Source organism: Methanomicrobia archaeon (assembly GCA_016930255.1).
Classification (GTDB): domain Archaea; phylum Halobacteriota; class Syntropharchaeia; order Alkanophagales; family Methanospirareceae; genus JACGMN01.
The window spans coordinates 1-46,061 of the sequence record JAFGHB010000008.1 but is presented as its reverse complement, the minus strand read 5'-3'; the positions used below and the strand labels follow the sequence as shown (position 1 = coordinate 46,061).

At 47.7% G+C, this 46,061-nt stretch carries 52 protein-coding genes and 1 tRNA gene; 25 read left to right on the top strand and 28 right to left on the bottom strand.

Features of this window, described 5'->3' with window-relative positions; genetic code table 11:
- The first annotated feature begins 128 nt into the window (after positions 1–128).
- The 5 genes from JW878_01495 (at position 129) to JW878_01475 (ending at position 3,228) form a co-directional block, all read left to right on the top strand.
- Entirely contained in the window at positions 129–278 is a 150-nt protein-coding gene (locus JW878_01495) for a hypothetical protein (protein MBN1761739.1), read from the top strand.
- A gap of 313 nt (positions 279–591) precedes the next feature.
- Positions 592–1,062: a 50S ribosomal protein L11 gene (locus JW878_01490; protein MBN1761738.1), complete on the top strand. Its 471-nt coding sequence runs from the start codon at positions 592–594 to the stop codon at positions 1,060–1,062.
- Between the two features lies 1 nt (position 1,063).
- Complete coding sequence (locus JW878_01485) at positions 1,064–1,687, top strand: 50S ribosomal protein L1 (GenBank protein ID MBN1761737.1); 624 nt, start codon at positions 1,064–1,066, stop codon at positions 1,685–1,687.
- A 22-nt stretch (positions 1,688–1,709) separates the two neighbouring features.
- The gene (locus JW878_01480) at positions 1,710–2,645 is read left to right on the top strand and encodes a 50S ribosomal protein L10 (GenBank protein ID MBN1761736.1); all 936 of its coding nucleotides are present in this window, start codon (positions 1,710–1,712) and stop codon (positions 2,643–2,645) included.
- Between the two features lie 91 nt (positions 2,646–2,736).
- Positions 2,737–3,228 carry a GAF domain-containing protein gene (locus JW878_01475; GenBank protein MBN1761735.1) on the top strand — a complete coding sequence of 164 codons (492 nt, stop codon included), beginning with the start codon at positions 2,737–2,739 and terminating at the stop codon, positions 3,226–3,228.
- A 210-nt stretch (positions 3,229–3,438) separates the two neighbouring features.
- Here the strand turns inward: JW878_01475 and JW878_01470 are convergent, their stop codons facing one another.
- The 4 genes from JW878_01470 to JW878_01455 all read right to left on the bottom strand — a co-directional run bounded on the left by JW878_01470 (position 3,439) and on the right by JW878_01455 (position 9,992).
- Positions 3,439–5,658 (bottom strand): PGF-pre-PGF domain-containing protein, encoded by a 2,220-nt coding sequence (locus JW878_01470; protein ID MBN1761734.1) that lies wholly within the window; start codon positions 5,656–5,658, stop codon positions 3,439–3,441.
- A gap of 7 nt (positions 5,659–5,665) precedes the next feature.
- On the bottom strand, positions 5,666–8,713 hold the full coding sequence (locus JW878_01465) for a right-handed parallel beta-helix repeat-containing protein (protein ID MBN1761733.1): 3,048 nt from the start codon (positions 8,711–8,713) through the stop codon (positions 5,666–5,668).
- A gap of 14 nt (positions 8,714–8,727) precedes the next feature.
- Positions 8,728–9,345 (bottom strand): hypothetical protein, encoded by a 618-nt coding sequence (locus tag JW878_01460; protein MBN1761732.1) that lies wholly within the window; start codon positions 9,343–9,345, stop codon positions 8,728–8,730.
- Between the two features lie 149 nt (positions 9,346–9,494).
- A complete protein-coding gene (locus JW878_01455) occupies positions 9,495–9,992 on the bottom strand; it encodes a hypothetical protein (protein ID MBN1761731.1) in 498 nt (165 codons plus the stop codon).
- Between the two features lie 455 nt (positions 9,993–10,447).
- Here JW878_01455 and JW878_01450 point away from each other — a divergent pair.
- Positions 10,448–10,521 (top strand) — tRNA-Ile (locus tag JW878_01450).
- Here JW878_01450 and JW878_01445 read toward each other — a convergent pair.
- Both JW878_01445 and JW878_01440 read right to left on the bottom strand, forming a co-directional pair.
- Positions 10,495–11,328 carry a tRNA 5'-guanylyltransferase gene (locus JW878_01445; protein MBN1761730.1) on the bottom strand — a complete coding sequence of 278 codons (834 nt, stop codon included), beginning with the start codon at positions 11,326–11,328 and terminating at the stop codon, positions 10,495–10,497. The genes JW878_01450 and JW878_01445 overlap by 27 nt on opposite strands.
- Positions 11,329–11,391: 63 nt before the next feature.
- Positions 11,392–11,664 carry a PRC-barrel domain-containing protein gene (locus JW878_01440; GenBank protein MBN1761729.1) on the bottom strand — a complete coding sequence of 91 codons (273 nt, stop codon included), beginning with the start codon at positions 11,662–11,664 and terminating at the stop codon, positions 11,392–11,394.
- 63 nt (positions 11,665–11,727) lie between these two features.
- On the opposite strand from JW878_01440, the gene JW878_01435 reads away from it, so the two are divergent.
- The gene (locus JW878_01435; protein MBN1761728.1) at positions 11,728–12,888 is read left to right on the top strand and encodes a site-2 protease family protein; all 1,161 of its coding nucleotides are present in this window, start codon (positions 11,728–11,730) and stop codon (positions 12,886–12,888) included.
- 18 nt (positions 12,889–12,906) lie between these two features.
- Here JW878_01435 and JW878_01430 read toward each other — a convergent pair whose 3' ends face one another.
- Both JW878_01430 and JW878_01425 read right to left on the bottom strand, forming a co-directional pair.
- Entirely contained in the window at positions 12,907–13,296 is a 390-nt protein-coding gene (locus JW878_01430) for a ribonuclease P (protein MBN1761727.1), read from the bottom strand.
- Entirely contained in the window at positions 13,293–13,973 is a 681-nt protein-coding gene (locus JW878_01425; GenBank protein MBN1761726.1) for a ribonuclease P protein component 3, read from the bottom strand. The genes JW878_01430 and JW878_01425 overlap by 4 nt, the downstream gene beginning before the upstream one ends.
- A 119-nt stretch (positions 13,974–14,092) precedes the next feature.
- Between JW878_01425 and JW878_01420 the strand changes: the two genes are divergently transcribed.
- The 3 genes from JW878_01420 to JW878_01410 all read left to right on the top strand — a co-directional run bounded on the left by JW878_01420 (position 14,093) and on the right by JW878_01410 (position 16,287).
- Positions 14,093–14,722: an HAD family hydrolase gene (locus JW878_01420; GenBank protein MBN1761725.1), complete on the top strand. Its 630-nt coding sequence runs from the start codon at positions 14,093–14,095 to the stop codon at positions 14,720–14,722.
- A 44-nt stretch (positions 14,723–14,766) separates the two neighbouring features.
- Positions 14,767–15,855: a mevalonate kinase gene (gene mvk, locus JW878_01415; GenBank protein MBN1761724.1), complete on the top strand. Its 1,089-nt coding sequence runs from the start codon at positions 14,767–14,769 to the stop codon at positions 15,853–15,855.
- A gap of 216 nt (positions 15,856–16,071) precedes the next feature.
- On the top strand, positions 16,072–16,287 hold the full coding sequence (locus tag JW878_01410) for a hypothetical protein (protein MBN1761723.1): 216 nt from the start codon (positions 16,072–16,074) through the stop codon (positions 16,285–16,287).
- 273 nt (positions 16,288–16,560) lie between these two features.
- Here JW878_01410 and JW878_01405 read toward each other — a convergent pair whose 3' ends face one another.
- From JW878_01405 to JW878_01385, 5 genes are all read right to left on the bottom strand, one after another.
- Positions 16,561–16,734 (bottom strand): hypothetical protein, encoded by a 174-nt coding sequence (locus JW878_01405; GenBank protein MBN1761722.1) that lies wholly within the window; start codon positions 16,732–16,734, stop codon positions 16,561–16,563.
- 51 nt (positions 16,735–16,785) lie between these two features.
- Positions 16,786–17,361: a flavodoxin family protein gene (locus JW878_01400; GenBank protein ID MBN1761721.1), complete on the bottom strand. Its 576-nt coding sequence runs from the start codon at positions 17,359–17,361 to the stop codon at positions 16,786–16,788.
- 315 nt (positions 17,362–17,676) lie between these two features.
- Positions 17,677–18,633 (bottom strand): hypothetical protein, encoded by a 957-nt coding sequence (locus tag JW878_01395; protein MBN1761720.1) that lies wholly within the window; start codon positions 18,631–18,633, stop codon positions 17,677–17,679.
- A gap of 321 nt (positions 18,634–18,954) precedes the next feature.
- Positions 18,955–19,149: a type II toxin-antitoxin system HicB family antitoxin gene (locus JW878_01390; GenBank protein ID MBN1761719.1), complete on the bottom strand. Its 195-nt coding sequence runs from the start codon at positions 19,147–19,149 to the stop codon at positions 18,955–18,957.
- A gap of 104 nt (positions 19,150–19,253) precedes the next feature.
- Complete coding sequence (locus JW878_01385) at positions 19,254–19,646, bottom strand: S-adenosylmethionine decarboxylase (protein ID MBN1761718.1); 393 nt, start codon at positions 19,644–19,646, stop codon at positions 19,254–19,256.
- Positions 19,647–19,927: 281 nt separating this feature from the next.
- Between JW878_01385 and JW878_01380 the strand changes: the two genes are divergently transcribed.
- From JW878_01380 to JW878_01355, 6 genes are all read left to right on the top strand, one after another.
- Positions 19,928–20,131 carry a hypothetical protein gene (locus JW878_01380; GenBank protein MBN1761717.1) on the top strand — a complete coding sequence of 68 codons (204 nt, stop codon included), beginning with the start codon at positions 19,928–19,930 and terminating at the stop codon, positions 20,129–20,131.
- Positions 20,132–20,157: 26 nt separating this feature from the next.
- A complete protein-coding gene (locus JW878_01375) occupies positions 20,158–20,625 on the top strand; it encodes a CBS domain-containing protein (protein MBN1761716.1) in 468 nt (155 codons plus the stop codon).
- Positions 20,626–20,636: 11 nt separating this feature from the next.
- Positions 20,637–23,036, top strand: coding sequence for a formate dehydrogenase subunit alpha (fdhF, locus tag JW878_01370; GenBank protein MBN1761715.1), 2,400 nt, complete (start codon positions 20,637–20,639; stop codon positions 23,034–23,036).
- An 11-nt stretch (positions 23,037–23,047) separates the two neighbouring features.
- Positions 23,048–24,481, top strand: coding sequence for a DUF2254 domain-containing protein (locus JW878_01365; GenBank protein ID MBN1761714.1), 1,434 nt, complete (start codon positions 23,048–23,050; stop codon positions 24,479–24,481).
- Positions 24,482–24,589: 108 nt separating this feature from the next.
- On the top strand, positions 24,590–25,765 hold the full coding sequence (locus tag JW878_01360) for an AAA family ATPase (protein ID MBN1761713.1): 1,176 nt from the start codon (positions 24,590–24,592) through the stop codon (positions 25,763–25,765).
- Positions 25,749–26,282: a hypothetical protein gene (locus tag JW878_01355; protein MBN1761712.1), complete on the top strand. Its 534-nt coding sequence runs from the start codon at positions 25,749–25,751 to the stop codon at positions 26,280–26,282. The genes JW878_01360 and JW878_01355 overlap by 17 nt, the downstream gene beginning before the upstream one ends.
- A gap of 48 nt (positions 26,283–26,330) precedes the next feature.
- Here JW878_01355 and JW878_01350 read toward each other — a convergent pair whose 3' ends face one another.
- From JW878_01350 to JW878_01340, 3 genes are read right to left on the bottom strand one after another with little or no spacing between them, the layout of a single operon-like run.
- Positions 26,331–27,443 (bottom strand): hypothetical protein, encoded by a 1,113-nt coding sequence (locus JW878_01350; protein MBN1761711.1) that lies wholly within the window; start codon positions 27,441–27,443, stop codon positions 26,331–26,333.
- Positions 27,440–28,252 (bottom strand): hypothetical protein, encoded by an 813-nt coding sequence (locus JW878_01345; protein ID MBN1761710.1) that lies wholly within the window; start codon positions 28,250–28,252, stop codon positions 27,440–27,442. Before JW878_01345 ends, JW878_01350 begins: the two co-directional genes overlap by 4 nt.
- Before the next feature lie 60 nt (positions 28,253–28,312).
- Positions 28,313–30,145 carry a glycosyltransferase family 39 protein gene (locus JW878_01340; GenBank protein MBN1761709.1) on the bottom strand — a complete coding sequence of 611 codons (1,833 nt, stop codon included), beginning with the start codon at positions 30,143–30,145 and terminating at the stop codon, positions 28,313–28,315.
- An 88-nt stretch (positions 30,146–30,233) separates the two neighbouring features.
- On the opposite strand from JW878_01340, the gene JW878_01335 reads away from it, so the two are divergent.
- The 9 genes from JW878_01335 to JW878_01295 all read left to right on the top strand — a co-directional run bounded on the left by JW878_01335 (position 30,234) and on the right by JW878_01295 (position 35,479).
- The gene (locus tag JW878_01335) at positions 30,234–31,289 is read left to right on the top strand and encodes a glycosyltransferase family 4 protein (GenBank protein ID MBN1761708.1); all 1,056 of its coding nucleotides are present in this window, start codon (positions 30,234–30,236) and stop codon (positions 31,287–31,289) included.
- 333 nt (positions 31,290–31,622) lie between these two features.
- A complete protein-coding gene (locus JW878_01330; protein MBN1761707.1) occupies positions 31,623–32,894 on the top strand; it encodes an oligosaccharide flippase family protein in 1,272 nt (423 codons plus the stop codon).
- A 111-nt stretch (positions 32,895–33,005) separates the two neighbouring features.
- Positions 33,006–33,227: an AbrB family transcriptional regulator gene (locus JW878_01325; GenBank protein ID MBN1761706.1), complete on the top strand. Its 222-nt coding sequence runs from the start codon at positions 33,006–33,008 to the stop codon at positions 33,225–33,227.
- The gene (locus JW878_01320; protein ID MBN1761705.1) at positions 33,224–33,640 is read left to right on the top strand and encodes a type II toxin-antitoxin system VapC family toxin; all 417 of its coding nucleotides are present in this window, start codon (positions 33,224–33,226) and stop codon (positions 33,638–33,640) included. Before JW878_01325 ends, JW878_01320 begins: the two co-directional genes overlap by 4 nt.
- A 95-nt stretch (positions 33,641–33,735) precedes the next feature.
- Positions 33,736–34,002 (top strand): hypothetical protein, encoded by a 267-nt coding sequence (locus JW878_01315; GenBank protein ID MBN1761704.1) that lies wholly within the window; start codon positions 33,736–33,738, stop codon positions 34,000–34,002.
- Between the two features lie 137 nt (positions 34,003–34,139).
- Positions 34,140–34,361 carry a type II toxin-antitoxin system HicA family toxin gene (locus tag JW878_01310; protein MBN1761703.1) on the top strand — a complete coding sequence of 74 codons (222 nt, stop codon included), beginning with the start codon at positions 34,140–34,142 and terminating at the stop codon, positions 34,359–34,361.
- A 19-nt stretch (positions 34,362–34,380) separates the two neighbouring features.
- Complete coding sequence (locus JW878_01305; GenBank protein MBN1761702.1) at positions 34,381–34,611, top strand: type II toxin-antitoxin system HicB family antitoxin; 231 nt, start codon at positions 34,381–34,383, stop codon at positions 34,609–34,611.
- A 401-nt stretch (positions 34,612–35,012) separates the two neighbouring features.
- Positions 35,013–35,237 carry a hypothetical protein gene (locus JW878_01300; GenBank protein ID MBN1761701.1) on the top strand — a complete coding sequence of 75 codons (225 nt, stop codon included), beginning with the start codon at positions 35,013–35,015 and terminating at the stop codon, positions 35,235–35,237.
- Positions 35,234–35,479, top strand: coding sequence for a type II toxin-antitoxin system RelE/ParE family toxin (locus JW878_01295; GenBank protein ID MBN1761700.1), 246 nt, complete (start codon positions 35,234–35,236; stop codon positions 35,477–35,479). Before JW878_01300 ends, JW878_01295 begins: the two co-directional genes overlap by 4 nt.
- A 464-nt stretch (positions 35,480–35,943) precedes the next feature.
- On the opposite strand, the gene JW878_01290 is transcribed toward JW878_01295, so the two are convergent.
- The 12 genes from JW878_01290 to JW878_01235 form a co-directional block, all read right to left on the bottom strand.
- Positions 35,944–36,474 carry an FkbM family methyltransferase gene (locus JW878_01290; GenBank protein MBN1761699.1) on the bottom strand — a complete coding sequence of 177 codons (531 nt, stop codon included), beginning with the start codon at positions 36,472–36,474 and terminating at the stop codon, positions 35,944–35,946.
- Positions 36,475–36,712: 238 nt separating this feature from the next.
- Positions 36,713–37,738: a glycosyltransferase gene (locus JW878_01285; GenBank protein MBN1761698.1), complete on the bottom strand. Its 1,026-nt coding sequence runs from the start codon at positions 37,736–37,738 to the stop codon at positions 36,713–36,715.
- Positions 37,728–39,872, bottom strand: coding sequence for a DUF2206 domain-containing protein (locus JW878_01280; GenBank protein ID MBN1761697.1), 2,145 nt, complete (start codon positions 39,870–39,872; stop codon positions 37,728–37,730). Before JW878_01280 ends, JW878_01285 begins: the two co-directional genes overlap by 11 nt.
- The gene (locus JW878_01275) at positions 39,869–41,050 is read right to left on the bottom strand and encodes a glycosyltransferase family 4 protein (protein MBN1761696.1); all 1,182 of its coding nucleotides are present in this window, start codon (positions 41,048–41,050) and stop codon (positions 39,869–39,871) included. Before JW878_01275 ends, JW878_01280 begins: the two co-directional genes overlap by 4 nt.
- The gene (locus tag JW878_01270; protein ID MBN1761695.1) at positions 41,047–41,823 is read right to left on the bottom strand and encodes a methyltransferase domain-containing protein; all 777 of its coding nucleotides are present in this window, start codon (positions 41,821–41,823) and stop codon (positions 41,047–41,049) included. The genes JW878_01275 and JW878_01270 overlap by 4 nt, the downstream gene beginning before the upstream one ends.
- Complete coding sequence (locus tag JW878_01265; GenBank protein MBN1761694.1) at positions 41,820–42,875, bottom strand: Gfo/Idh/MocA family oxidoreductase; 1,056 nt, start codon at positions 42,873–42,875, stop codon at positions 41,820–41,822. The genes JW878_01270 and JW878_01265 overlap by 4 nt, the downstream gene beginning before the upstream one ends.
- Complete coding sequence (locus tag JW878_01260; GenBank protein MBN1761693.1) at positions 42,876–43,991, bottom strand: glycosyltransferase family 4 protein; 1,116 nt, start codon at positions 43,989–43,991, stop codon at positions 42,876–42,878. It lies immediately after the preceding gene.
- Positions 43,992–44,092: 101 nt separating this feature from the next.
- Entirely contained in the window at positions 44,093–44,839 is a 747-nt protein-coding gene (locus JW878_01255) for a methyltransferase domain-containing protein (protein ID MBN1761692.1), read from the bottom strand.
- 214 nt (positions 44,840–45,053) lie between these two features.
- The gene (locus JW878_01250) at positions 45,054–45,308 is read right to left on the bottom strand and encodes a type II toxin-antitoxin system mRNA interferase toxin, RelE/StbE family (protein ID MBN1761691.1); all 255 of its coding nucleotides are present in this window, start codon (positions 45,306–45,308) and stop codon (positions 45,054–45,056) included.
- Between the two features lie 23 nt (positions 45,309–45,331).
- Entirely contained in the window at positions 45,332–45,565 is a 234-nt protein-coding gene (locus tag JW878_01245; GenBank protein ID MBN1761690.1) for a hypothetical protein, read from the bottom strand.
- A 38-nt stretch (positions 45,566–45,603) separates the two neighbouring features.
- Complete coding sequence (locus JW878_01240; protein ID MBN1761689.1) at positions 45,604–45,891, bottom strand: UDP-N-acetylglucosamine 2-epimerase; 288 nt, start codon at positions 45,889–45,891, stop codon at positions 45,604–45,606.
- Positions 45,867–46,061 (bottom strand): hypothetical protein (locus JW878_01235; protein MBN1761688.1); only part of this gene is annotated, 195 nt, incomplete at its 5' end. The genes JW878_01240 and JW878_01235, both read right to left, overlap by 25 nt.

Sequence of the window (46,061 nt, the reverse complement as noted above, 5' to 3'; positions counted from 1 at the left end):
TGGTTCAACACTAAAAGGTATCATAGAGGGATCAAAGCCATACCAGCATCACTTTATACCGGGTAGTTTCAAAGTTTACTTAACACAGGGCTAAGATTTTTAAACCCGAAGAAAAATAATTCTTAAGGATGAAATATGTGGAGGTCAAGGTATCGATGATGCTTGCAACGTTGATGGTATTAGTAACTACAATTTGGAGAAATATGAACATGATAAGAAACATAACCGGGTATTTTGAGGTGGCCATCCGCGTGGGGAGCTGGTTGCTTTCCTCCTAATAGCCTCAATGTGCAAACCATCAAAGATATCGTTTGATTCCACGCCGGATGGTAAAGGGGGGTTCGATTCCCTCCCTCCACATTCAAAAATATCATTACCCGACGATTTCGAGATCAGAATAATAGCAGCGTTGTAAATTAGCCATTTTTATGCTTCCGTTACACATATCTTAACGAAGAAAGAAATAAAAGCAGGTAGTTGTATAGTATTAAGGGTCTCAGATGAGAGTATCACGGACGGACGGAAACAGGATACGTCAGACCTGATTGATACGAATGAATGCCTGAATGAATGGAGTACGAAGCGTAAAAAATGGATGTCGTTGAAGTCTTGATAGAAGGAGGGAAAGCGAACCCGGGACCGCCGTTAGGGCCTGCTCTGGGGCCACTTGGCGTGAATATAAAAGAGATCGTGGCCCTGGTGAATGAACGTACGGAGGTTTACGCGGGCATGGTCGTCCCCGTGAAGATCACCATTGATGGCGGCAAGGCGGATGTAACTGTGGGTGTACCGCCGACCGCGGCATTGATAAAGAAAGAGATCGGGCTTGAGAAGGCTCAGACCGACTCCACAACCGATTACACCGGTGAGATCTCGATGGAGCAACTGAGAGAGGTAGCGAAAATGAAGCGCGAGGGCGTGCTGGCCTCGTCGTTGAAAGCGACGGTGAAGGAGCTGGTAGGCACGTGCGTGTCCATGCGGCTGAAGGTCGAGGGTAAGAATCCAAAGGAGATACAGAGAGAGATAGACGAAGGCGTGTATGACGAGGTGATAGGCGAATAAAATGGAAGCAGAAGAGATAGTAGGCGCAGTGGAGCAGGTTTTAAGCACTGAGAAGAAGAAATTCGTTGAGGGTGTTGACCTCTGCATCAATTTGAAGAATATCGATTTGAAGCAGCCGAAGAACAGGATCAATGTCGATGTCGTACTGCCGAAGCAGATAAGAGAGCCGACAATTGCCGTTTTCGCTTCGGGTGAGGCGGCGTTGAAATCGAAGGAGGCCGGTGCGGACGTTATCGACCCGGAAGAGCTCAAGCGGATGGACAAGAAGACCGCGCGGCAGCTCGTGCAGAAGTACGATTATTTCGTTGCCGATACCGCCCTGATGGCGCTTGTCGGTAAGAGTTTGGGTACTATTTTAGGTCCACGGGGTAAGATGCCGCAACCGCTGCCGCCGGGCGTGGATCCCGCGCAGATACTGGCGCGATTGGCGAAGATCGCGCGTGTAAAGTCGAAAACGACGACGATCTGGGTGAATATCGGTCGTCGGGACATGGATTCACGTGACATCGCGGAGAATGCCGCTGCGGTGCTCAAAGCGGTGGAAGGGCGGTTAGAGCGCGGCTGGCAGAATATTGCATCTGTTTACATGAAGACCACCATGGGCCCTGCAGTAAAGGTAGCGTAGTAGTGAGAGGTAGGCGATAAGAATGAAGAAGAAAGTCAAACGGGCAAAGCAATGGAAGAAGGAGCAGGTTGCTGATCTCAAAAGTCTGATGGACTCGTATCCAACGGTAGGCATAGCGAAGGTACGGGGCCTGGGCTCTAACCAGGTGCAGCGTATACGAAAGGACTTCCAGGGAAAGGCGCGGCTGCGCGTATCGAAAAACAGCTTGATTTCTCTCTCGCTCACGGAGAGCGGCATGAATGATATGGTCGATTTTGTCGACGATCAGATGGCGTTGATCTTTACCGATTCCGATGCGTTTGACTTGTACAACGTCCTGGAGAAAGGTAAGATCCCGGCGCCGATAAAGGCCGGTGCCGTCGCACCGTTTGATATCCCTATAGAGAGCGGCCCGACCGCACTCAAGCCGGGACCGATCGTTGGCGAACTGCAGAGTTTGGGCATACCTGCGGGTATCGATGGCGGTAAGGTCGTGATAAAGCAGCGTAAGGTCGCCGTGAAGGAAGGCGAAACGGTTTCACCTCAGTTCGCGGACATTCTGGCTCGGCTGGAGATCTACCCGGTGAAGGAAGGTCTGGATCTGCTGGCCGTGTACGATCGCGACGGAAACACGCTCTTCACGCCGGATGTGCTGCATGTCGATGTCGAGCAGTACGTATCAGACGTGCAGAACTGCGTGAAAGCGGCGTTCTCGGTTGCCACACATCTGAAATACGACTATCCCACGCAGTTTACCGTTGCCGATCTGTTATACGAAGCGCGTGACAAAGCTACGAACGTGGCGCTAAAGATCGCGTACCCAACGCCGGAGACGATAAAGCCGCTGTTGCAGAAGGCGTATTTCCAGGCACGGAATCTCGCGCTCAATGCTGAGGTCTACACGAAGGAAACGATGCCGGCGTTGCTTGCAAAGGCCGCTGCACAGGCGCAACGGTTAGCATCATATACAGGGAGTTAATCCTGATTTATCTTTTGTCTGTTTGCATACACACAGACACACACAGGGACTCCCGGAATTTATTTTTTCTGTTTTTCTATAGACCGAGGGAATGCATGCTGCTATGAAGAATACCGTTACTAAACAGCAATTGTTCCTTGCACTCCTCGGTGAAGTACGAACGATTGCTGAGCACACACAAGACGACACGAACGAGAAACTCCTCGTGATTTGTAAGTTGCTTGTAGATGCTGTTCCGTATTACGATTGGGTCGGCTTCTATTGTGTAGATTCATCTAAAAATGAACTCGTCCTCGGCCCGTTCGCCTGCGAGCCGACCGAACACAAGAGAATACCGTTCGGAAAGGGTGTTTGCGGTCAGGCCGCTGAACGAAGGGAAACCGTTATCTCTCAGGACGTCACAAAGGAGCTGAATTATCTAGCCTGTAGTCCACAGGTAAAGGCTGAGATCGTCGTGCCGATTCTCAAACGCGGCGAGTTTGTGGGCGTGCTGGATATCGACTCCCATGCCCGTTCGGCATTCACGGCGGAAGATAAGAAATTCCTCGAACAGGTGTGTGCACTTGTTTCTGAGCTGTTCTAAATGAGCTAGCTGCAGGATGATTTTATTCGAAAGGAACCTCTGACTGATTGACTGTCCACTGTCGCGAGCGGAGCAGTCAACACCACGCACGCACGCTCACCATTATCAAACGGCGAACGAGCGTAATTCACGCTGAATGAAGATCCTGCACTGCAACAAGAGGGCAAGCCTGACGTGGAAGTGAGGTTATCCTGAAATGCTTATGCAGAGTTACCCGTTTCTTCTGCTTCGGTTACGTGCGAAACGAATGGATGATCGGATCATCGCCGAAGCCGCGATTGCTGCTACTATTCCGACCATGCTTATTGCTGGAATCCGTGCGGATGGTGTCGGGGACGCCGTTGGCGTTGCTGTTGCCGCAGGGGGCGCAGAAGGCGCGGATACGGGCGTTGGCGTTGCTGTTCCGACTCCCGCGGCACTTTGCTCGCCGGTTATCGCAAAGAGCGAGAACGCAGACGTTTCCGCGTAGAAATAGATATACTCGTCATCCTCGCTGATCTTCGTCGTCTCCAATACGTCCCAGCCTTTTGCCGGTGCGTATCGCTGCATTTCGAGGGTCTCGCTGTTGATGCCATTGGTAGCAATCCATGATCGAGAGACTTTGAAATAGATGCCCGCGGATCGAATGTTCTCCGACTCGACGGTGGTTGAGAGATCGAAGTAGCCGTTGATAACTCCCGTCGGATCATGAATGATCTCCGGTTTATCCGCTGGCTGAACGGTTACTTTTGCATTGAGTGCCGTGCTCTCCAGGTCTATTAAAACCTTCGTTAGCGCAAGACCGAGATATTCGAAGTCGAAGACATTAATGCCCGCGTTTGCAAAAGGGATGGTGATCTCATTTGGGCTAGAGGCACCACCACGTGTACCGCCACCACCAGGCCCGGATGGCCCGGCTGCCGATGGTTGCGCAATGATGGCGTAGACGGAGAAATGATCGAACGTGGCGAAGAAGGTAACAGTGCCGTCATTTACCGTATAAGACGCAGAAGTCATCGTTATCGTGCTTTCCACCGCATCGGTCGTTTCATTGAGCTTGAACATCGTGACCTTACCGGGATCGCCTTCCGCCACCGTGTCGAACCACGCTTTGTTCACCGTTATGGTTACGGGCACACCGGTCACGTCATCGGCGGTGAGGTTGGTCGCGGACAGCTCGGCGTAAAGCAGAATAGGCGTGTTGTTCGTGATTGCAGTAGTATCAACGCCGAAATACGCGGCGAGCGTATCTTTTAACTCACCGGGCTCGGGGATAGGAAGATCCTCGTAGTCCTCGCGCAGCGTGGTCTCCAACGCTAAGTTTTGGGGGGTAAAGGTTCCCTGAAATTCAACGTCCAGGTCTACGGATGCCGTGCCGATCTCCGGTATTGACGTTATATATTCGTCTGGAGGCGTATTCAGCTTTATCGTGCTTATCGTGCCTCTAACGGTATCATCGATGGCGATTGAGTCCTCGGCGAGCGTTATTTCAAGAGCGCCACCCTCGATGGCAACAGAGATAACGGTGCCGGCGGTTGCATAGTCCGCAATAAGCATAGCATTTTCAAGCGTGGTGTTGATGGTTATCACACCGTCTTCAATCGTGACGTCGGTTCCGGAAATACTGATGTTTGTCCCTTCTATCGTTATGGTCGTGTTCGCAATAGTGTTGTTTGTCTCCGTACTCGAGGGTTTATCGAAAACAACGGTGGCCGTATCCTCTACGTGGGTTCCATTTACCGTTGCGGTTCCCGTTACGACCTCCGTCCCTGCAGATGTGGACGCCGTGAGCGTGGTCGTGGCGATGCCATTGCTATCCGTGATTGCATGATCAGGATTGACGGTACCCAGCGTGGTCGCGAATGAAACCTCGACCCCGGCCATCCCGAGACCGGTTTCATCGGTAACGAAGGCGGTAACCGTAGAGATGTACGTTCCGTTTGCTTCGATTATTTCAGGTGTAGCGGTGAGTGCCAGAGCACGCGGTTTCGTTACCTTGATCGTTTTGTGCGCGTAATTATTCGCTTCGTTATGCTCGTCCATCAGATTCTCCTCATCTACCCTCACGGTGACGACATGGGAGCCAACGGTTGTAGCAGCCCAGGATGTCGAAACCGTTGTGGTCGACTCAGAGGGAATGGTGGCGGTTTGCGTGGCGATGCGCGCGCCGTCAACGTAAAAGGTAACCGGTATATTCATCACGCTTACTTCGCCGATATTGTGCACCACGGCAGTGATAGTGACGACATCGCCCGTCAGCGGATATGCCGGGTCAAAAGCGATGTCCTCAGGCGAGAGTGTCAAATCAGGCTTCTCGGCCGGTATGGTAACGGTAACATCTACGGTGGCAGCATACGCGAGATTCGAGCAGCCGATGAGTAGTACGAAAACGAGTGCGATAACCACAGATTCGTGTATCTTCATGCGCCCATTTCTACTTGGTGTTTTCATTTCTATTCTAAGACGCCTCCGTTGCCATTATGGTTACATTCGTCATATATTCTCCTGGTGTAGTCATCACCGAGGGAAGTGTAATACGGAGCGTGAAGGTGGCATTGCCCTCAACGGGCACGTCTAGTGCGAGCGTTTTATCAGTCTTGTTCAGGCAACTCCACTCGGTGCCGTTATTAAACTCGTGAGTGAAAGCGTTTGTCCCAATACTCTCGGCGAGCGTCCACGTAGAGACCTCGTAGTAGGCGTCGTCGCCCCGGATATAAAAGGTCTCGTTCACCGTGCCGGCATTGGTCACCGTGATGATCTGAGAAGTGCTATTCTCTCCTGCTGCAACAAACCCGTAGGAGACCGTATCGGTGCTGAGATTAATGGAAATCAAGGTCGGAGTGGTTAACGGTAAATAATCCCTGTTCGAGTCGCCCGATATGTTGTAAGGAGTTTCACCGAGTCCGTCGCCGTCCGTATCGCTGCCAGTGTAATCGCTCCAGTAATTGCCACCTAAATACGGACCACCGATGATGTTCGTGCCCTCAGTCCTAGTGGTATTCCAGATGTTGTCCTCATGAATTCCAGGGTCGTCATAAGCGTTATGAGTATTGTCAAAGTAATTGTCGTAGATATGATTGTTGCCCGAAGAAGACAGATAAATGCCGTAGTTGAAGTTGTTCGAGGCGGTATTGTTGTAGATGTGGTTGCGGTGTGCAAGGTAGAGGTAAATGCCGTCGTAGTTGTTGTTCGAGACGGTATTGCCTGTAAGGTTGTTATCGTTGCTCGAAGAATTGAGGTAGATACCGTACTCGCCGTTAGTATTGGCCACGTTATCGCGGAGCGCGTTGTTGTTCGAGCCTTTTTCGAGGACTATCCCCTTCGAGTCCCACTCTGCAGTGTTATTGCTTGCGGTGTTAGCGGTCAGCTTGTTGTTCGAGCTGGTGGTGAGTAAGATGCCAGTGCGATTATTGTCTGTGGCGGTGTTATGCGCCAGCACGTTGCTGTTCGAATCAACGTCGAGGTGAATGCCCGCGTTGGCGTTCGCGTTGGCGGTGTTGTTCGTGAGATTGTTATTGCACGCCCATTTCAGGTTGATGCCCGCATAATTGAGGTCAAGGTCATCCAAGCAGAGGTTCGAGCTGGCGTTGTTATCCAGAAGGGTGTTATCATATGTTCCATACAGCTCGATTCCTACATAATTATTCTCAGTGCAGGTATTGCTCACCAGTGTATTGTTGATGCCCAGGTATACCCAAATACCGTAGTGATTCTCTTTGCAGGTATTGCGTGAAAGGACGTTATTATCCCCTGAGGACAGGACGATGCCGATCCAACTGTTCCCATTACAGAAGTTATCCAGGAGTTCGTTGTTATCGCTAGAACAAATCAGGTAGATGCCCGCGCCATCGTTCCCCGAGCAATTGTTACCCACGAGGGTGTTGCTTCCTGAGCCGTTCAAGTGGATGCCATTATCGTTGTTCGTGGCGTTATTGCCCGTCAGGTTGTTGCTGCTTGAAAGATCCAGAGAAATGCCGTGATTCATGTTCGAGTTAGCGGTATTGTTGGTGAGTGTGTTGTAGCTCGAAGAATCCACCAGGTAAATGCCCCCTATATTGTTCGAGTTAGCGGTATTGCCCATCAGATTGTTGCTGCTCGAAGACTTTAGATAAATGCCGTGATTCATGTTCGAGTTGGCGGTGTTGTTCGTGAGTGTGTTGTTGCTCGAATAAAACAGCGCAATGCCGGGGCCCGGGTTGTTCGAGGCGTTGTTGCCTGTCAGATTATTGTTGTTGCTCGAATGATCCAGGACGATGCCGTTGTAGGCGTGCGAGAACGTGTTGGCTATAAGAGCATTGTTGCATGAATCAGCCAGATAAATGCCGTAGTCGTTGTAGCAGCCCGAGGCAGTAATATTCATGATTGTACTGTTGTCAGTTCCCCAGAGCTCTACGCCAACTGATGCATCATTTAATATCTCGAGATTCTCAACCGTAATATTGTCACAATTAACGAGTATAACCTGCCCTGCTACGGTAATGCTCTGATCTGAAACCTCCTCACGATAAACAAGCGGCTTGTCGTTTACCGTGTTATCCGTTACCGTGCTGCCAAAAGAATTAGTAACAAATAGGCCATTATTCACAAATGTATTGTTCGTTAACCTATTGTTGCTCGCTTCCCCCAACAAAATGCCCCACCAGTAGTTCGAAGTAACGATGTTGCCCGTAAGGTTGTTGCTGCTCGAAACATCCAGGAAAATGCCATCGTCGTTCGAGTTGACGGTGTTGTTCGTGAGCATGTTGTTGCTCGAAGAATCCAGGTAAATGCCCCCTAAATTGTTCGAGGCGTTGTTGCCCGTAAGGTTGTTGCTGCTCGAATCCTTCAGGTAAATGCCGCGGTCGTTGTTCGTGGCGACGTTATCGGAGATGTTGCAGTACTCCACCCAATAAAGATATATCCCTGCCTTTTCAGAGCCGGTTACACCTTGCACCGTGAACCCGCTGATGTTCACGTAATCCGCGGTCACGTTGAAGACGTGCTCGTCTGGATCCAAGGCCTGCACGATCGTTGAAGCAAAGCCGTTCTCCGAGCGGAGCGTGAGGTTTGCCGTGGTCACATTCACGTTCTCGGTGTATGTGCCATCTGTCACGATAATGGTGTCCCCGGAGGTCGCATTGTCGACCGCTGACTGGATTGGAGTGTCCGACTGGTTGAACGTGCCATTTATGCGCCACCAGCCCGAGAGATTGACATAGAGGGTCGAGTTGGGGCCAGCACCGAGCGGCCAGGCCCGTGGTAATTGGCGCGAGATACTGAAATTCGCAGTCGCGGTGGTCGTCTCGGCACTCGAATTAGCGGTTCCGTCCGTCGTCTCGTTTACGGGTGCATTCACAGCAACACCTTGCTCCTCAGTTAAAGTGAGATTGGTATCATTACCCAGGGTCACATTTCCTGATAAGACGTCCTCCCCGATCGCACCAAGTGGAGCAAGCAGGATAGCCAGTACCAGAAATACGGCAAACTTCTTCGATATACGCTTTTCCTCTTCTCCATCACGGATCATTTTATGCAAAACCACTAACTACCTCCTCCTTCCGGCGGCTTCTTCTTCCTCCGTACCTCGATCGAGATGTGCTTCCTGAGTACGAGGAGCGCAACGAGTGCGAGAATCGCGATAATGATGATGTACGAGACGGGCGCCGTTTCACGTAGGAATGACGATACTTTATGCGCCAGTGCGGAGAGGATATTCGCCGGTTTCACGCTGAAATACAGCTTCGTCGCCGCGGCAACACCGATCCTGAACCCCTCGCCCTCGCTCACCGGATGCGCTTCCAAGAAGCAGAAATAGTCGCCCGGCTCCGCATCCAACGGTACGGTTAATGTCACTGCAACGGTCTGTGTTTCTTCGGGATTCAAATGGAACGTTTTGGGGTTGAAGCCCACCCATTCCTCCTGGGGCCTTTGCTCCGCCTGGCCGTATAAATACGTAACGTCCACAGCGTAATTACCCGCTTCATCGCCGGTATTCAGCACAACTATCGGGTTGATTTTGTACGTGCCACCGGGCATGAGCGGCTCCTCTACTGCTATCTTGCCCGTGCCCACGCCTACACCTACATTGGCCGAGCACGGCTGCATCATGAGTACGACCAGAATAATCGCTGCGATTACTCTGATGGTTCGGTCTTTCATCCTCTTCTCACTTTTATACGTTCGCTTCTCCCTTCACACTTCTAATAGGCTCTAATTCGACTCGGTATGGATTCTACGATCCTCTACCCGTTTTACAGATGGCTACCTGATGGCTACTACTTCGTTATCGTTCTTGGCCTTGCGATTGCTTATGTTGGTGCCGTTGCTACGACCGTAATATCGGTCGTGTACGTGCCCGGATTGCTTATAGTCGTGGGCACGTAGATCTTAAGCGTAAATGCTTGCTTGTCGTCGTTTGGGATATCATCAGCCAGTAGTTGGTTATCTATTGCTAAGTTTTGCTCACCATCGAGATTGAACGTATGCCTGTACTGATCGACCCCCGGAGTACCGGCAAGCACCCACTCCCCGGATACCGACGTTGCATTATCGCTCCGGATCAGAATATCTTCCGGAATGCCCGCATCGTTGGTCACGTTAATGGTGCCCAGTGGGTCGGTCTGATTTTCACCTTCAGCCATGTTGCCGTAATTCACCGAGGATCGCGAAAGGTTTACTGAATACACGCCCGCAGTAACCGTACAGGTGATCGTCTCTTGATTCGCGGCCATCACCAGTGGCACTATGCACGCGGTCACCAATACGGCGAATACCGCCATCAATTCAATTTTTCTTCTTACATCCATTCTTCTTCTTGTCACCTCCTAAACTATAAACGTCAACGTTCGTTCCACTACCTGCTTCGCTTTCAGTTAGTTTAACCAAATTAAAAATTGCGAATAACCATAAATACCTTTCGAAATTTTTTTTTACGTTGAAAATATAAATTGTGCTATATCGATATATATCGCCTATAGGACGTCTATTTCAGATACTGCTCGCACGGTAAAGAGTGAACTAGTGCGTCTGTGAATTCTCCCCCGTTTCTAGAAATGGAGTGCGAGGCTGGTCAGGAAGCGTAAAGTACAGTATTTTAGTTCTTGCTTTGCGTGGATAGGACTTCTTATTATGGAATATGAGCGTATCACCTTTTTAAAAGGCTCTCAGCAAAAAATCGATCGGTTCGTTGTCGTCATCATGGCATTCCACTTCGTTAACCATATATTTTATATGAATCGGTGCTATACTACTAAGCGACTAAGGGCCCGTAGCTTAGCTGGTTAGAGCGCCCGGCTCATAACCGGGCGGTCAAGGGTTCAAATCCCTTCGGGCCCATCGGAACTTCTTTTTTTCGTATTGATCTTTCGGCAAAGCTTTTCCTGTTATGAGAAGATTTAGCAGCGCCCTTCCGTCTTCGGACCCGAACAGCGGCAGGTCCCAGAGCTGAACCACCTTGTAGCGTGCAACGGTAACGTCCTCCGCCGCTTTTGGATTGTACCCTCCCTTTTCGTACTGCTCCCTGGTGGCTATCATCCCCCGTCTCTGCCATGCCGGCGTTTCATTCAGGTTACGTCCCTGGCGAAACAGCAGCCCATGCACCTCTGCCGCTTTCATTCCCTTCAGCCGCTTCTCAGCCTCTTTAGCGCTCAGTCCGGATTCCTGCAGACCGTAATAGCCATAGGCATTGATATGATTCCACCATGCCTCCGCCTGACGCTGCATAAAGTATGCCAACGCATCGTCATCACGGCAAACGGGAATTATCCGCGCGTCGAAGGCAATCGCGTCTTTTAAATCCAGGACGATGGTCAACGCACTGGCTAAAAAACCGGCGATTACCGAATCCAGCTTCTCTATGCGGCCTTTAAACGGGACGTGCGTGAAATATAGATTTATCTCGTCAGAGAAGAGGTACGCAAGCGAGGGGTTGAATCCGCTCTGCTCGAAGAAGCGTACCACTGCTTCCGCCATCCCTTTCGCGAATCGCTTGTCATACGGCTTCTCAAAAGTATCGCTGAGGACATGCCTGAAGTTCCGACCGTCAGCGCGCACAATCAGAGGCGGAATAGCCCTTATAGCTGCGTAGAGCTCTTTATCCCTGCTATCCTTGAGGGTCGATCTCGCACGGTTCTGACCTGTCATCCCTGGCCCATTCTTGAAAGCTCCACTCTCCGTCTGTCCGGATCTTACCTAACGAGCGCTCCTTTAAACTTCTTCTTCCTCGCGCTCTCGTTCCATTCCCTTTCTCCGCACGTGCTTTATGAGTACTATATCGCCAATCGCAGTCACCCATCGGTAAGGGATGATCACACCCTTCTTCTTGACCCCGCCGAATGCATTTGGATTCACGTTCTTCACGGCCAGGCCCGACACTCGCTTCTCCTTTATGTCAACACTGACGTCCTCGATTTTACCGACGTAAATCCCTCTATCGGTATATAAATCCTGCCCATACAACGATGACAATTGGATCTCCATAATGCTATTTATGTAGTGCGAGATGCCTATATATAATTAACTGATTGAGCGACCGAAGAACCGATGCGAACATCTATACAAGTTGGCAGACTTATTGGCATACCGATACGACTGCATTTTACCTTTTTAATTCTGTTCCCGCTCATCATCATGGTGTTTGCGATCACTCCTGGACCGGTAGGCTTAGGTGACATGGAGCCTCTATCCCGACCTTTACGCTATGCCTTAGCGGCTATCGGCGCGTTTCTTTTCTTACTCTCGCTGCTGCTCCACGAGATGTCCCATTCATACGTTGCCATGAGATACGGAACCCGGATACGGAGCATTACGCTTTTCATCTTCGGCGGCTTAGCCATGATGGAGGATTTACCAAAAGAGCCGGCGAAGGAGTGGCGAATAGCAATTGCAGGTCCGTTAATGAGTTTTGCCCTTGGTGGTGCGTTCCTTCTCGCTCATTTCAGTCTAGCCGCGGCACATCAGAGTATCTACGACCCGATTACGGTTTTACTGTTCAGCCTTGGGCTTCTCAATGTGGTTTTAGCCACGTTTAACCTGTTACCCGCGTTCCCCATGGATGGCGGTCGAGTTTTACGTGCGTTCCTTGCGAAACGGATGCAATTCCTCACAGCGACGAAGCGAGCGGTCTTCGTGGGCAAGACGTTTGCCGTTATAATGGCGATTGTGGGTTTTATGCCTGATCCTTTCGTCTTTTACACGACCGGGCACGTGCGATTGCCGTTCAATCCGTGGTTAACATTCATCGCCGTGTTTCTCTACATCGCAGCGACCGAAGAGGAGAGCGCGACGATCACGTTCACCTCGTTGGAGGGGATACAGGTGAAGCACGTAATGCAAAGAGAGAACGCGAGCGTTTGGGAAGATATGCCGCTTACAGAGCTGGGGGAGAAGATGCTTGCGGAACGAAACGCGGAATACGCGGTGGTAAGCGAAAGCGGCGATTTTAAAGGATTGATAACCTTCAGCGAGCTGAAGAAGCTGTCACCTGAACAACGGTACCCGTTAACGGTTGCGGATATAATCCGCCCTTTCGATTGGCTGAGCGAGGTCGTCTCGCAGGAGGACGAAGCAGTAGAAGCACTCAAACGAATGCTAAGCACGAAACAGCAGCTTCTGGCCGTAGAAGGCGAGGAACGCGGGGCAATCGTGGGAATCATCACGAAGCGCGATTTGGCGATGGTTATCGAGATGTTGAAAGGGCGTTAGTCTAGTCATTAATCGGAATCACGATCGCCGAGACGCGCCTTTTATCGACCCTGAGGTTCTTATTACTCGTATGCCCACCCGAGCGTCATTTACCGTATGAATGCACGCTAACGACGCCCGAACCGCTTCGACTTTGTTATGCGCGCAGCGCAGGACACCCACACTGAGGTTTGACTCTTCCTCTTTGCGGTCTTCTACTCTATGGTACTCGATCAGCCAGAGCTTACTTTCACTTGCTCCTACATCGCCGTATAACGAATAGATCGAATCCCAGATCTCCTTCATCAATTCACGCTTATCTATCTCCCGCTCACCCATCAGCTCGAAGCGAAGATACCGTTTCCGTTCGCGGAGTGAGGGCAGCAGGTACAGCAGCACGCTCATGATAATCCCCATATCCGCGGTCATTCAGATCGGAGCACCTCCACATCGCGGTCCTTTTTCCAGCGCTTCTCTAAAACACCCAAGGGGATATCGCATAACGCGCTCGTAGCCTCTTCTTTTGTCATTCCGAAGAGCTTTGCAAGTGCGATCAGCTCGCGCGGCGCTCGCAAATCGTATATGGAGTGGGCATGACTGGTCAGTATCATAGGGGCGTTGTATTTCCGCACCAGCTTCAGGTTCTCCCGCATTTTTCCAATGATCCGTGCTCGATCGCCTCTTCTGCTCCAGATCAGTGCATCCATGTTGAAGTCGATTGCAACGCCGTTATCAGCTGCGTATCGCACCAGTACGTGGTTCAAGCCGCTCTCGCCTTTCTCGCCGCACGGATGCGCTAAAATATCCACCTTCGGATTCTCCACTGCCGCTCGGTTTATTTTATCATCGCCGCCGTGAACCGCGACTAACGCCACGTTACCCCAGTACCGCTTTATCTTCCGCTTCAGTTCAAGAACCGATTGTGCGTGTATCTCAACACCGGTGAAGACGGCACTTGATTCCAAAGGCTCCGGCACGACAGCCTCATCGTGGTTCGTTATTGCGATGCCTGCATAGCCGTATCGTTTCGCAACGCGGAGTAGTTCCTCTACCGGCGCAGCGGTTTCCGGATATGCATGGACGTTGAGATCGAAGTACTCGGGCATTATACAAACGTAAGAAAAGGTTAGAACTTAAAAAAGAGTTCCGGGGATTTTTTGTAGCGGTTTCACGCGCTAAAAGTTAAAAGTGTTGCTAACCTATACTACCTACGTAGATAGATACGATGACCACTCGAAAAACCGAAGCACTCTTATTCGACCTCGACGGCGTGCTCATAGACTCGTTTGAAAGCTGGTATCAAGCCTTTGCGAGAATGTTGAAAGCGTACGGTAAGGATGAGATGAGCCGGGAGACGTTCAGAGAGAGGTACTGGGGGCCTGGTTTGAGTCACAACCTCGCTACGTTACAGTTGGATGAAAACGCTGCTGATTACTGCACTCGTGAGCAGATAAAATTGATAGAACTCATCGCGCTGTTTCCCGGTGCAAGAGAGGTATTGCGCCGTACGAGAGAGGACTACAAGCTCAAGGTCGGGCTGGTGACGAATACGCCGCGAGCGAACGTTACCGAGATCTTCGAGCGGTTCCGGCTCACCAACCATTTCGATGCGATCCTCACCGGCGACGATGTGAAACTGGGCAAGCCGGACGCCGAGATCGTACTGAAGGCATGTGAACAGCTCAATGTGCAGCCGGAGCACGCGGTACTCGTGGGCGATACGAGAACGGATTATCAGGCGGGTAAGGCTGCCGGTTGTTTCGTCGTGGGCGTGGGCGGGGACTCGGCAGGTGACGTGCACATAGAGCAGCTTGAGGATCTCTTCAAAGTGTTAAATAATCCGATCGCTTTTTGAAAACAAAAACCCTTTTTGAAAAAGGAAACTATGTGTGTTGTGAAATGAAGAAAATACGGGCATCGGTTCCCGCGAAGGTGATTCTCTTTGGTGAACATTTCGTGGTCTACGGTAAGCGCGCGTTAGCGGCTGCTATTGACCGTCGACTCACCGTCGAGATATCAGGTAAAGAGAAAAAAGGGTATCACGTAAGAATAGGGAATATACCGACGTTCGGCCTGGAGCTGGACTTAGAAACCGGGCGTGCGCGTCCCAAAGAAGTACGACCGTATAAGGATTACAGCACCGCGTCAAAAGCGCTCGCGTACGTCAAAGGCTCAATCGAGTACCTTGAAGAGCGGTACGGGATAGGGAACGAAGGCGTGGAGCTGGAGATAAAGTCCGAGATACCGCTCTCTGCCGGGCTGGGTTCTTCAGCCGCGACCTGTGTCGCGACGATCGCGGCGCTCAAGGAATATTTCGGCGTCGGGGGTGGCGTGGACGGCGTGAGAAGCGATGCACACGGCGTTGAGAAGCAGGTACAAGGCGCTGCGAGCCCGGTTGATACCGCAATCTCTACGTACGGCGGCTATGTGCTCGTGGAGCGCGGCGAAGTGAAGCGATTGCCATTGCCCAAATTGGATTTGATGGTGGGCAGTATCGGCAGCATCCCGCTGAGTATGGATAGCACAAAGGCAACGGATCTTGGCTTGAAGACGAAAACGCTTGTCGCGGGTGTTAAAGATCGAAGAGCGCTTTTTACAAGCATATTCGATCCCCTTTTTGATGCCGCTGACGAGCTAACGACGCAGGCAATTCAGGCGATCGAAGCTGGTGATTTGGTGAAGCTGGGCGCGTTAATGAACATCAATCACGGCTTGCTGGACGCAATAGGCGTGGTGCCACGACGACTAGGCGAGCTCGTCAAGGTCTCACAGTCATTGGGTGCACTGGGCGCAAAAGTAACGGGCGCTGGCGGCTCTGACGATATGGGTGGCGTCGGTTCAGTTCTGGTACTGCCCGGAACGGTTGCCGAACGAATCGAAGCAGCAATGGAGATAGCGGGCGCGCTCGCAATGACGGTGAAAACGGGTGGGGAAGGGTTGAAGATAGAGCAGTTTACGTCCGCCGAGAAAGCCTACGTTTCAGATTGAAACGAACATGCCAGCTCATCGGAAGTTTTCGCGTTAGCTCAATTTAAGATAGGAGAGCGAACTGCAACAAGATTTTCGAGTAGGCGGCGTTACGTGCCCAGCGGCGATGCAACTGATGCTTTCTAAATAAGTTTTAACACCTGCGTAAAGGGGCGTTCAAACGAAAAATTTATATAGCTACGGCATATGCTTTATTTAGAGGGGGTGCTCGCTATCATGAGTGTTTGGGAAGGACTGAGCAATCTAGCTGTAACCATCGTTGCCTCCGTTGTGCTGATCCTGCTCGGCATAATCTATTTTATGCTGACCATATGGGTGATTAAGATTGGTGCGCAGTTTGCAGGATTGGTACTCGTTGGAGGGGACATGATTGTTCTTACAGCTGGCATTGTCACTGCCGCAGCTATACTTGGATCTGCAATACAGCAGTAACCATTGTAATAGCGTGGAGCGTGGAAAATATCCGGGAAACTTTGATATGCTAGAGGGAGCTTCAAGCTTCTTATTGCCGTTATCTGTCTCGTTGCTAATCCCATTGGTATGCGCGGTCGAGGTGCGCTCGCGATGACGGTGAAAACTGGTGTAGGGGGCTGAAGATAGAGCGATTCACGTCCGTCGAACGCGCGTAGCGAGCGAGTAGTATGACGCAGGAGCCCGTACATGATTCAGTGATTCAAGATCACACGCAACCACAGGCGGTTACTCCTATTTCAGCAACCGGATCTTTGATGTGGCTATAAGGCTTATCCCAACAATCCCTAACGTAATCGCGGCAGAGATAGTCCGTTCTCCCAGGATACTACCATTCCACATTAAGAACGCCCCGGTTAGCGCCAATACCAGTCCTAGTACAAATAACACCTTGTCTCGGTTCACCATGGCAACTCACGTTATTCTATATCTAACATACTTACTTAGATAGAGAGAGGGCTATTCGTGCACCTGCTTCAACAGCCAGGCCATGTTTTGGCCCAGCGTTTTCATTATCATAATGCCTTCTTCGTCTTGTTCCACGTCGCCTGCGCTGTGGCCCATACCCATGTTCCAGTAGCTGGAGCCGGGTATGATCATCTGGTTGATAAGGAAGAAGTGGTTGATGGAATTGAAGACGTGGATGCTGCCTGCACGTCGCACGGCAACGACCGCCGCACCCAGCTTGCGTTTGAACATGTGGTCGTTCGCTATCGCGACAAGGCCCGCTCGGTCGATTAACGCCTTCATCTCCGTGCTGACGTTGGCAAAATAGGTGGGTGACCCCAGAATGATGCCATCAGCCTCACGCATCTTATCGATGCACTCGTTCAAGACGTCGTCGTTCACCACGCAATGCTTGTCCCTGTTCTGAAAACAGGTGTAGCAGGCCCGACAGCCGTGGATCTCTTTGCCAGCCAGTGAAAAAACTTCGGTTTCAATGCCCGCTTTTTCTAATTCGTCCAGGACGTACTTAATAAGGATGGCGGTATTGCCGTCCTCACGCGCGCTGCCGTTAAAAGCAATTACTTTCATTTTAGGTCCCTCCTCTAAATTTATTTTGCTCCTGTTCTTCGTATCTTAATTAAAAGTGTAGTATCTTTAAAAAATAAGTCGTTACTACCGACCCAGACCATTTCGGGTGTGTGTCAAATCGCCAAACAGGTGTGAATGTGCCTGCTTTTGATAAAACCTTGTTAAATCTCCCAAAAGATGGGTGACGCAGTACAAATGGGCAGTTTATATGTTGCCGTGGCCGGGGTGATGCCGCCTTACCAAGACAGCAAGTCAGCCCTGTTCTATAAGAAAGGCAAAATAATTTTTGCGTACAGCTTTTATTAGAACTGTCTGCTACTCCTCCCTTGAAGTAGGTTCATCGCTTCCCTGAAGGACAACATATCTGGGAGGAAATTTACCAAAGTATTCAGAAACACGGTCTGGACTTATGGGCTCTCGTGCTAGAGCAAGGCGGCGCACAACTTGGATACGTTCCGGAAGTTCTGGAACAATTCTGGGCCACAGAAAGTTTGGGTAGTAGTTTTCTGCGGAGTCATCTGAATCAGGAACAGAACGAATCATCTCTCGCATCACCTCTGCTACACTGGCGCCCCGAGTTGCATACCCCTTTCCGGAACGATCTAGGGAACCTGCATGGTATTCAGGACAACACGCAATACAGTGCCAAGGCATTGTGAGTGGATAAATATCCCCGATACCGTTCTTTCCCTGTCGATACAATTGGTATACCACAATGCCATCAGACAGTGAGCAGCCCCATAAGTCGTCTTGATATGAAAACGATCCGCATGGCCAATAGCCCATGACTGGAGGAGTGCCCCACCAGTTATAAAAGCAATATAACGGCGTAAGCGCGTTTTTCTGGGAGTAATCAAGCAATCGTCTGATTTGTGGATAACCGTTAAGAGGTACGTAACCGATTTCATACGAGTTATCTGATTTCAGACATTTGGCTTGAACTGCAGCACCGAAATAGTTGTGTGGTTGCAAGAACCACCATTCCCAATCAGCACTGGTCCTGTGAGATTCAATGTAGGGTGAGAAATCAACAATGAGGACCTGTGAGGAATGTAGATTATAGAGGTCTTGAAGGTTCATGGCGGTTATGCCGTCTTCTCGCAGGGATATAGGTGTAGTGAGGTTGTTATGCATTCTGTGCCATGTACGAATTGCTATACTTTGAAAACTGCTACAAAGCTCTCCGAAATCCCTAGCATGTGTTCTCATACTTTTTCTCCCATCGTATGAGATAGACGGTAAATCATCAGAAGGACCCAGACGTTCAGTCATTCGTTACCTCCTGCCCCTTGAGTAGTATCCCTCGTACTTTTTATCTCACTCATACCTTTAGCGCTTACAACTAATATAAGCCTTTCTGTCTTTCTCCTTTCCTGTCAGCTACCGCAATCCCCAGACATATTGCAAATCGGTCCCGCCTGCCTTCTGAGAGCTGGACGGTGCTGGCCTTTGGATCGCATTGAAGCAACAATAGAGAGCGCAGGTGCGTGTGCTCTAAACGTTAAAACGAGTGGCGAAGGATTGCAAGCCTACGAACTTGCTCGATAAAACAAATTCTCAACAGTTATAATAACGCGACAAAATCATCCACAGCTAAGCCCGCGAGTTTGATGAGTCTTTTAACTCGATCCTCTCGTTTAGCACTTCGAGACAGCCCTGAATTGCATCTTTTATATTCGCCAGTGCTTCTTTAACGGTCTTACCCTGGGATATACAGCCAGGGATGGCCGGGCATTCGATGACATACCAACCATCTTCGCCCTCAGTGATCACAACCTTGTATTTCATCTCATCTCCCTTTTTTAATAGATACTATTGCGATGTTTTTAATGTTGTTCCATAAAAACCGTGGTCACGATTTCAAACGAAACTGATAATGGCCACTTTATTTTTTATATCCTAAAACTCACGGTGAGGTTATAGCTTTTTGCCTTGAAGAAGTCTTTGCAAAACGCAACCACCGGCTCTGGATGATAGTACTTACAGCTAAAGATATCGAGATATGCCGCATTTGTCTGGTTTGCGAAATGGCCCGAGATCAGGCTGGTCTCAATCAGCTGGATCATGGAAAAACCTGAAACCCTTGGGTCTTCCCCAAAGTTCACGACTTGGGTCTCACCGTATCGTTTCATCTCGATGAGCTCACAGAGCTGCGCGACAAAGTCTTTTATTGCTTCTGCATCCCTAATTAACGCAGGGTCACAACCCTTTAGGTCTACAGCGCAGGCAAGTCCCCATGCCGCTGATCTGCGATAATCCTCGAGGGTCCATTTATCTGTCTCCATCTTGGGTAAGACTAGCGGCCCCCTATATAAACTTTCTAAAATGAGGACAATTGTTAAAACGTATGCTACTTTTTAAGAAGCCCTTTCCTTACTCATCGCTTCTTCGAGTTTCACGTGGTTCCGTCATAGTATGCCGCTGCTTTCTTGGTTGGATTACGAACACCGGTGAATGATCGCCAACCCTATTCTACTGCAAACGGAATCCCGAATGGGGGTACGACGGCGAAAAGAGTACCGAAAAATTTTTAACTCCGAAGTCTGAAAAGGTAAAGGTCCAATAGATGAACGTCCTAGAAAAAGGAGTGGTTAAAGAGGCGGGAAAAAGGGAGGATATGAGTAGTGCGGCGAAAACGTACAGAAAAAATCCCGGCACATCGGTCTCAATCCCGCCAGCAAAGTTCTGTCTGCGAGAGCGTGGGGGCGTCTGCCCGGGCAATTGTAATCTCTGCGTTCAGCGATATATATTCGGTCAAATCCCGTTTTGAGTGATGAAATATCGAAAAGCTTTTTTATGCAAACACCACTATACAAATGCACATGGGAGGATAACAATAGAATGAAAGTAAAAGAGTTACCCATATTCGATGAGTTTATACGCGTTCATGGCGACACACCCGTAAGTGAAGCTGCGGCGAGAATGGTTGATGAGGGGGTCATGGATGTCATCGCCGTCGATGATAGGGACAGCGTCTTAGGGGTTGTCACCTTGTTTACGCTCTTAGAGAAAGTGCTTGCAAAGGGGCTTGATTCAAGCAAAATCACTTGTAAGGAGGTCGTTTCTACTAATTACACCACCATCACGAAAGACTCTGATGTTGCGACCGGGATAACGAAATATATGGCGACCCAGGTAAGCGAAGGAAGCGACATACCTGGTCTGATCGTTATTGACGGAGACAAATTAGTGGGACTTCTTTCCATAGGTGACATGCTCGCTGCCGTAACATCGCGCAGACAGTATAAGTTCTCGATGATCTGATAGGATGTGACATGACGAGGCGAGTGCAGACGGTATGCCCCTACTGCGGTGTGGGTTGTGGGTTAGACTGCGAAGTGGATGAGACGAGCAACGAGATTGTAACGGTCAACGGGATCCCGGAGCACCCGGTAAGTAGCGGCTTTCTCTGTATCAAAGGAAAGAACTCACATGAGTTGGTGACTCACCCAGACCGTTTAACTAGACCACTGAAACGGACACGAGGATCAAAAGAGTTTACACCTCTATCTTGGGACCAAGCACTCACCGAGATTGCCGAGAAGCTCGTTGAACTACGCGATATCTACGGCCCCGATTCGATCGCCTTCTTCTCCTCGTCACGATGTACGAATGAGGAGAATTATTTGGTCCAAAAACTCGCGCGCACCGTCATCGGCACGAATAACATTGACAATTGCGCCCGACTCTGCCATTCGACGACGGGTGTGGGCTTATCACAGAATCTTGGCTCGGGCGTCATGACCAACTCCATCAACGACATTGAAAACGCTGACTGTATCCTTGTCTTTGGCGCGAATAGTACCGAAGCCCATCCGCTCATAGGCAAGAAGGTGTTGAATGCCAAGAAACGAGGAGCGTTTATCGTTGTCGTTGATCCCCGACGGACCTTAACGGCGAAGAAGGCAGACCTCCATCTACAACTCAGACCGGGGACAGACTCAGCGCTGATTAACGGCTTTATCAAAGTAATTATAGACCGCAAACTTCAGGATTCTGAGTTCATTGCAACGCGGACCCTTGGGTATACGAACCTTTCGTGGACCGTACGAGAATACACGCCGGAGGTGGTAGAAGAGATTACCGGGGTTCCGCGTGATATCGTGCTCGAAGCCGCGCAACGGTACGGAGAAGCGGAGAACGGCTGCATTTGCTATGGGATGGGCATCACACAGCATGCCACGGGCGTGGAAAATACCGTGAACCTCTGCAACTTAGCGATGCTCACGGGTAATTTCGGCAGACCCGGCACGGGTGTCAATCCGCTGCGAGGGCAGAACAACGTGCAAGGTGCCGGAGATATGGGCGTCCTTCCCGATTGCTTCCCTGGCTATCGTGTAATATCCGGAGATTCCGCGACTGAGATGAGCAGACTTTGGGGTGTCTCCTCCGTTCCTTCACGATATGGGCTCACCTCGACGGAGACGATGGAAGCAATACCGGAGAAAGTGAGAGCGTTGTACATAATCGGCGAAAATGTCGCACTTTCGCATCCGATGCTACACGAAATCCGACGACTGCTCCAGCAATTAGATCTTCTTGTCGTCCAGGATATATTCCCCACGGAAACCACACAATATGCTGACTATATACTCCCTGCCGCGTGCTGGGTTGAGAAAGAGGGCACGTTTACCAATACCGAACGACGGATTCAGCGAGTGCGAAAGGTGGTAGAACCCCCGGGCGAAGCTTTACCTGATTTGCAGATAATAATCCGGTTGGCAGAAGCACTGGGCGATAACGAGCATTTCAGGTATTCCACGCCCGAGGACGTTTTTGATGAGATACGAACGATCGTGCCGCAGTATTCCGGCGTAACGTACGAGCTGCTTGAACCCTTTGGCATCCAATGGCCCGTGGACGAGGAACATCCGGACGGCTGCACCGTACTTCACGAACAGCACTTTTCCACGAGTGATGGGTTAGGCCGTTTTTACCCTATTTATTATAATCCGCCGCGAGAGAGGATTGACGAACTCTATAATTTTATTATGCTTACCGGGCGATCGCTCGTGGACTACAATACGCGAACCATGACGAGCAGAACGCCCAGCATTGCGAAACGCGTTAAAGACCCGCATCTCGAAATCCATCCCTGGGACGCCGATAGCATCCATGTGCAGGAAGACGACCCTGTTCGGATACGATCGCGAATCGGTGAGATAAAAGCGCGTGTAACGATAACGGAGGATATCCGCCCGGGCTGTGTGTTCCTGCCCTTTCACTACAAAGAAGTCCCCGTAAACTATCTTGTCATACCACACCTGGATTTCCTTGCCAAAATTCCCGCGTTCAACGTTACCCCCGCACGAGTGGAGTTTGACACTGAAGTAGCAGCATTAGCGCTTGATCACGAAGAACTTGTACCTGATAAGGATAATATCCTCGCGGCGTTTATCTACACGAGTATGATCCAATCCGGTTGGTCTCCCGTCGTCACCTCACTCGGCGTGGACCACCACTATTACACCTTCAAACATCGAGAGGATGGACGAGAGATCGAACTCGATGCGCAACGTCAGGGGCCGAATCTCAGCGTATCCTTTAAACTCCCGGATGACGATTCTCCTATTCAGAAGTCACTCAATATGGACACCTACGTAAATGACAGCCTTGAAATAATCAATAAGGATGCCTTGAGACATCTGCTTCGGTCTTCTACATCTGTCAAATAAGTTATAATATCATGAACCACCGATTGGGACTGGAAGATCTGGAAAAGATTATCATTCTGTCGATAACGGGCGTTTTTGCGGTGCTTATAGTGCTCTCCTTCGCGGAGTCCTCGCCGTTTACCCTCGCTACCGATGATCTCGATAACGCACGGGGGATACTCGAAGGCGTCGGCGTTGAAGGTCTCTCAGCCATATTTGCTATTGTCATTTCGCTCACGTTAATGGCTGTCCAGTTCGCCTCGCAGCAATACACCCATCGCATCATGGATCTCCACATCAAGAGCTTGACCTTCTGGTCTGTGGTGCTCATTTACCTCGGCAGCTTGCTCTACAACGTGTTCATGCTCGGCCGACTGGAAGTACCCGTGGAGGCGAAATACGTGGAAATATCCATGCTTCTTACCGCGCTGTGCTTTGTCATGCTCATCCCCTATTTCTTTATCACCATGGTCCGACTCAGACCGGAGACGGTGATAAGCAATCTGTTGACGAAATTAGACGCGAATTATCTCGATACAATAAAAGGACATATCGGCGAGGGAGAGACGCGCATACCGGGCGAAGCGGATAAGATGCTGCCAATTACGGAGATAATAGAGAAATCAATCGGCAGTGGAGACCGGGGCACGGCACGCTATGGCCTCACGCACATTTACGATCGCTATATGGCCTATCTGACGAAGGAGACCGAAACGTACGCGTCGCCGTATTTTTTGGACCACATCCTTGGCGTCGGTCGGGAAGCGATCATCGAAGCAGATGACGACTCGATGGTGCAGGTGCTGGAGATTTTCGGCAAGGTGGGAACCCATACGATCGTCGAGAAGATGGATTTTACGACCAAAATGGTGCTGGAAGATATCGAGGTCATCGGCTTTAAGGTGCTGAAGGATTACGATGTAGCGACACAACAGATGATCGATTCGTTACACGACATGCTTCGGGAATACATGAATACCGAAGACGGCAACGAGAAGATACTCACGCGGATTTTCACGCTTTTTCATGACGTCTCCGATGATTTGTATACCTTGAAGAAGTATCGTATGGTGAAATATCTGATCAAATCGTTCTCGGAGCTCTTCGCCGTGATGGAAGAGAAAAGGCACTGCGAGGCGATGGAACGAACAGGTGGGCTGTTAGAGAGCATTGGCGTTTATGGCGTGAATCTTGACATTCGCGATGCGATACATCAATCGGTTCATTTGTTGCACCGGATGGGTCTCTCGTCCGCCAAGAGCAATCTGGTGTGGGACACACCTAAAGGAGCGGTAAACATTGCAGAGCGCATAATCGATCACTTATTGAAGATAGAGGGCGAGACGCTGAAATACAAATCGAAATCGAAGGAGTTCGATATCATCATCAACGAGATCGAGTATGCGCGGAAGGACATCGAGAAGTACCTGAAGAAGGACGTTGACTTCTCCGATTTGTGGGAGTGACCCTGATTTTCTTTAAAACGTAAAAAGCATAGGGGAAAAGCTTATATATCGTATAATTATTGTCCTAATAGTGCAGTATAAATTTACAAGTTCGTCGGGAGAAGAAGAATGCGTATCAGAGAGTTAGAAGTGAAAAATTATAGGTGCTTTGAATACATTTCTATGAATGAAATTTCTAAGCTAGTTATTTTAATTGGAGAAAACGATACGGGCAAATCTTTCCTACTCGAAGCCATAAGACTCCTTGGAGAAAAAAAGAATATCACCTATCTACCACTCGGAGGGTATGAACATTTATGTTTTGGTGCAGATCCCTCAGCCGATAAACCGGTTACAATCAATGTTGTGTTAGATTTAAATGAGGAAGATAGGAAAAACCTCCAAAAACCTTCTTCCTCCTCTTTTGTATCTAGGGGTGACTTATCTATTTCCTTAGAAGTTGGCATAAATAGCGGGTTCAACTTTTATTGGAAAACAATTAAAGGGGAAGGATTACCTCCTCTATTTTCTGAAGAAGCAACGCATGCAAATTATCCTAAGTTCATGATGGAGGAGGGTCAATTAGTGAATAAACTCGTAAACCTAGACGATGACGGACAGCTTAGTATAGATTCCACTTCAGTCACTCAAACGGTAGAATCATTACTACATAGTAAAATTAGGTTTATCCCCGCTGTTCGAAATAGACCCCCCGCTGAAAGTGAAGATTTCTTCAAAAGGGATTCAATTATCCCTGAAAGTACAGAAGAATTTATTAAATTTAATGCAAGTGAGACCGTCCCAGCTCGCCGAAGAGAATGGAATCGCTACAGCAAAGACAAGGAGCAATTTGTTAAGGGATCTATGGGGCTCGTAGGAAAAGACCTCGTATTCGAGAAAAATATTAAAGAGGGAATGGTTCCAATTCCACCCTACTTAAAAGGTGGAGGAGAACAGATGATCTTACATCTCCTTCATGAAATCGAGAACACTTCAGCCGACATAATTCTTATTGAAGAGCCGGAAAATCATCTTCATCCAAAACTCATCAACAAATTAATGAAGAGGATTAAAGAAATCTCAGAGCAACAAAAAAAGCAGTTTTTCATCACTACACATTCCCCCTTCGTAATAGACAGCGGCTTGCTTTCAAATGTATGGTTTATATGGCAAGAAGACGGGAGTTCCAAGATTAAAAGGGTGACAGATAAAGAAGACCTTGGTAGCAAATTCTTCCAAATGGGAATCACCTCCGGAGATTTCCTTCTTTCCAATTTCATCCTCATTTGTGGAAGGGCGAAGTGATAGTATATTCCTACAGGGCGTTGCGGGAAAGTTGGGGAAGAGCTTTCGAGAGGAAGGTATCACCATTATCAATGCTGGTGGTGATACAAAGGAACAACCAAATTATAAACTGTGTAGAGAAGTATGTCAGAACGTTCCTTTGCCCATACGTTGCCTATTAGATAAGAGCAGCTCAAAACTAAAAGGGGAACTCATTAAAAATGGGATAAAAGAGGGGGATATAATAATTTGGGATAGAGGGGACATAGAAGATTTCTATCCCAGACGCGTAATAGTTGAATTCGTGAGACAACGAAAGGAGCTAGAATTAAAAGAGGGAGATGTACCAAAGGGTCAAACGGTGGAAAAGCTCGATGATATTTTAGGAAATAAATGGTGGAAGGAACAACTGGCAAGGAAAGTTGCCGAAGAAATAACCCGTGAAGAAATAGATGTTGAAAAGGAACTTAAGGAGTTTATCGAGCAAATATTCACGGAGGCTAATCTCGCAACTTCTCCACTATCAAATAAGAAATGAACAGCTAACAACTCTAAAAAAGTTTCCCTGTAGCTCTTACAACAGGACTCAATTCTGCTTCTTGAATTTTATCACCAACTCGTTGCCCTCGAATGCGTTCCCCGCATACGTCATCTTCCCCTTGGTTGCTACTGACAAAAGCCCCTCCAATTCGCCGAAGAGGAACCCGAGGAAATCCGCGTTGTGAGCTAAGCCGGAGATCTCTGCAATCTCCGCTGCTCGTACTTCATCCGCGCCCTCGTTCAGGTCTAACTGAAGATGCTTCAGGGATTGGTAGTAGCGCGAAATAGCATCCAGGAGCTCGTCCTCGCTCGTGTTGTAATAGCGGCCCAAAAACTGCGCCAGTGTCTTGCCGTATGCCACGCCGACTTCATAGCTCGAGTCTCTGAACACTTTTGGATTCGTAATAATGCTGTTGAGAATGATCAGTTGATAGTACCGTAAATCAGTGTCATTGCCGAGACCGCGCAGACTCTTTCCGCCCAGGGCATTTTCCACTATCTGTTGTAACGGGAATTCGAGTTTCCCGGGGTTGAGATAGCGTTCGAGCGCTTCTCCACCGTGTCCGAGCCCGATCACGAACTCGCATTTATCGCCGCCGGTAGCGAAGCACGTCGTCTCATAGCCATCCAACTCCTTGCCCAGCAGCGCGGAGATGATACCGGTAAGCGTGCCGGCATGATAGTAGCAAAAAGGATGATTAGCCTCGATGCCAAAGCACTCCACGCATTCATCCAGCGTTAATAAGATCTTTATCGCTTTCGGGTCGGTAGAAGCATTCTCCACGCTCAAAAGCCCTTCTCTGGTCGTTCTCATTATCTCCCTGAAGATTCGATTAGTCACCTTACTCAGCACGTCGAACGCACGCTCGTCCGTCCAGAACTCGAACTTCCAGAAGAAGTCCGGCGGCATATCCAGCTTCCGCATTATAGCATACGCGTTCCTTCGCGCGGCGAGATAGGACGAGGTATAAACAGAGACTGGGAAGCGAGGATTGGCATATATGGGCAACAGCATCCGCAATTGCGGCACGAATAGGTTCAATTCGTCGCCAAATGCTGGCCGCGCCTGCGGCACGTCCTTCTTCTTCAATTTGTCCAGGAAGATCGCCCACACCTCGTCAATCAGCTTCTCCATTTCCACTTCCCGTTCGGCACTCATGTTTCCGCGAGACCTCCCGAAAGCGCCTGTTCTATCATGTCAAAGCCCCATTCGTCATATTTCTTGTGCACGTAGAGGCCAACGGCTATGAGCAGATAACTGAACAGATATAGGGAATCGAGGACCGAGCCGGTGTGGAATACGTTCGGAGCCGCATAGAGAGGGATACCCGAAACGATGACGTAGAAGTACACGGCGGTCGTACTCAGAATGATTCCGCTTATAATCGTGGTGAAGGTGATGCTCTCCCGCCCTTCCAATCGCATCTGCTGCGCGTATAACAGCACCACGGGCATCAGCATGATTACGACCACGACGTCAAGGAAATAAATGAGCGTTAACGGGATCTTATACGCCGCGGGGTAATACTGGTACAGCGGAGGTACGTGATACGCCAGGATTATGATACCAATCAAAAACGCCGCCCCGATAAGTACCCAGCCGTTTCTGGTTATCTTTCGCACTTCCGTCACTTTCAGGACGTAGAACGAGCACAGCACGAGCATTGCGTAGGTGATCCACTGCAGGAGCACAACGAGTTGTGGGTGTGCGCTGTAGAACCCCCATAAAAAGTCGAGATGCGGGACTATCATGAGGAAGAGGAACAGCGAAAGGAAGATAAAGGCATTTCGAAGCGAGTTCTTGTAGATTGCGGCGACGCGCATCGCGAGCACCGCACCCAGAACCAGAACCACGGGGTACATAATCCGGGTATAGCTGCCGGCGATTGTGCCCGGTAAGAAGAGACAGATCAACGAAGGGATAAGCATGAGCACAATCATCACTTTTAAAAACGCTCGCGGGTTCATGACCACCTATAAAGAGAAGGTACTATAAATACTCGCGCTAAATTTAACGCACTAGTGGCATTAAAATACCCATCCGCTTAGCCATCGTAAGCTCTCTTTGTATTCGTACGCTACCGGGTAGCCGGATATAACGGGATAGAAGAGGAAGAAAAGAACGGCTACTAGGATAAGGAAGGCAATGACGAAGCCCTTAACGATAAGGCCGGTTCTCTGGGATGGCCAATCCTTTTCGAACGGAAGCTGTAACCAATAGGTGACTGCAAAGATCATGAACGGCACATTCGCGACGAAATGGTAGATGAACAGGATTCGAGATATGAGCGCGTAAGAAAGCCACTGCAGGAGGAATGGAACGAGGATGAAAAGGAACACAAAGTTACGCTCGTGCTCCACTTTTTTAATCGTATTTCTTACAAACAGGGCTCCGATCAGGATCAAGGCGGGAATACTGCCCCACCAGAGCGCAGGATTGCCCATTAAGACGATGGTCGAGACTTTTCCGCCTAGCAACGTGTTGGAATACATCCAGAGCGGTTTGAGCATAAGGGGCCAGGACCACCAGGGTGACGAGTACGGATGCGTTGCTTCAATACTCGCATGGTAGCCGAACATTCGCAGTTGCAGATCGAAGACGGTTAGTGAGTCAAGGGGAGAAATACTTATCGTGCCGCTCGTTAAATATTCCGCCAGGTAGCCGATATAGAGCGGTAGCCGATGAATATCTATGAGCCCGTGCCCCTCGCCCGCGAGCATGTACGGGATATACGTTGCGATATAAATCGCCGCGGAGACGAGCAGCCCTGCTAAAATGGTTTTGGAATCACTTAAAAGTGGTCTTTTCGTTTGGATATTACTGACCGCGACGAGTGTCAAAACGGCGATTAACCCGAAAAGCGCGGTCCATTTCACCGAAAAGCCGAGTCCGAAGCAGACGATACTGAGGAAGAGCGATGTGGATGTGTTATTCTTTACGCCTCCTTCCTCCGTCTCAGCTGCGCATTCCTCGCGTTTCGAGAGGTACTCGAAGGCAAAGTAAAACATCAATAGCGAGAAGAGGAGGAGGTAGATCTCGCCGGTCGCCAGGCGCGCTAAGGAGAAATGCATGAAATCGAAGGAGAGGAGGAACGCGGCGATGAAGCCTGCGAGCGAGCTTTTAAACATGCGTTTGCCAAAGAGGAACATTACGGGGATCATCGCAGCGGCGGCGAGCACGCCCAAAATCCGCCAGCCAAAGGGGTTCATGCCGAACAGCGCGATACCCACCCCTATGATGAGCTTCCCGAGTGGCGGGTGCGTCCATTCGTAAGGCTCTTCGAGGTTTAAATGCTCCTGCGCTGTACGCACGAAGTACATCTCGTCGAAGTACGCGCCGTATTTCTGCGTAATCGGAAACGTTATGAGTTCCTGCTCATCCACCAATCTCTGCGCGCCTTCGCTGCCCGTTACGTTTACCGGCGGTATTTTTTCATTCTCGGCAGATAGTATCAAGAACTCGCCTATTTCACCGCTGGAGCTCGCGTCAAAGCGGAAAATAAGCGAGCTCGTACTTTTGTTGCCTATAGCAATCCGTTCCCAGGAGCAGAAATGTATGTGCGTTGCTGGATCTTTATCAAATGTTGCAAAGGGTCGCCAGTCATCGGCTGATGTGTCGCCATAGAGCTCGAATTTCGTTCGCTTCTCGTCACTCAGGAAGACGTAAATCTCGTTTACTTGCTGAACGCTGCCCAAATCAATGACCACGAGGACTTCTTGCGCTCCTGAAGCCACCGCCGTTGAGGGCTGCCATGAGGAGGAAGGCATCGCGAGAGAGCCTAGATTAACGGACGCAACGGCCAGGAAAAGAATGGTAAGTGCCGCCAGTGCTGCGAGTTCCCACGGCTTTAGTCCCTTCATCGTCTGACATCAAAAAGTCACTTTTTTATGTATATGAAACTATAGGGGTACTTATAGCCGAGCAAACGCTGAAGCAGTAAGAAAAAGGATGAAAATAGCTTTTTACCATCGCACGGTAAACGGGGGCATAAAGACGCACGTGGAGGCACTCACGCACGAATTCGAGAAGCGAGGCCATGAGGTCAAGCGAATAGACCAATTTTCACTCGGCTCGCACATGCTGGGCAATTCCGCAGGTGGCATTTCCTATGGGTTCGACTTCGCGTTGAAGAAGATAAAGAAGGAGGTTGCGGATTGCGATGTACTTCATATACACCACGCGGCTACGTTCTCGGAATATTTCCTACCGTTCTCGACCATTTGCTCTGAGGTCAACATCGTCAATACGTTCCATATCCAGGCGGGAGACGGTTTAGGTGGCGAGTTTGCGAAGACGATGATAGCAATGCTCGCCATGCTGTATACCAGCCGGTCGAAGAAGTTCATCTCGGTGAGTGTGGAGATTGCAGAGTATATTCGCCAGCATTGCTATGGCTATGCCAGCGGTGAGAATAGCTACAGAACAGACCTGGTGGTCATACCAAATGGTGTGGATACCACTCGATTTTACCCTGCGGACTCAGCTGAACGAGAACGTAACGGCCGTGAAGTGTGTATAGGCTATCTCGGGCGATTATCGCCTGAGAAGAACGTTATAAACATGATAAAGGCGGTGAAGGCCCAGGACATCGATACCGTCCGGTTGAAGATCGCAGGTGCCGGACCGCTGTATTCAAAGGTGAAACGGCTGGAGGACGACCGAATACGAGTTTTAGGGTACGTTGAAGATGCCCCTTCTTTTTATCGCAGCGTTGACGCGTTCTTATTGCCCTCAAAGCTGGAAGCGCAGCCGATTGCACTGCTCGAAGCGATGGCTTCGGGACTGCCGGTCATTGCTACGGACGTCGGCGATAACAAGTATTTTGTGCGCAGGAACGGGATACTCTGCGGTACTACGGTGAACGAATTAGGTGCGGCGATACAGGAGCTGCTCCGCAGAGACATGACGAAGATGGGTGCGGAATCAAGGAAGATGGTCGAACGCGACTACACGTGGGATAAAATCGCAGCGCGGACGCTCGAGGTGTACAAAGCCGCGCTATAACCTATAATATTACTTTACGGGTGCTCATTCGCTCGCTCGTAAGCACGTGCACTAATCGTCTCCCGTTGTTCGACCCGGCGATACCGGGGCTTGTTGATAATGGCTACCGTACAAAGGAACGAGCCAAAGGAACGAGCCGGAGATAGAACTGGTGAAGGGGATTACCCTATTTGAGCGGTGTGCGCTGTAGAAACCCTGAGCACCATCAAAGAATCACGAAGAATTGTGAACCGCAAACGAAAAGCTCCTGGGATTCGTCACCAACATTTTTTGGTACGGGGTTTTAACATCAGACAGAATTTAACCAATAAGCACCGTAGGATAGTATAAGTAATGAGAATCTGGCTACCGAAGAACCGGGAAGAGGTAAAGCAGCACGTGAGCGATCCGCTCTTCAAGAACGCGTATTTCTTGATGCTCTCATCGGTAACGAGCGCAGGTTCGGGCTTCTTCTTCTGGCTCATCGCCGCACGGTTTTATTCCGCAGAGGCGGTAGGCTTAGCCTCAGCTCTTATTGCAGCGATGGGCTTGATCTCGACGCTCTCGCTGCTGGGTTTCGATATCTCGCTGGTGCGGTTCATACCGGAACGGGCGGAGAAGAACGAACTGATCAACTCGTGCCTCACGATCTCGTTTTTTGTTGCACTTGCGTTGACAGTGATTTTCATTGCAGGACTTGGACTCTGGAGCCCGTCCTTACGTATCATAAAAGAGCATACGGCGTTACTGCTGCTCTTTATTGTTTTCACCGTTCTAGCGCCGCTGGGTGCACTCCAGAGCCAGGGCGTCTTTGTAGGATTCCGAACGACCAAATATTCCCTGTATCAAACGGTCGTGACCTTTGCCCGGCTTGGTGTGGTTCCATTCCTGGTAGCCTACGGTGCGGTGGGGATTTACGCTGCGTCCGGAGTAACCTCTGTTCTTGCGGTAGGATTAGGCCTTTTCTTGACCTCGAGACTGGTATCAGGCTACAAACCGCGCCCACGGATAAACCGAGACGTGATCGCGGCCGTTTTCCGGTTCTCCGCGGGCAACTACATAGCGCGGCTCTTCGAGGCTCTTCCGGGCGTGGTTCTGCCGCTCCTGGTGGTGAATATCTTAGGCCCGGAAAAGAACGCCTATTTCTTCATTGCCTGGGCGACTGTGGGCTTATTGCTCGTCATTCCAGGCGCCACCGCGAAATCGTTGCTGACCGAAGGTTCGTACAGCAGAGCAGAACTGAGCCGCAACACAAGAAGAGCCGTGAAATTTATCGCGCTGCTGCTTGGAGCGGCGATAATTGGTATTGTGCTGCTGGGGAGATACGTGCTCTGGCTCTTCGGCGAGGCGTATGTCCAGAACTCGTTCGAGGTCTTAGCGATTTTAGCGCTCGGTAGCGTTCCGGTTGCGTTAAACACCATATACACAACGATAAAGCGGGTGCAGAAAGAGCTCATGCCGGTGATTTTGGTTTCTGGCGGCACGGCGCTGCTCACCCTGCTGGGAAGTTATCTGCTCATACAGCGTATGGGCGTGATCGGCGTTGGAATTGCGTGGGTGCTCGGAAACGGGATTGTGGCGTGTGGTGTGGGGTTGGTAGTGATGAAGGGGTTCAGGCGTGGTTAAAGAATTGGTGGGAATGAGGCGATGGATAAGACATGGCAAGGAGCTTTGACCTTGCCAGACGGGAGCAAGGTTTAAATAGTGGGAAGTTAATAGATAAACTGGTGATCACGCATGAAAGTGGAAGTAAAGAAGATAGATTCCCATGGAAGGATTGTGTTGCCCATTTCGTGGCGGCGACGGGGGGACGACGAGATGGTGGTCGTGGAGAGGGGGGAGAAGGTTGAGATCTTCCCGCGGGACGTAGATTTGTCAAAATATGTGGATTCGGTAGAAGTGGAGGTTGGAACGTTTGATGACTATCACGAGCTGAGGAAGGAACTGAGGAAGAAATGAGGTTCATAGATACAAACGTTTTCATCTACGCGGTGCTAAAACCGAGGAGAGCACTAAACGAAGAAGAGCAGCGACTAAAGAGTGCCTCAAAAGAGATTTTCATGCGTGTAAACGCGGGTGAAGAAGTACTGACAACCGTGGTGCACTTGAGCGAGGTTGCAAACGTCATGGAGGACGCCGCCAATCTGACTTTTTCGATCTCCTTCGTGAAGGATCTCGTGCTTAAGAGCAATATTATTGTTGAGCAGGTGAGCGATACTCAGTACATAGAAAGTGTTTTACTGGCAGAAGAGAAGCGAATTAGTATTAATGATGCCCTTGCTTATCTTATGATGAAAAAGAAAGGGGCCGAGGAGATTTATACATTTGACAAGCATTTCGAGCAGTTAGATGTTAACGTGGTCACGTGCTGAGAGCGAGAGGGACATGAATAAACCCCTAAGGCCAGCCATTATATCCAACCCTGAAACGGGTCAAGAGACACAATAGAGTAGCAAAACGGGGATCGGTGCTCGATCCTGGTTTCCGGTGCCTGCCGTTTTCGCTCGATCAGCACTCAGATGCGGCGTTACTGTACCTCTTGATGCCGGGCGAGCAGCCAGGGGAGGGGCGTGATCGGCGTGAGGAGGGGATCGCGTGGGTGGTCATTGCAGCAATGGCGCACAACGAGTTCACAGAGACGAAAGAGGAAGATTTGGTAAAGATGATGAACGATGCGCCCCTTCTCAGAGATGTGAGAGGAATAGTCAATAACCCCCCCCCGCCCAGAGGCTGAAGAGAAAGGAGTTTATTATGAGGGATTGTGAAGGCACAAGGATATTTAAGGTAGGGGCAATATTATTACAATATCGAACAAGAGACGGGCTGATGTGAGAGCAAATAAGAGACAAATAGGACGGGAGGAGATCTGCATTGAGTCGGCTCAGAGGGATAAAGGGGGAAGCAGCACTAAAAGCCTTTGTAAAAGCAGGTGGCATTGAAAGGGGAGGTAAAGGGGACCACGTCAACGTGAAGATGCCAAATGGCCAAATTATTACGATGCCCCGCTCTAAGGAGCTTAAAATTGGCCTGCTTAAGGCGGCGCTAAAGAAAGCAGGCTTGACCGAGGGGGAATTCCTGAAATTGTTAAAATAGGGGGTGAGTGAGAGAGAGAATGGAATATACGGTATTGATTTATCAAGCGGAAGAAGGCGGTTTTTGGGCCGAAGTCCCTACCCTGCCTGGCTGCTATTCTCAGGGCGAGACGATTGAGGAGACGATGAGCGCTATCAAGGAGGCAATAGAAGCGCACCTCGTGGCTTTACGGGATGAAAAGGAAGAGATGCCGACCGAAGAAGCGTTTATCATTGGCAGGGTAAAGGTAGAGGTAGCTGCTGTCGGATAAGCTCAATCAGAGTGAGCAGGAATGAGCAGGTCAAGACAACGATAAAGGATGTTGATCATGGGCCTGCCGTACAGGGAGAACGTGCCGAATACGCGTGAATCGAAGGTGAACAGATGATAAAGGAGCTGCTCGAGGAGCTATAAGCTATACCTACCCCTGGAGCGCTGGTTCCTAGTGCTGTTTCGCGCGTACCTTGGTGCTCCGTTACCTTTTGATACCGAGCGATCAGGGGAGTGATCAGCGTTGAGATTGCATGGGTGGTGGGGAATGGGCTTGTAGCGGGTGGTGTGGGGTTGGTAGTGCTACGAGCGAATACTCAACGACATCTTTTTTAACGTTTAAGAAGTAACTTACTCTTAGTTAGTGGTGGTGCAGATGCGAATAAAAGCGGGTAATGAAAAATGGCTGAAATAAAAACTACCATGAAAGGTGAATTAACCTTAAGTCCCGATGCTTTCAATACCTTGGTCAAATTGAAAGAGGAGCTCGAAGCGGTGATCGAGACGATTGAAATATTGAATGACAAAGAGTTGATAGAAGGGTTGAAAAGGTCTAAGAAGGACATTGCAGAGGGCCGGGTTTACGAATTGAGAAATGTTGATGAACTTGATGAAATCTGGAAATGAGAGTAATCTATACCGAGGAGTTCAAAAGAGATGTGCAGAAGGTGAAGGATAAGAAGATTCAAGACAGAATAAAGAAGATCGTTCAAAAGCTAAAAGATAACCCTGAAATTGGAAAGCAATTGAGATACGACCTTTCTGGATTTAGAAGTATTAGACTTCATCCTTTTAGGATGCTCTACGAGATCAGGGATGATTTGATAATTTTACATAAGTTCGAGCACAGGAAAAGAGTTTATAAATGAGGAGAGAAGCGTGTATTCACGGGAAACGGCTTTGATGTTTTGCGCTGTATACCTCTCAAGCTTTTTTCCCACTACCTGCCGCCGTTTATAGCTTTATCACCATGAGGATGAAGCAGATTGAATATGAGATAAGATCATGACGTAGATTGAACTTTGGCTGGTGCGTGAATAAGCGGGTGCAGAAAGAGCTCATGCCGGGGGATCTATCCTGATTTCTGGTGCCTGTTTCGATCAGCACTCAGATGCGACGTTACCGTACCGTTTGATGCCGGGCGAGCCGCGTAGGGGATGGGCTTGATCGGCGTCGGGGTCGCGTGGGTGGTTGGGAATGCGGCTCTCGCTATTGCGCTCGGAATGAAGCATTTCGGGCATAGAGCATATTCCCAGTGACATCGACTAAGAAACCTCGTTCTTCCAGAAAGCTCCGTTTTCTCAGATTCCAAGATATGAACCCGATAATCTAGTTAGGGTATATTATTATTACCCGAGCAACTATACGCATAAATATAGTTGTCTTCGACAGATACTACGAAACCCTCATCTCTTAAAAGCCTAATCAATTCTTCGGTATAGCCATGATGAGATTCCAAAACAAGTCGGTCTATTCTATTGAGCAATTTACGTGATGAGTTTAAAACTTCATACTCGCATCCTTCGCAATCCATTTTCAGAAGAGAGATACTTTCAAGTTCGTATGACTCAATAAGTCGTTCTAAAGTGCACGTTGTTACTTCAATTAAAGACTCAGTGTCAAAAGGGATCAAACTATGGTCCGCAGTCCCCTGTTCGGATAGGAATAAGGTTTGAACGCCATTTTTACCTGACACTGCCATCTGGCTCGGAACAATATTCCGTTGGTTGTTCAATCTCATATTTTCTCGGAGTAAAGAGAAATTTACAGGATGCGGCTCGATGGCAATGACTTTATCTGCATACTTGGCTGCTAGACAGGAAAAAATACCTATCTGCGCTCCTATATCTACCACTGTGTCCATTCTACTCTTTGGAAACTTGTAAATGTCACGATAAAATATTTCAATCAAAAGCCCAAGGTCATGTCCTTTGGACCGTGCATAGAACCTCCAGCCATTCCGTAATTTAACTAGTATTCTTTTGCTTTCTGAGGGTTTACAGTTTCGCAAGAGGGTATCCCTAACGTAATATGGCAGTATTGAGTACCAATTCGTGCAGATTTTGATGAACTCCAATCCTTCCTTCATTTTTATCAGCATATTACCCCAAAATATCATCGAATACTCTTTTGAAATTTGTTATAAAGTTGTCTAGCGATAATTCCTCAGCTCTTTCCCTTAATATGCCGGAATCAAAATTATATTTATCAATATTTTTGATAGCAGTTATTAAAGTATCCACATAAGGCTCTTGTATAAAAATCCCTGTTTTTCCATCAATTATTGTTTCTCTAAATCCTCCTTCGTTGACGGCAATGCAGGGCTTTCCAGCCGCCATACTCTCAATAGGAACAAATCCAAATGGCTCGTCTTTTGACGTTTGTATCGTTGCTTTACACTTCGAATATAGTTCTATTATTTGCTCTCTTTCGAGACCTACGCTAAACTCAACATTCTTTGGACTACTTTTTTTTATTCTATTAAAGTATTTTTGATCATAAGAGCCGGCAACAATAATTAACCTCTCTCGTGGTAATTTGTTAAAAGCTTCAACTTGAAGATGTAGCCTTTTATCCGCTGTTATTCTCTGGACGGACAAGAAGAAATCTTCTGATGGCGCATTTATAAATCTCTTTACATCTACTGGAGCAGAGACCACTGTAGAATCCCTGCTATAACGCATTAGCATTTTCTGTCTTATATTTTGGGAAAGAGCAACCAACCTCGTAATTCTTTTTGTGGCATAAAAATCAAGCGGACTTATAAATCGAGCAAAACCAGCATTGAAATTTGTAGGTGATTGCTCAAAGTGTATTATTTGGGGCAGGTTTCGGTGAACGGCTATGAGTTTTGGATAAAAACCTGAAGTAGTGATGATTAAATCGTACTTTCTAAGCTCTCTTATAAATGGAAAATTTATAAATTTTAGTAGTAGCGGAAGATTTCCATTAAACTTTAAAGGGGAAAAATAGACGTCTAAATTTGAAAAATCTTTGTAGGTAGCATCTTGATTGTAGTCAGATGTAAAGATATCACAACCAAAATTTTTTGCTAATTCTAAGATTGCTAATTCAGCTCCACCTTTTACTGTGAGTTTCTTAGTGACAATTGCGATTTTAAGGGACATAATACACGCAGGTCTCTCCCGTATCGAATACTTTGTAAGATTTCATTAATATCTCTTTGTAAAAAGCAGACTCATTATAGTTCATATACTTAATTTCGCTATCCACAAAACATGGTATGCCCTTCTTGGGAATTGATCTGCCTAAATATACGCATATCCCAGGATCTAAGTAAGTAGTTTTAGCATGGAAATAAGCAAAATCCTCACCGTGTCGGTAATATTCAGATATTATCATCCCATCTTTGCCCATTGTCGTGGCAAGTGATGAAACTTTGTCATTTGGCGAACGCTCTTTTATCCATACAGCACTACACACCTCGCTATGATTGAACACATGCCAACCATCCCAAACCTTCCTATTTAACGCAATAGAGTAAGACGGAACAACATCTTCAGTTACTTCGAATACAAAACCAGAGTTAAATAGAAAGAAGAACACAAGAATTATGGCAAAAGTTTTTTGACTAACTGACACACTGGAGGTTAAATTTTTTCTCACTCTAGCTAAAAAATTGATTACTGAAATGCATCCGATTAAAGCTAATGGCGAAAGTAATACAAGAGTTATTTGGAGCACTCGGTCAAAACCCATCCCATATGTCGTAGTTATCTGAAATACTAGGAGCGCATAGAAGGCAATAATAAAGGAAGTAATTTCGATATTTCTTATTTTTTTGCTTAAAAAAGGAACAAGTAACGTTATTATCCCTATAGCTATGAGAACTTGTACTGCAATGTGTATAATCTTGTAAACTAACCAAAGTGTACTCTGAGATTCGTAGAGCACATACGTTACACCAGACCTCGCATCAGGCTGTAAAATTTCGGATATACTACTTAGTACATGGTATCCTATTTTAGGAATACTTTCAAACGCCGTTCCAGAGGCTACGTACATGTACCACGCTAGAGCGAGGATGGAAAAAAATAATACATAGTTAGACGTCACAAGACTATTTTCCTCCTCATTCTTCCATATATAAACTGTAACCAACGAGAAGATCAAAGCGAGCATAAACATATAGCTCACACCGTAATGTGATGTTATCAACGCAAAAGAGAATATCAACGCCACTACTACACGGTTAGGGATTTTTTTAACCATTAATAGTAAAATCAAAGCAAAAAATAGTTCGGCAATATGCTGTTTATCCGGCATATCTTTGAAAAAGCCGTAGTAAAAAACGAAAATGAATACGGCCAGCAATGATGATTTAGGATCAAAAGTATAACCTCCAAAATTGAGTCGTTGATATACTTGATACAGAGCAAGCGGTGTAAGAGCGAACAAGAAAGGGAAGATTAGTTTGAAAACCCATATGAGACTTAAATCACAAAGTAGCGAATAGGCTGGGGCTAAGATGGTTATTAAGAGAAGCGAATGGGCACCATAGTCTAAAGTTGGATTCCATATCCCCGTTTCAGCAACCAAATTCGCACTATAAAACTCAAAAAATATGTCAAACGACCATATATGCATTGAAATTAAATTTACGTGGTATAAAATCGATAACGAAACTACGAAAATAACCAAAGGATAAAAATTCGCGGGTATTTTATTAAAAGCAACAATTATTGGAACCAGAGACAGCAAAAAAAGCAAAAGAAGCACCAAGAGATTAGAATCATAAAAGGTCATGGTATAAGCCCCGAAGATACTGAGAAATGGTAGTAAGAGCAAAGAGAGCATTAGTGGGGGACATCGTAAATCTAGAATATCCTGTGATGAGCTGAAATCTTTATCTCTTAAATAAGCGATAGCTACTAACGTTGCAATAGCAATGTTAAAGGAGTAAAATAACGAGAAGGAGGAGATCGGATTTGATATACCTATGTGTGAAAAAAGCGCATTGATGAGCATGCCAAAAATCATGATAAAAGAAAGACTGAGACCTACAGTTAAGAGAAAGTTTGTAGTTCTATCAAGGTCATGGATTTTCAAGATTCTAAGGATTATGAAGCCAGGTATGAATGTAAGAACTACAAAACCAAATAGTTGTGGCAATATTGGTAGTTCAAAGATGAACTTGTCTACAAGAAAAATCACGTCAAATGCTACTAAAAGAGATAATAAGAGCTGACTAGATCTTCGTATCTGCCAATCGTTCAATCTAAATATGTCTGGGATTATCATTTAACCCTCCTTTTCTCGAGAACCTCTTCATAGACCTTCATGTGCAGCTTCGCGATATTATCCCACGAAAGCTCTTCTGCTTTCTTCAAGGCATTCTCACTCATCTTTTTTCGCAATTCGTCATCTTTCAGCAGCTTTAGTATCGCTTCCGCCAATGCCTTAGGATCATCAGGAGGAACGACCAGGCCACAGCCTGCATCGCTCACCAGAATCGGGAATTCACCAACGTTTGTTGTAACCACGGGCTTACCAAACGAGTAGGCTACGGTTAACGAGCCGCTATGCCCATCCTGTTTTCTGTTCGGTACTACCACGAGACTGGCACGGGAGAAGAACCCTCCTACCTTCTCGTTGGAAATAAAATAGTTATGGACTTCAAAGTTTGTTTTGTATTTTTCTATTATTTCTCGACTTCTTTTGGGTATAACGCCATCGCCTGCGATGATGAGTTTGAGATCGGGAATCTCTTTAACTACTAACGATATAGCATCTGTGAGAACGTCAAAAGCCTTGCTCCAGACGATATTGCCAAAAAAAAGGATGCAATTCTCTTCTTCATCCCCATAGATGCCATAGTCCTTAAAAAATTTATAAGCGCCATGGGGAATAACAGCAATTTTTTCTGCGGCCATTCCTTCGTTCATCAAAGCTTCTTTATGCATTTGAGTGTGAACAATCGCTCTGTCAAATTTTATATCAAAAAATAACGGATTTAATATATTCCAGATACTCATAATGCTTGTAAAGAAGAATAATTTAAAGTTAGACGTTTTCACTAAAATCTTCCTGTTTGATACGCCATGATAAGTGACAATTTTCGGGTATTTTTTGATTTTTCGAGCAAATATTTGTATCTGAGGGGGAATATCATTAAAATGAACGATATCTGGATTAATTGTATTTACAACTGCAATATTTTGATAGGAGAAAAATTTCGCTAAGTTAAAAGGAGAGAGCATCCTGCTAGCTCTCCGCAATTCATACATATCCACAAAAGATAAAGTTAACGGTTTAAATGCATTTATGACTTCTATTTTATCAGAGAAAACGTCGTCAGCTGTTGTCTCCTCGGGCTTGATTACTGTTACTTCCGCATAGTTGGATACGGCATTTGCAAGCTCCGCGGTATAATGCGGAAGGCCACCCCTACTCGTTGATAACACATAAAGTATCTTCATTTTTCGTATAGCGCTAAAAAATGGTAAACCCTTTTTTTAGGTCGCCAAATAAAATCTGTAACTCGTTTCAAGACTCTAAGACTTACTGGCATTTCTGAGTATGATATTCTATCCTTCTCTTCGTCCATTCTGTAACCACATTGTGGGCATATTGCATCTCTTGGAGGTTTTGGTTTTATATATGAGCGTAAAGCCACAAAAATAACTTTATTATAGGTCGGGTATTCGACAATATCGCCGGTTTCTATGATTGTTTGTAATGAGAACTCAGGATAGAACAGCTTTTCGAGTGAATCGCGACTAAAACTTCTAACATGACCGACTGCGTTAAAATGACATCCGCACGAAGGACATACCACAAGATAGTACTCTAAGGGTTCATCATTCGGTACTGACACAATAATATATTTCCTGGCAACTCTTTTTAATTCCGCGAGTGCATCAAAAAAAGTATCTTGTTTCAGGTGTTCCAAAGTCTCTAGGGTGGTTACGAGGTCAAAGCTATTGCTTTTAAGTGGTAAGTTATCCAAAGAACCCCAGACCATTGCAGCTTTAGCATATCTTAACGCGGTTATGCTTGCATCTAACCCAACTAGACGATATCCGTGGTGAAGCAGTGAAAGGAATGTCCCTTCTCCACATCCTGCATCAAGGACACTCTCCACATCGGCAGGAATTAGGCTAATGGCCTCTCTATAATATGTTTCGACTCTTTTCTCTATATCTTCACGGTATTTTTCCCATACTTCTTTCTGTTCGTAAAAATTTTTCATGCGGTCTTCCCAATTTTTTCCAGTACTTCCAAGAAGGTTCGATTTGCCTCAAAAGCCTCTTCTGGCGTATACGGCATCTCCTTATCCTCTGAGATGCTATCAACAAAGAACCTGAACAAATTCTCATGTCCAGATTTCCACTTTCCTCGGAGTACGTTAAAGGCATTCTTAGTCGTTGAACCTATTGTTTGCGACGAGACTTTAAATGCATCTGCGATTCTTCCTGTTCTCGCGCTTGTATTCAAACGTCCTTGAACCGTGAGTGTTGAATTTGTTCCATCGAAGTTTATTATTGCATTTTTTCCGTATATATTCATCAGCGGGAAGCTACTTTCCCGCGGACTGTTGAATGATATATATATGCTTCCAATTTTTTCATTTGAATTGAATGTTGCGTGCAATTCATCGTACTGTACCCAGTCATAGGGGCCTCTCTTTGCCGACCAAACATCTCGTATAGTTAACTCCCCCAGCAAGTTTCGCAAAAGATACACTGGATGGATCAAGCACTCACCAAACCTTCCTCTTGGCAACGAATGAACCCAGTGATTTTTATCAGATATCATTTCATCAGTTAATGTATGGAGCATACTAATATTCACGTCTAGAATCTCAACTCTTTTCTTCTCTAAAATCGACTTTATTTTGAGCATGGAATGGCTAAAGAGATAATTATGAATGACGCAAAGTTGTATTTCTTCTCTTTTTTTGTGGTATTCTGTTAATATCTCCGCGCTCTCTTCAATACTCATTGTCATAGGCTTCTCAAGCACAACATTAAAGCCAGCTTCCATGGCTTTTATGCTTAACGGTGCATGTGTAACCGGTGGAGTGCAGATATCTATTATTGCACCTTTCTCGACCTCTAATAATTCATCAAAATCCGTATAGACCCTAGGTATCTTCCAGTTCTTGGCAGTCCTCTCTGCACTCGCTCTGTTTGTGTCGCATACCGCTACCACTTCAGCCTTTATATTTCTCCAGGCGGGTAAATGCATCCCGTTTGCCACATTACCCGCACCTAATACAGCAATCTGTCGCTCTTTCTTCATTTATTCCCCCTCATAATTCTCATAAAGCCTCACCAGCTTCTCCCCCTGTTTCGCCCACGTAAAATCCTCCACGAGTTTTTTCGCATCTTCGCCCATTTCTCTCCTTAACTTCGCATCCTCTAAAAGCCGATGCACGTTCGCTACGAATTCATCAGGTTTCGCCGGGTCGGAGACCAGTGCCGCATTATGCTCCTCGAATATGACTGCCGTTCCATCTCTATCCGTTGCAATCGCCTTTCCCAACGCTGCATAATCCAGTGTCTTCATGTGCATTGCCACCCTCGTGTGAACCGTGTCTCTCAAAGGGAAGATACAAACCTGTGACCGTGCCAGGATCCGGTACGCTTCGTCGTCTGGCAGGAATCCGGGCACTATCACGTTCTTTAGCCCTTCCTCCTCTAACTTCTTCAAAAATAGAGTGTGCATCGGGCCGTCCCCTATCACGTATATTCTTACGTCTTCTCGTGATTTCGCTAACCGTATAACTTTATCGTAATCTACATTATGGGTTAGCACACCGATAAATGAAATCAAACCTTTCTCCTCCTCGGTTATCGTGAATTTCTTCAGCCTCTCGGCAAAATAGCCGTTCGGAATAACCGCTATCTTTTCCCCCGGCACGTGCCATTCTTGCACCAAAAACTCCTTCATCGGCTCCGAGACCGCGATAATCTTCGATGCATTGCTCACCGCTTTCCGTTCAAGGTACCGGATAATTCGAGGACCGAACGGAACTTTTTTATACAGGGAGCCGTCAAACTCTAAATCGTGCACATCCAGCACATACTCTGAGCAACCCAGCGACGCGGCAATCCCGCCCAACGTGGAGTGCTCCAATTGTAAGAGTGCTTTATCCTTTTCTGCTAATTTCTTTGCTCTTCGAGAGACTAAAATCGCTCTTACTACTTGGTCCCATACCCTCTTTGGCTTCACCGGAACCGTATAAATTTCTACACGATTTCGAATAGCCGCAGGGACTTCTCCGTGAGGCTTCGGAACTACTAAGGTAACCTCATAGCCAGCTTCAGCCAAAGCTCCTGCAAAGGTTAAAACCCTGTTGGTTCCACCGCCCAGAAAGCCGATGTTCCCGCCGTGGGCTATTACTATTTTTGACATAGTATTACGATCCGATAACTCAAATTTGGGAACATCGCACCTAACTAAGTCCCCACACATTCAGCATCCAGAACGAACCGTAGAAGTACTTGCTGGTTTCATTACTCATCTGTTCTTTTAACTTCAACAATTGAATGATAGCCTAAGGAGGGGAATAATCGGGTGATTAGTTTGTCTATCGCCTTGATTAGATTCAAACCAAAAAGTTGAAAGTCTTTGGGGAAAGACATTCCTGATGCGGTTATGCGGATTATTTTGAACCCGTGAACTCGTAAAAGTTCTACGAGGCCTTTACGTGTCATCACTCTTACATGCTCGCTCGCGCCCCATCCAGGATAAATAAAATGCCCCAGGGCATAATTTAAGCTTACTTTCATGGGGTAAGGTTGATACCCGAATAGCAAGGCAATCCTGTTATGGATAGCAGCCAGATTCGGCGTCGTCAAGACAAACGTGCCGTCTGGCTTCAAGATTCTATGAACCTCATCCAAAAAGTGATCCGTATCAAATACATGCTCTATCACCTCGCCGGCGAAGACGGCATCGAAATACTCAGCCTCGAACGGGAAATCATCCTCGTCTACATCAAGCTGCAAGCACTTAACTCCGTTACTCCTCGCCAGCTCCACGCCCTTAGCCGAAATTTCAAGCCCGCACACTTCCTCTGCTTTGCATGCTTCTTGTAGCAAAACTGAAAAGTTGCCGTCGCCGCAGCCAACGTCCAGAATCCGTTCGAACTTGTAGCGACCAAAAAGTGCGAGAACTTTCTGCTGCCGGTCCTCAAGCTGCTTCTCATCGCTCGGTGTCGTGCCCACGAAACGGTCCGCGTATCGCTTCTTATTCCTCATGACGCGCATCTCCCTTCCCCTCTCCTCCTGCTACTGATCCTCCTCTTCATCCTCCGGTTTGCCAGCTCCAGATAGCTCGCCAGCGTCATCTTTGTTACCTCCGGGCGTGTTCCGAGAACGCTCGCAATTCTCATCTTTCTAAAAAGGTCGTTTTTTGATTAAACGTTTTCCTAAAAAAAAGTTTGTTGCTAAAGCTTTCTTTCCAAAGAACGGTTTATCGCTTCCTATAAATCGCATCATGATGATCAAGATCGAGGAATCGCACCATCTTCTCCTCTTCATCTAGCTCAAATACCAAAACAAAGGACTTCTTCAGGTGAACCCGTCGTAAACCCTTTAAACCATGCCGTAACGGTTTGTAACGGTGTGGATTCTCCATTATCTCTTCGATCTTTTTTATCACAGCATCATAGAGCTTCTTATCCTTTTTATAAGTCCTTTTTAACGTTGCTTTTAACTTCGTCTCGATGCTGTAATGATAATCAAGCACGTTTAATCTTCCTCGATCAATCTCTTTAAATCGGTAATATCCGTGAAGGATTCAAAAATCCCTTCTTTTCGTATCTTCTCTAATTTCTCAAAATACTCTTCTTTCGCATCATAGAACGCATCAGTATAGAGCTCAATCAATGTTTCAAGCATTCCTTCCATTCCTTCTACTTTCCCTTTGAGCACCTCTACATCTGCCAGTAGTGCTTTAATCAAATTCCGCTCTTCTACTTCCATTTCCTCTTATCAAACACTATTCCTAAGTTAGAGCTACTCTAATTTAAAGGTTGTGTGTTTGTGTCACCCTCGACCAGCACAACATCTGGCCGTTCTTTTAGCAAAATCTTCTCTACGCCGCTGAGGTTCTTACCGGTCTGCTCGCCGTGCGTGCCCGAACCGATGTCTAGATTGTAACGAGCTTCAGGGAGTCCGAGCCGCTCAACGAAGACACGATCCATGGTACACAAGTAGTGTTGCTGCCCCGTATCCAGAACGAAATACTCCTCGTTCCGCCGCTCGCATGCTCGAATCATCCGCATCAGGAGAATTTCTCTTCTGCGCATTGCAGCGTTTTTCGATTAAACCTTTTCCTAAACGGTTTATTCCCCGTCAAAGCTTTTGCGAGTGGTAACGAGGAAAAGGGTTGTTGATCAAACTTTCCTAAAGTTTGTTGCGAAGCTATTTGATCAAACTTTCCTAAAGTTTGTTGCGAAGCTATTTGATCAAACTTTCC

What these genes read in the sequence shown, in the direction of transcription:
- JW878_01495 (MBN1761739.1), top strand. Translation starts at nt 129, where the DNA reads ATGAAATATGTGGAGGTCAAGGTATCGATGATGCTTGCAACGTTGATG.
- JW878_01490 (MBN1761738.1), top strand. Translation starts at nt 592, where the DNA reads ATGGATGTCGTTGAAGTCTTGATAGAAGGAGGGAAAGCGAACCCGGGA.
- JW878_01485 (MBN1761737.1), top strand. Translation starts at nt 1,064, where the DNA reads ATGGAAGCAGAAGAGATAGTAGGCGCAGTGGAGCAGGTTTTAAGCACT.
- JW878_01480 (MBN1761736.1), top strand. Translation starts at nt 1,710, where the DNA reads ATGAAGAAGAAAGTCAAACGGGCAAAGCAATGGAAGAAGGAGCAGGTT.
- JW878_01475 (MBN1761735.1), top strand. Translation starts at nt 2,737, where the DNA reads ATGCATGCTGCTATGAAGAATACCGTTACTAAACAGCAATTGTTCCTT.
- JW878_01470 (MBN1761734.1), bottom strand. Translation starts at nt 5,658, where the DNA reads ATGAAAACACCAAGTAGAAATGGGCGCATGAAGATACACGAATCTGTG.
- JW878_01465 (MBN1761733.1), bottom strand. Translation starts at nt 8,713, where the DNA reads ATGATCCGTGATGGAGAAGAGGAAAAGCGTATATCGAAGAAGTTTGCC.
- JW878_01460 (MBN1761732.1), bottom strand. Translation starts at nt 9,345, where the DNA reads ATGAAAGACCGAACCATCAGAGTAATCGCAGCGATTATTCTGGTCGTA.
- JW878_01455 (MBN1761731.1), bottom strand. Translation starts at nt 9,992, where the DNA reads ATGGATGTAAGAAGAAAAATTGAATTGATGGCGGTATTCGCCGTATTG.
- JW878_01445 (MBN1761730.1), bottom strand. Translation starts at nt 11,328, where the DNA reads ATGACAGGTCAGAACCGTGCGAGATCGACCCTCAAGGATAGCAGGGAT.
- JW878_01440 (MBN1761729.1), bottom strand. Translation starts at nt 11,664, where the DNA reads ATGGAGATCCAATTGTCATCGTTGTATGGGCAGGATTTATATACCGAT.
- JW878_01435 (MBN1761728.1), top strand. Translation starts at nt 11,728, where the DNA reads ATGCGAACATCTATACAAGTTGGCAGACTTATTGGCATACCGATACGA.
- JW878_01430 (MBN1761727.1), bottom strand. Translation starts at nt 13,296, where the DNA reads ATGACCGCGGATATGGGGATTATCATGAGCGTGCTGCTGTACCTGCTG.
- JW878_01425 (MBN1761726.1), bottom strand. Translation starts at nt 13,973, where the DNA reads ATGCCCGAGTACTTCGATCTCAACGTCCATGCATATCCGGAAACCGCT.
- JW878_01420 (MBN1761725.1), top strand. Translation starts at nt 14,093, where the DNA reads ATGACCACTCGAAAAACCGAAGCACTCTTATTCGACCTCGACGGCGTG.
- mvk (MBN1761724.1), top strand. Translation starts at nt 14,767, where the DNA reads ATGAAGAAAATACGGGCATCGGTTCCCGCGAAGGTGATTCTCTTTGGT.
- JW878_01410 (MBN1761723.1), top strand. Translation starts at nt 16,072, where the DNA reads ATGAGTGTTTGGGAAGGACTGAGCAATCTAGCTGTAACCATCGTTGCC.
- JW878_01405 (MBN1761722.1), bottom strand. Translation starts at nt 16,734, where the DNA reads ATGGTGAACCGAGACAAGGTGTTATTTGTACTAGGACTGGTATTGGCG.
- JW878_01400 (MBN1761721.1), bottom strand. Translation starts at nt 17,361, where the DNA reads ATGAAAGTAATTGCTTTTAACGGCAGCGCGCGTGAGGACGGCAATACC.
- JW878_01395 (MBN1761720.1), bottom strand. Translation starts at nt 18,633, where the DNA reads ATGACTGAACGTCTGGGTCCTTCTGATGATTTACCGTCTATCTCATAC.
- JW878_01390 (MBN1761719.1), bottom strand. Translation starts at nt 19,149, where the DNA reads ATGAAATACAAGGTTGTGATCACTGAGGGCGAAGATGGTTGGTATGTC.
- JW878_01385 (MBN1761718.1), bottom strand. Translation starts at nt 19,646, where the DNA reads ATGGAGACAGATAAATGGACCCTCGAGGATTATCGCAGATCAGCGGCA.
- JW878_01380 (MBN1761717.1), top strand. Translation starts at nt 19,928, where the DNA reads ATGAACGTCCTAGAAAAAGGAGTGGTTAAAGAGGCGGGAAAAAGGGAG.
- JW878_01375 (MBN1761716.1), top strand. Translation starts at nt 20,158, where the DNA reads ATGCAAACACCACTATACAAATGCACATGGGAGGATAACAATAGAATG.
- fdhF (MBN1761715.1), top strand. Translation starts at nt 20,637, where the DNA reads ATGACGAGGCGAGTGCAGACGGTATGCCCCTACTGCGGTGTGGGTTGT.
- JW878_01365 (MBN1761714.1), top strand. Translation starts at nt 23,048, where the DNA reads ATGAACCACCGATTGGGACTGGAAGATCTGGAAAAGATTATCATTCTG.
- JW878_01360 (MBN1761713.1), top strand. Translation starts at nt 24,590, where the DNA reads ATGCGTATCAGAGAGTTAGAAGTGAAAAATTATAGGTGCTTTGAATAC.
- JW878_01350 (MBN1761711.1), bottom strand. Translation starts at nt 27,443, where the DNA reads ATGAGTGCCGAACGGGAAGTGGAAATGGAGAAGCTGATTGACGAGGTG.
- JW878_01345 (MBN1761710.1), bottom strand. Translation starts at nt 28,252, where the DNA reads ATGAACCCGCGAGCGTTTTTAAAAGTGATGATTGTGCTCATGCTTATC.
- JW878_01340 (MBN1761709.1), bottom strand. Translation starts at nt 30,145, where the DNA reads ATGAAGGGACTAAAGCCGTGGGAACTCGCAGCACTGGCGGCACTTACC.
- JW878_01335 (MBN1761708.1), top strand. Translation starts at nt 30,234, where the DNA reads ATGAAAATAGCTTTTTACCATCGCACGGTAAACGGGGGCATAAAGACG.
- JW878_01330 (MBN1761707.1), top strand. Translation starts at nt 31,623, where the DNA reads ATGAGAATCTGGCTACCGAAGAACCGGGAAGAGGTAAAGCAGCACGTG.
- JW878_01325 (MBN1761706.1), top strand. Translation starts at nt 33,006, where the DNA reads ATGAAAGTGGAAGTAAAGAAGATAGATTCCCATGGAAGGATTGTGTTG.
- JW878_01320 (MBN1761705.1), top strand. Translation starts at nt 33,224, where the DNA reads ATGAGGTTCATAGATACAAACGTTTTCATCTACGCGGTGCTAAAACCG.
- JW878_01305 (MBN1761702.1), top strand. Translation starts at nt 34,381, where the DNA reads ATGGAATATACGGTATTGATTTATCAAGCGGAAGAAGGCGGTTTTTGG.
- JW878_01300 (MBN1761701.1), top strand. Translation starts at nt 35,013, where the DNA reads ATGGCTGAAATAAAAACTACCATGAAAGGTGAATTAACCTTAAGTCCC.
- JW878_01295 (MBN1761700.1), top strand. Translation starts at nt 35,234, where the DNA reads ATGAGAGTAATCTATACCGAGGAGTTCAAAAGAGATGTGCAGAAGGTG.
- JW878_01290 (MBN1761699.1), bottom strand. Translation starts at nt 36,474, where the DNA reads ATGGACACAGTGGTAGATATAGGAGCGCAGATAGGTATTTTTTCCTGT.
- JW878_01285 (MBN1761698.1), bottom strand. Translation starts at nt 37,738, where the DNA reads ATGTCCCTTAAAATCGCAATTGTCACTAAGAAACTCACAGTAAAAGGT.
- JW878_01280 (MBN1761697.1), bottom strand. Translation starts at nt 39,872, where the DNA reads ATGATAATCCCAGACATATTTAGATTGAACGATTGGCAGATACGAAGA.
- JW878_01275 (MBN1761696.1), bottom strand. Translation starts at nt 41,050, where the DNA reads ATGAAGATACTTTATGTGTTATCAACGAGTAGGGGTGGCCTTCCGCAT.
- JW878_01270 (MBN1761695.1), bottom strand. Translation starts at nt 41,823, where the DNA reads ATGAAAAATTTTTACGAACAGAAAGAAGTATGGGAAAAATACCGTGAA.
- JW878_01265 (MBN1761694.1), bottom strand. Translation starts at nt 42,875, where the DNA reads ATGAAGAAAGAGCGACAGATTGCTGTATTAGGTGCGGGTAATGTGGCA.
- JW878_01260 (MBN1761693.1), bottom strand. Translation starts at nt 43,991, where the DNA reads ATGTCAAAAATAGTAATAGCCCACGGCGGGAACATCGGCTTTCTGGGC.
- JW878_01255 (MBN1761692.1), bottom strand. Translation starts at nt 44,839, where the DNA reads ATGAGGAATAAGAAGCGATACGCGGACCGTTTCGTGGGCACGACACCG.
- JW878_01245 (MBN1761690.1), bottom strand. Translation starts at nt 45,565, where the DNA reads ATGGAAGTAGAAGAGCGGAATTTGATTAAAGCACTACTGGCAGATGTA.
- JW878_01240 (MBN1761689.1), bottom strand. Translation starts at nt 45,891, where the DNA reads ATGCGCAGAAGAGAAATTCTCCTGATGCGGATGATTCGAGCATGCGAG.